The following is a 54,034-nucleotide window of genomic DNA, read 5'->3' on the forward strand; positions in this document are numbered from 1 at the left end:
GATCTGAACTGAGGGCTTCTCCGGCCTTTGCGCTCAATTCGCTTTATTTTGACGCGAGCCCTTAAGTCGGACTTAAGGCGGGTCAGACATTTTCTGGCGCATGAGACGCAGGTGCCCGAAACGTTTTGCCTTCCCCGTCACGGCGGCGGCCCTTTGAATGGTTGGCACTGCGGCACCACCGGCAAAGCGGGTCGTGATTGTAGACGATTCACAAACCATGCGCCTGTGGCTGGCGCATGTTCTCAATCAGGATCCACGGCTTGAGGTTGTCGGGCAGGCCGCCAACGCGGCAGAGGCCAGACGGACCATCAGGGACCTTAGGCCGGACGTGATCACACTTGATATCGAAATGCCGGGCATGGATGGTCTGACCTTTCTGGAGCGGCTCATGGTGCGCGATCCTTTGCCGGTGGTCATGGTCGCGGGGCAGACCCGCCAAGGGTCGGCGACGGCCATTCGCGCGCTTTCACTCGGCGCGGTCGATTGCGTGATGAAGCCGGGCAATGCGCTTGATCTCAAGGCGCAACGCAGTTTGGTACGACAGGTCTATGCTGCTGCTTGCAGCCAGGTGCGCCCCCTGCAAGGAACCCATCAGACCGTTACTGCGCAATTCCCGGCGGCGCAGGTTGGCCCGCAACCGCTCGTGCTGATCGGGGCGTCGACAGGCGGCGTGACGGCGCTTGAGCGTATTCTGCGTGATCTCCATCCTGCCGGGCCACCCGTCGCAATTGTGCAGCACATGCCGGGCCCGTTTCTGAGCAGTTTTGCACACATGCTCAATCGCAATCTGCCGCAGATGGTCGGCCTGATGCGCGATGACGCGCCGATGGAGGCGGGGCAGATCTTGCTCGCACCCGAGCTGGGTCGTGATGCGACGGTTTCACGCCTGTCCGGACGGTGGGTGGGGCATTTGACGACATCCGCGCAGACGGCGGCCCATTGCCCGTCGATTGACGCCTTGTTCACATCCGCTATGCCGTATGCCGCAGATGTGATCGGGGTGATCCTGACGGGGCTTGGTCGGGACGGGGCGCGGGCCTTGCAACATTTGCGGGCGGGTGGGGCGCATACGATTGGACAGGATGCGGGAACCTCGGTGGTCTACGGCATGCCACGCGCGGCCTTTGAACTGGATGCGGTCACCGAACAACTTCCGCTGGACCGGATCGGACCAGCGATCAACGCGGCCGTGGCTGATTATCTGGGCGGTCGCGGGAAGATGAGGGGGTGAACACGGAGCGTGCGGCGCGATGAACGGTTGATTTAGGAGGTTTCTATTCTGCGAAAAAAACGACAATAGCATTAGTATCAATGGAGTATGCCGTTAACCTAATGTCGATCAAGCCTGTGAGAGGTCAGCTTGGATCTGCGCTTGTGGTATCGAAAAGATACGCGATGCCGGTTTGTGCCGGTAGATGCGGGGCTGGGGTGTCTGAACTCAGCAACAATCTGCGGGTCGATTCTAACTTGAGCTCTGCACTCCAAGCCTTTGACAGGTCAGTGGGAATTGGATCGGTGTTCGACAGGGCGCCGATCTGTCGCGAAAGCCGGGCGAGGTCTTGCAGTGACTGGTGAAGGTGATCCAATGCCTGCAATTCCGCGACCAAATCAGAGTGCAGGTGGCTCATTTCGGTCAATCGTCTTCCCGCGACCAGGTCCAGGCGACGCACATCAGCACCCATCGCATCAAGTCGTGCCGCGAGGTCAGTCATCAAACCGGGAACCGTTTGTGCGGGTTGTCCCGGGTCGGTCACAGCCGACCCACGACCGCTTCAATGCAAATCTTGAGTTGTGTGACCTCAAAGGGTTTCTTGATGAAGTTGTTCATCCCCAGTTTCTTGCCATGATCGATGATTTTCTGCTCGGCTTGGCTTGTGATCAGGATAAAACCAACGCCCTTTGTTTTTTCGCCAGAGCGCAGGTGCTGCAACAGGTGCAATCCGTCCATCTCCGGCATGTTGTAATCCGAGATCACCAGATGCACCGGCTTTTTTGCCAGTAGCGCCAGCGCGGCCTTTCCGTTTTCGGCGCTTGAGACATTCCGGATACCAAAACTGTCCAGCGCCTGCGTCAGCAGGCCCCGGCTGGTGGACATATCATCGACCACCATGATCTGAAGTTGGTCACGCAGGGACAAGGGTTGGTCTCCTTATTGTTGATGTCGCATAGAAATCACGACATGAGGGGCCGATACGCCGTTGCCCCGGCGATATCAAAGCCAACGCGGGCAGGGTCGGTGATCCGCTCCGAATGGCCAAGAAACAACAACCCACCGGGACGCAATGCATCGCGAAATCGCGGCCAAAGCCGGGCTTGGGTCATCAGATCGAAATAGATCACAACATTTCGACAGAATATGATGTCGAACGCGTTGCGCATGGGCCAATCGCCTAGAATATTAAGTTCATTGTAGCGGATCAGTCGCATGACATCGGGGCGGGCCTGAAACGCGAGGTCGCCTTTGGCCGACCTGCGCGGGGTAAAATGCCGCTGCCTCACATCCTGGGGCAGCCCTTCGATCATTTTTTCGCTGTAGGTTCCCGCCCGGGCAAAGCGGATCACCTGGCGGTCGATATCTGTGCCAAGTATCCGCAGATCGAATTCACCGATGCACGGAAAACGCTCCAGCAGAAAGAGGGCTGCGGACAGGCTTTCCTGTCCATTTGAGCAACCGGCTGACCAGATCCGCACCCGATCGCCTGCCTGCAGCGCAGAAAGGCGTGATTGCACTACCTCGCACATCATCTCGAAGTGGTGCTTTTCACGGTAAAAATGGGACACGTTCGTTGTGAGGGCACAGATCAATTCGCGCCGCTCTGGCTGGCCCTCCTCAGAGGTTAAGAATGCGGTGTACTGCGCGAAATCACCGATCCCAAGCGCGCGCAGGCGATGCCGCAACCGCGACTGGATCATGATCGCCTTTTCCTCAACCAGTGTCAGACCGCTTTCGCGATAGGCAAGTGCCGCAATGGTCCGGAAACTTTCGCCGTCGAGCGTTTGGGTCGGATCAGTCTGGCGCATCATGCGGCGGGTCTTTCCATATCGTCGAGCGTCGCCGTCAGATCCAGAACGCGGACCATCTTGTCCTCGATGACCGCCAACGCGGTCACCATTGATTTGCTGCTTTTTGACATTGTGGGCGGGGGGCGCAGATCGTCCGTTGCAAGTGTCACGATGTCAGAGACGGCATCGACAAGAAGGCCTGTAAGGCGATCTTCAAGCGCGACCACAATAATCACGCTGCGGTCATTGTGCGCACTTGGGGGCAGGCCAAGTCTTTCACCCAAATCAATCACCGGCAGCACGGTGCCGCGCAGGTTGATCACACCTTTCATGCAGGCCGGTGATTGCGGCAATGGCGTTGCGTGGGTTGATCCGCGTATTTCGCGGACCGATGTGATTTCGAGGGCGTATTTCTGGTCTGCGAGCTTGAACGTGAGCAGTTCAATTGGTTCGGCTTCGGTGTCACGGGTCATGCGGGCTCTCCTTGTGGGGCAGGGGCCGTGTGCGGCACCCGTGGCGTGTCAAATGCCCCGCTGACAAAATCGGACGGATCGAGGATAAGGGCGATGTGGCCATCCCCAAGGATGGTTGCCGCAGCGATCCCCGGCGCGCGGAAAAAACGGTCGTCGAGGCCCTTGATGACCACCTGACGCTGATCAACGATGTCGTCTATGAGCAGCGCCGCGCTGGTGCCGTCCGCAAGGGCAACAAGCAGCACGATGCCACCCTCGAAGGTTTCGATCAGAGGGCGATAACCAAGGTGATGGCCCAGATCAATAAGTGGGAAAAACCCATCCCGTGCACGAACGACATGACACCCCGGGCGCAACAATGACACGTCTGGCGCGGTCAGTGTCAGGGTTTCAATCACCAGACTGATCGGTAAGACCAGGGTTTCATCGGCGACACTAATGACCATTCCGTCCAGCACGGCGAGGGTGAGAGGGAGCGAGATCGAGAACGTTGTGCCGCGCCCAGGTGCCGATTGGATTGAGACGCGCCCGCCGAGGGCCTGAATTTCCGTGCGCACCACATCCATCCCGACCCCCCGACCCGACAGGTCGGAGACGGCGGGCGCGGTGGAGAAGCCCGGCAAGAACAACAGAGCGTCGATGTCGCTGTCTGACAGGACCGCATCGGCAGCGATCACTTGTTTTTCGATGGCTCTTTGCCTGACGCGGGGGCGATCGATGCCCGCGCCGTCGTCGCCGACCTCAATATGCACCCGCCCGGACCGATGTGCCGCACTGAGCGTGATTGTGCCCTGCGCCGGCTTTCCGGCCGCGCACCGTGTCGCCGGGTCTTCCAGACCATGATCGATGGCATTACGAATTAGATGGGTCAGGGGGTCGGCAAGCCGTTCAATGACGGTCTTGTCCACCTCGCAGCACTCGCCCAACATGCGCAAGCGCACGTCCTTGCCGAGCGCGCCCGAGGCCTCTCGGACGATGCGGGACATGCGTTGGAACAAGGCCTTAACCGGTTGAGCACGGATCATCATGACACTGTCCTGAATGTCGCGGGTCAGCCTTTGAAACTCCTCAACTCCGTGCATTGCGTCGGAATGTGGTGACAATCCGGACTGATCCAGACTTTGGCTGAGCATGGCCTGATTGATCACCAGTTCACCGACCAGATTGACCAAACGTTCCACTCGGTCCAGCTCGACACGCACAACGGGTTTTTGGACGGGTGGAGTGGGCCTGCCCGGTTTGACCTGACGGCCGGTTGTCGGCCGCGATGGGGCCGCGGTGTCATTTCGGTATTGCGGCGGCTCTGATTGATGGGCTGGGGTGGGATCGGCACTGGAGACGCTCTCCAGCTCGATGTTCAGGTGGCACAACCCTTCGACGAATTCGAAAACTGATTGCACTTCTGCCAGATCGGCCTGGGTCTCAAGTGTGATGTCCCAGCGCAGATGGGGTATGTCAGGCACCAGTTTCTCGAAGGGCGGGAGGTCGGATAAATCGCATGAGGTCGAAGCATGGCCCAATGCGTGCAAATGGCGCAACAGCACGGCAGGTTCGTTGCCGGTCTCGAACAGCTCTGCGAAGGGTTGGAAGGTTATTCGGAAATGTCGGATTTTGGATGTGGTGTCCGGCACATGTGCCTGGTCTTTCGGCGGGTCAGAAGGATCAAGGTTTAGCGTGATCTTTTCGGGCTCAAAGTCGATGTCACTTTGGTGGGTTGTCTTGGGGGCGGGATCGCCGATCAGCTGATCGATTGCGTCACAGATGGCCAGGGTATCGGTTTCGGGCAATGGTGCGTCATCGCGTGAAAGTTCCACGATATCAGCCAGATGGTCTGTGGCGCTGAGCAATGTTCTGAGCACATCTGCGCTTGGGGCAAGGGTACCTGCGCGCAGTGCGTCCAGTACTGTTTCAAACCGATGGGAGAACCGTACCAAACCGTCAAGGCCAAACGCACCCGCGCCGCCCTTGATGGAATGGACCGCACGGAAGATCACATTGATCGTCTCAGAATCTTCCTCACCGTTTTGCATCGCCATCAGACCGTCCTGCAGAACATCCAAAAGCTCCTCGCACTCATGGAAAAAGGAGGCTTTGATCTCTGCCATGGGGTCGTGGGGCGCGGGCATGGAAGGGACCTATCCCGCGACCATGTGGAGTGCTTTGACCAGTTTCGCAGGGTCGAAGGGTTTGACGATCCATCCGGTTGCGCCTGCCATGCGGGCGCGCTCTTTCAACTGTGGGGCGGCCTCGGTGGTCAGCACGAGGATCGGCGTGGTGCGGTGCTGGTCGGTTCCGCGCACGGCGTCGATGAACCCAAAACCATCCAACCGTGGCATGTTGATATCGGTGATGATCGCATCGGGTTGCAGCCCTTCGAGCACTTCGATCCCATGCACGCCGTCCTCTGCGGTGTGGACATCGAATCCTTCGGGAAGCAAGGCCAGGCGGATGACATCGCGCATTGTTGGGCTGTCATCTACGGCGAGTATTTCAAGTGTCATTGCACCCCTCCGTGATCCGTTCCGGGGTCAGGCCCATCACGCTGAATTGCCTGAGCAGAGTGTCGCTGACGTTGCTGAGCGACAGGCGCCGGTTGGTCGCGCGCAAGTGAACACCGGCGGCAATCAAGACCTGTGCGCACAGGGCACCAACCTGCGATACGTGCGTCAGGTCCACCTCAACGTCGACATCATTTGCCGCCGATATCTGCGCGTAAAGTGCGGGAACGGCTGTGAGGTCCAGCTTTCCCTGAGGGGCGATGACGCTATGCATCTGATAGACAAGGGGCGGTCAGCGGGTTGATGGACACAGGCAGCACTCCGATTGTGGGGTTCTGCCTGTCTAGGCCGGGGGATGTTAAGACCGGGTTACCTGCCTTGCATTTCATCCCGTGCGGCTGGCCTTGGACAAAACAAAAAAGGCCGCTCAATCGAGAGCGGCCCTTGTCTGTTCTGTCTGTCGTGGCGCGCTTTAACCGCGGCGACGACGTCCGCCAGTGCGGCCCGCACGACCGCGGCCCTCGTGACCTGCTTTGGGCGCGACCTTGTTGAATTCGATCCATGCCGATCCGTGTGGATCGCGGTCAAAGAGGAAGTTGGCGGCGCGGATGGCTTCCATTTCCTTGCCCGCACGCGCCTTGGTGGAACCCATGCCGAACATCTGCACAAAGGTCTCGTCGTCCATACCGTCGGGGATCATGATACCGGCTGCAATCACTTCGGCCTTCTTTTCCTCGATCCGCTTGGCGTTCACAGGCAGGGCAACCGGATTCATGATCGCAGATGTCATCCCGGCGCCCATCGCCATAGGCAAAAAGGCGTTATTGATGCCGTGGCGGTTGGGCAAGCCGAAAGAGATGTTCGATGCGCCACAGGTCGTGTTCACGCCCAGTTCCTCGCGCAGGCGGCGTACGAGGGTAAAGACCTGATGACCGGCGGTCGCCATGGCACCGATGGGCATGACCAGCGGGTCCACGACGATGTCATGGGCCGGAATACCGAAATCAGCGGCGCGTTCCACAATCTTTTTGGCGACAGCAAAGCGCACGTCGGGGTCTTCGGAAATACCGGTGTCATCATTGGAGATGGCCACCACCGGCACATTGTATTTTTTGACCAGCGGCAGCACCATTTCCAGCCGTTCTTCTTCGCCGGTAACAGAGTTCAGCAGGGGGCGCCCTTCGGCGGCGGCCAGACCGTTTTCCAGTGCGCCGGGAACAGAGCTGTCGATGCATAGGGGCACATCGGTTATTGCCTGTACCTTTTCAACCAGTTCCCGCATCAGGGGCGGTTCAACAAAGTTGTTGTCGGCATAACGCGGGTCTTCGGCCATCTTGTTGGAAAAGACCGCACCTGAGTTGATGTCAAGGATGTTCGCCCCGGCAGCGACCTGCGCAAGCGCATCCGCCTCAACACGGCTGAAATCGCCGCGCTCAAGCTCTTCTGACAGGATCTTGCGGCCTGTGGGGTTGATCCGTTCGCCGATGACACAGAAAGGCTGGTCAAAGCCGATGATCGCGGTCTTGGTTTTGGATTCGACAACAGTTCTGGTCATGATGGGTCCTAAAGGCTTGCGTTTGCAGGGACGGTAGAGGCGCCGCCGTTTTCGATTGCCCAATTGGCATTGGTTTTGATGCCGCCCAGCGGGAAGAAGTGAACGTGGCTGATATTGAAATCGGGGTTTGCGGCCTTGTGGGCGGCTAGTTCTGCGACAACCTCGGTCGGCTCGTATGGCAAGAGCAGCTTGGTCACATCCATCGCGCGCTTTTGCAGAACTTTCAACGACGGGCCAACACCGCAGGCGATGGCGAATTTGATCAGGGTCTGCAGCTTGGCCGGGCCTGCAATCCCGATGTGTACGGGCAGAGTGATACCTGCATCCCTCAGGCCATCAGCCCAGGCGATGATCGGCTTGGCCTCAAAGGCGAACTGCGTGGCGATGGCCATTTCTGCGTCTGTCCGGGTCTGGAAATCGTTCTTCCATTTCAGCGCTGCATCCACGTTGGCAGTCCCTGTGGCGTCGATGTCGCGGTTGCCTTCGGGGTGACCTGCAACGTGCAGACGCTTGAAGCCCGCGTCGTCAAAGAGACCCGTTTCCATCAACTGCATGGAGTCGCTGAATTCGCCGTGCGGTTCAGCCACGCCACCGGCGAGCAGCAATGCCTGGTTTACGTCCGCTTCGCCTTGGTACATGGCGATCCAATTGGCGAGCGTCGCGCGGTCCTTGATAATACGCGCGGGAAAGTGCGGCATGACCTTGTAGCCATCTGTATTGAGGCGCTTTGCCGTTGCGACCATGTCTTCGATGGGCGTGCCTTCGATGTGGGCGATATAGACGCGGGTGGCCTCGGGCAGCAGATCGCGAAAGTTCTCCACCTTTTCGGCGGTCCGGGGCATCACTTCGATCGAGTAATCCTTGAGGAATGCTTCGACCTGGGGGCTGTTTGCCGGCGCGGCGGGCGCGTCTTTGCGGCGGAAATTCAGCAGGGACATGATGTTATCCTTGAGAGAGGGCACGGGCGTTTACGCCCAGCCGTCGTTGTCGATAAGGGTCTTGATCCGGGTCTTGTCGTATTCTGCGTCCAGGCGGGCGGCTTCGGCGTCAGCGACGGCATCTGCGTCACCCTCGACCACGTAAGGGTCTGCTTTGCGAAAACCCGACATATAGGCATCGCTGTCGGCGGCACCCACCTTCATGGCGGCGCGGTCAATGGCCTGTTCGAACCGTTCGGGCAAGGGGCGTTTGGAGCCGCGACGGCCCTTGCCCACGATCACCTGCGCGGGGATATCGCGCCAGTATACGATTGTAACGTCCACCATGATCTGATTCCTCCCTCAGCCTTGCCGCTGTCTACGCGGTGCGCTCCTGAAAACACTGCCGGTTTTCGACACCATGCGCCCTGTGAGCGACCTTGGTGTTTCTTAACGCGCATGCCGGGGTCGGGCGAGGGGCGCTGGCCCCCATAATTTTCACGATGATTGTGAGTGCGACCCTGATCCTGTGCATCGGCAGGGTCTGCCGCGATGCAAGCCCTCCGGGTCGTTCCGATCACAGTGCCGCGGGAATATACGCGCGCAATCAAGGCGCGTTGACTTTGCACCGCCAAATTGGGCACGCTTGATTCAGCTCTGACGAAGACCAAGGTTGATCGTTGTTGTTTGATGGTTGTTGAGTTGAACTGCCCGCTTATCGTCTGGCCTATGTGCCCCTGCCCAAGGCCGCTTGCACAACGATCAAACACGTCTTCTCCCAGATTGACCCCCATTTTGACACCAAGGCGGCCGCACTTGCATTCGAGGGAACAGAGCTGTTGCACCATGTTTACCGGACAAAGCGGTTCAACGCGAATGACTGGCAACGCTATGCCACCGGATGGCATCGGTTCTGCATAATCCGTGACCCGCTGGCGCGCGTCCTGTCATGCTATACCAATCGGGTTGTTGCCCACCGCGACCTGCACAAAAGCCCACGGTTGCGTACGCAAAAGCCGGATTTGCCAATGGATCCGGACCCCGATTTCTTTTTCGCACATATCGGCGACTATGCATCGAACGCGTCAGTCATCCGCCACCATGTATTGCCCGTGGATCGGTTTTTGGGCATTCGACATGCGCAATACGATCAGGTGTACCGCATCGAAGAACTGGATGCGTGCATCACTTTTCTAGAAGCGCGGGCCTACCGGAAGGTGACGCGCGAGGTGCGCAATTCGAGCACCACGAAGCTGTCGATTGATGATCTGTCAGGCGCTACCAAAAAGCATCTCTCGGCGTTCCTGGCGCAGGAATACCGCGATCTGGCGCCGTGGTACGACAATCCGTTTTTATGACGATCGTGCTTGCGCGAACGCGCGCGGCGCAATAGCTTGATCTCAACTCGATATGAAAGGCGCGAAAGATGGCGCCAAAGCGTCCCCAAGGTGCGGGCGCGCTCGATAAGGACAAAAAGCCGGCTCTGAGCCCCGCGCCAGTTCCGTCCAGATCGTCCGAGCTGTATGCGGCCCTCGATCTGGGCACAAATAGCTGCCGTATGTTGATCGCCCAGCCCAAGGGCAGTGGTTTTCATGTGGTCGACAGTTTTTCCAAGTCCGTCCAGCTGGGCGCGGGGCTGGAAAAGACCGGGCGATTGTCGCGCGGATCGATGACGCGCACCATTCAGGCCCTTCGGATTTGTCAGCAGAAACTCAGACGCAACAAGGTGCGCCAGATGCGACTTGTGGCGACCGAGGCATGTCGGCGGGCGCTGAACGGGGATGAGTTTATGAAGCGCGTGACCCGGGAGACCGGGCTGCGGCTGGACATCATCACGCCCGAGGAAGAGGCGCAACTGGCGGTGATTTCATGCGCGCCGCTGGTCAGCGAGAAGACCGAGAACTTGCTGGTGGTCGACATTGGCGGAGGATCGACAGAACTGGTCTGGATCGATGTCTCAAAGGTACCACGCAAAGACCGCACACAGGCGATCATGCGTCTGCACACAGGGTTCAAGCAGGCCAAGACTGACCTGCCTGCGGCAAAGGTCGTCGATTGGATCAGTGTGCCACTGGGGGTCGCGACCCTGCGCGATCAGTTCAATGATGTGGAGGACGATGCGGCGCGCTTTGCCCTGATGAGCTGGTTTTTTGAGGAAAACCTTACCGACTTCACCCCTTACCAATCCGCCCAACCGCAGGAACGGTTTCAGATCGTCGGGACTTCGGGCACCGTCACCACGGTAGCTGCCAGCCATCTGGGGCTGCGGCGTTATGACCGGACAAAGGTCGACGGGTTGCGCATGACATCAGACCAGATCGACAAGGTCATTCATTCCTATTTGGCGATGGGCCCCGGCGGCCGGCGTGTCGATCCGCGCATCGGTCAGGATCGGTCCGCGCTGATCATGTCGGGGGCAGCCATCCTTCAGGCGTTGATGCGATGCTGGCCCACGGACCGGCTGAGCGTCGCAGATCGCGGTCTGCGCGAGGGGCTGCTCTATGCGCAGATGACCGAAGACGGCGTGTTGGAGCAGGGGCCCTATTGAGGCGAGTTTTCCGTGACCACGCAGGTGCCGCCCGACGACTAGCAGGTCGCCTGTCGTAACGATCAGGCGCAGCAGGACGTGCCTTGCTGGATCGGCGGGCAGGGCACGGTGGCGTAAGAGCAATAAACGCAGCAGTCACCCTTTTGCGGTTTGAGGACGGTGTGGCAGGCGTTGCACTCGTAAAACCACTGGCATGCATCCGTCGGCATCACTTCCGTCTCTGCATGGCCGCAGCATGGACATGTGAGGGTAGAGTGTAGGATTACCGGTGTTTCTTCTGTCGCCATGGCCCATATCCTGTCAGCAATAGAACGCCCGTCAACGCGGGTCGCAGAACCGCACAGCTATAAAGTACCGTCAATGTCCGGGTAAGGCCAACGTCGATCCGCGCAATGGGCAAAAGCGGTGTGAAAGACCCTGGGGCAGAAGTGACACCACCATCGACGCCGAGGGCAAGAAATTTGGCATCTACGCCCACAGGGTACACGAGATGACAAAAATTGCGGCGCGATAAAGCGCGTCGTACGCAGGGCTGATCCGTCAGTGTGACGGTGGGACAGTCACATCCCGACGCCAATTCGGGGCAGCCGGAGCCCGGCCTCTGGCGAAATGCGCTGCATCTGCTTATGTCTGCCCCAACCAATGCAAGGCAATACCATGGCCAAGACACCCACCGGCAAAAATACTTCGGGGCGCGGACAGCGCGATCTGAAGGTCAAAGTGAAATCCGCCCGCGGGCGCAAGCTAAGCTCGACCCGTTGGTTGCAGCGGCAGCTAAACGATCCATACGTCAAACGCGCGCAGGCCGAAGGTTATCGCGGTCGCGCGGCCTACAAGATCATGGAACTGGATGACAAATACCGCTTTCTGGTGCCGGGCGCGCGCGTCGTGGATCTGGGATGTGCGCCGGGGGGCTGGTGTCAGGTGGCAGTCAAGCGCTGCAATGTGCTGGGCGACAAGGGCGGCAAGGCGCAGGGCACCATTCTGGGGATTGACCTGCAAGAAATGGAGCCGATTGCGGGCTGCGACCTCTATCAGCTGGATTTCATGGAGGATGACGCCGACCTCAAGGTCAAGGAGTGGCTAGGTGGTAAGGCCGATGTGGTGATGTCGGACATGGCTGCGTCGTCCTCCGGGCACAAGCAGACCGACCACCTGCGCATCATCGCGCTGTGCGAGGCCGCAGCCTATTTCGCCTTCGATGTGCTGGAGGAGGGCGGCACCTTCGTTGCGAAGGTGCTTGCGGGCGGCGCAGAGGGAGATCTTCAGAAGATCCTCAAGCAGCGCTTTGAAAAAGTGGGGAACATAAAACCCCCCGCAAGCCGCGCCGACAGTTCCGAGAAGTTCGTCGTGGCGACGGGGTTTCGCGGCTGACAACCCCTTGCTATTTCAGGGCATTGTGAGACAATGGCGGTGTCTCGGGGGGGATTTGAATGACGGAACAGACCACGTCGCCGCGCTTGCGCGGCACGGTTGCCGATATCCTTGCTGCTGAAACGGTCCAGGCCGCATGGAACAGCTGTGCCGACGGGCTGGAGAGGCTGGGGTTCATCAACCTGCTCTATGGCGCGACCCGGGTTCCCACTTGGGGCATCATCGGAGATGGACAGGATGCGCTGATCCTGTATCGGGGGCCACAGGCCTATGCTGATGTCTACCTGGGCGAGGAGCTGTACCTCAATTCACCCACCTACCAATGGGCAGAGCATCACGAGGGGTTTGTCAGTTGGGCAGACGCTGTGACGCAAAATGGCGCGATCCCCACGCCAGAGCAGCTGAAGATCGTGCAGCTCAATATCGAACATGATTGTCTTGCCGGTTTTGTCGGCAGTCTCAACCATATCGTCCCGGGCATGCGCGGTGTGATCGGGTTAAGCCCCGGTCGCAAGATGATGCAACCTCAGGCAGACGCGCTTTGGGCCGAGGTTGGCAAGGATGTGGAAGTGCTGTGCCAGCTTCTGCACCTGCGGGTCGCGTCGCTGCCGCAGACCCCGCAGCGCCGCCCGCTCACCAGCCGCCAGCGCGAGGCGCTGTCATGGTGCGCGCAGGGAAAGACCATGCAGGATGTGGCCACGATCATGAATCTCAGCATTGCAACAGTTGAAAAGCACCTGCGGTTGGCCCGCGAAGCACTGGATGCGCAGACCACTGCCCATGCTGTTCAAAAGGCCACGTCGCTTAACTTGTTGGTCGGCGCGATCTGAGTCGAAACGTCGATGCGATGGCCGAATGCGGCCGGGGCACACGCAAAGAGGCAATGGCGTCGCGCTTCAGGGCCTGCACAAGATCGTGCGAATTCGGCTCACTCAGGCGCGGCTGCGCCAAACGGGTCGACGTGATCTCGGCCTGATGGGATTGTCTGAGCAATTCGAACATCCGCGCATGACGGGCATCCAATGATATGATGTCGTGTTTCATGATCCCAAGTTGCCCTTTCAATAGGGCGTGGCTGAGGCATCAGAGCGGCAATTGAACGACAGATGACAATTGGACGCCGCTGTCTGGAAAAGACCGCGCTGGCGTTTCAATGTTCCAAAAATATGCATCTAAACAGTGCATTATGAGAGCCACACTTGCGTTCAACACTATGGTTGTCAGACCAGGCCACAGACCACGCAGAAGGCGTCTAATACAGCGACACCACAGGCGCGCTGGCGGAGAGACAGGGATTCGAACCCTGGGTAGGCTTGCACCCACAACGGTTTTCGAGACCGCCCCGTTCGACCACTCCGGCACCTCTCCGCGGGGGTCTGAGGCGCTCGTTTAGGGTCATTTAGGATGCGGGGCAAGAGGACAATCGCGCAATGGCAGGCTCACACGGGAAATTTGATTGCCCCTGCGCCGGGATGACCTAAGCTTGCAAGCAACCCCATTCATCAAGGAGAAATCATGCCTCAACTGTTCCGGACCCCGCTTGTCGGTTTGTGCCTGTCATTGGCCTTCGTTGTGCTCAGTGCCATGCAACCGGCACATGCGGCGGCAGATCGTACCAAGGTTGAGGCTTTTCTGGAGGTCACCGGCTTTGATGTCGCACTTGAAAGCATCCGGCTTTCAGCCGATTCAGCCCCAGCCATGCTGGGCATTCAGGCGGATGCCTTCGGGTCGGAATGGTCCCGCCTCGTGGGTGAGGTTTTTGCCACCGAAACCATGCATGAGATGGCAATTGATATTCTCAGCCAAACGCTGACCGAAGAGCTGTTGAGCCATGCGGCCGATTTTTACGCGAGTGATCTGGGCGTGCGGCTGGTCGCCGTCGAGAACAAGTCACATATGGAAGAAGACGACGCGAATAAGACCGAAACAGGCGAGGCGATCATCGCCGGGTTGGTGCGTATCGGCAGCCCGCGAGTGGAGATCCTCAATCGGCTGAATAGCGCCTCAAGCACCGAAGACAACGCCGTACGCGCCATTCAGGAGGTGCAGGTGCGGTTCCTGATGACGGCGGCGGCAGCAGGGGTGATAGAATTGCAGATGGACGAGGCCGACCTGCGCGCGTCGATGCGCAGTCAGGAGGGCGAAATGCGGCGGGCGATCCAGGCAAATGCGCTGGCCGGATCTGCCTATACCTATCAGGCCTTTTCCGATGACGAGGTCGCGGCCTATGCCGAGGCGCTTGAGCATCCCAAGATGCGCCGCGTCTATGAATTGATGAACGCGGTGCAATACGAGATCATGGCCAATCGGTTCGAGGCAGTCGCGCGCCGCCTTGCGGGCATGCAGCCAAGTCAGGACCTCTAGTGCGCGCGCGTGTCCTCTGGCCGCTTATCGCGGTTCTGACTTTGGCGCAGCCCGTGTGGGCGGATGCGCGGATGACCATCCTCATCGATTTTCTCAGGCTGGAAGAAGCCGCACAGATTCTGGCGGATGAGGGCAAGCTGCAGGCAGAGGAGTTGCAGCAGGAAATGCTGGATGGCCACGGCGGCCCGTTCTGGACCCTGCAGGTGAATTCCATTTATCGCAGTACGCTGATGGTTGAAGCCGTGCGCGCGTCCTTGGAGCAGTCCCTGAATGCGCCCGACCTGGAAGAAGCGATTGCCTTTTATGGCTCTGAGCTGGGACAAAGAATTGTTACTTTGGAAAACGCAGCGCGTGCCGCGATTATTGATAAGGCCGTCGAAGCCGCTGCGCGCGCGCGCTACACCGCCCTGACCGGTGAGGATGATCCGCGTCTCGCGCTGATCATCGCCTTTGCCGAAACCGGGGACATGATTAACCGTAATGTCACCTCATCCATGAATTCCAGCTACCAGTTCATGCGGGGCATGGCCGAAGGCGGCGCGCTTGAGATGTCGGAGGATGAAATACTGTCGGATGTTGCCGCCGATCTGGACGACATTCGCACCGATACCGAAGAATGGCTTTATGGCTATTTCCTGATGGCCTACAACCCGCTGAGCGATGAGGATTTGCGCCGTTACATTGCCTTTAGTGAAGGCCGGGCAGGGCAGGCGTTGAACCGTGGCCTTTTCGATGGTTTTGGTCAGGCATACGAGACGATATCCTACGTTTTGGGCCAGTCCGTGGCACGCGCCATGCTGGCCGAAGAATTGTAGCCAAATGCGCTTGACATAAAGGGCGCAACCCCCGATAAGCCCGCATCCCGGCGGGTATCCGCATTCGGGATAGATATGTAATGACGCCCCAACGGGCGCGCTGTTCGAGGTGGCCCAGTGGCCAAAACGCCCCATCAGGGGGACCACAGGACGCGGTAAAATAAAGGAAGACGCAATGTTTGCGGTCATCAAGACTGGCGGTAAGCAATATAAAGTAGCCTCCGGCGATATGCTGCGGGTGGAACGTATTGCGGCAGATGCCGGTGAAACTGTTCTTTTTAACGAAGTTCTGATGCTTGGCGGTGACAGCCCCAAGGTCGGTGCGCCGCTGGTGGACGATGCCGGTGTCGAGGCCGAAGTGGTCGACCAGATCAAAGGTGAAAAGGTCATCAACTTCGTCAAGCGCCGCCGCAAGCACAGCTCGAAGCGCACCAAGGGCCACCGTCAGAAGCTGACATTGGTCAAGATCGGCGATATCCTCGCCTCCGGCGCTGGCAAGTCCAAGGCCAAAGCCGCAATGGGCACAGGGTCCGTTTCCGCCTCTATCGTGGCGGCCATGGAAGAGCGCTATACCATGAACCGTGGTGATCAGGCGGAGATGAAAAAGCGCGTGGCCACTGGTGAGGCACCTGAAAAGTCAGCCAAGCCCGTAAAAGCCAAGAAGGCAGAGGCCCCTGCAAAGGCTGAAAAGCCTGCTGAGGAAAAGAAAGCTGCACCCAAAGCCAAGAAGGCAGATGCGGGCGCGGACGATCTGAAAGAACTCAGCGGTGTAGGCCCGGCACTTGAGAAAAAGCTGCATGCAGCGGGTGTCACAACCTTTGCGCAGATCGCGGCGTGGACTGAGGCCGATGTGGCCGACATGGACGAGAAACTGTCTTTCAAAGGCCGGATCGAGCGTGAAGGCTGGGTCGCACAGGCTCAAGAAAAGACAAAAGGCTAAGGAGAGACCAAATGGCACATAAAAAAGCAGGCGGCTCATCCCGTAACGGGCGCGACTCAGCTGGTCGTCGTCTTGGCGTGAAAAAGTATGGCGGCGAAGCTGTCATCCCCGGCAACATCATCGTGCGCCAGCGCGGCACCAAGTTTTGGCCCGCCAACGGCGTCGGCATGGGCAAGGATCACACGATCTTTGCCACGGTTGAGGGTTCCGTTACCTTTCACAAGGGCCTGAAAAACCGCACCTTTATCTCGGTTCTGCCACAGGCGGAGGCCGCTGAATAAGCCCTTCCCCGATAGGTTTGAGAAAATTCAGGGATCGGCGGAAACGCCGGTCCTTTTTCATTTTTGAAAGACGGTCCCATGACTGAGACCATCCATACCAGGCGGCTTACCCTCAGGCCGATCGCCCCCGACGATGCGCCGCAGATCACGGCGCTGATCGGGGATTATGATGTTGCGCGGTGGCTGACGCTGGTGCCGCATCCCTATGCGCTGTCGGACGCACAAACGTTCATTTCAAACATCCGCAACCTTGGACAGCATTGGGCCATTGTTGCGGATGCGTCGTTGATAGGTGTCGTCTCTATCAGGTCCGAACTGGGGTATTGGCTTGGCAAGCCATATTGGGGCCGGGGCTACATGACCGAAGCCGCGAGCGCGGTGGTGTCGGACCACTTTGACGAGACAAGCGCGCCGTTGAATTCGGGGTTCCATCTTGGCAACGCGGCTTCGGCGCAGGTGTTGCGCAAGCTTGGCTTTGTGGCGGGCGGAACGCGGACGGCTTTCTCAAGCGCATCGAAAGAAGAGGTCACCATTCAGGAAATGACGCTGACCCGTGCCGATTGGCAGGCACGGCCATGAGCATCGCCCTTGCCCCCCTCATCGTCTTTGCGGCCTCCCAGATTGGCACGCCCGGTCCGGCCAACATGGCGCTGCTGGCTACCGGCGCGCGCTTTGGCTTTCGCGCGGCACTGCCCTTTGTCGCGGGCGTGGCACTGGGCAAGCAGCTGATCATCTGGCCTATCGGCTTTGGCCTGATGGAACTGGCTGACCGGGTGCCGATGCTGTTCGAGGTGCTGAAATACGTCGCGGCTGCCTATATCTGCTGGCTTGCCTGGAAGGTCGCCAATCTGCGGCTGAGACCCGGGCAGGGCGCGGCCAAGGCGCCAGGGTTCGCTGCCGGGTTGATCGTGCATCCGCTCAATCCCAAGGCCTGGGCCATGATCGTGGGCAGTTTCACGGCGTTTGTCGCCCCACAAACGCCAGCTTTGCTTGCTACGGCCACAATTGCGGCCGTGTTGCTGAGCTGCCAGATCATCATGCATCCCATCTGGACACTTGCGGGTGATCGAATTGCCAAAACCGTGGCGGGAACGGCCGCGGAACCTTATCTGATGTGGACATTGGCGGCGCTGACCGTGGCCTCTGTGCTCTTTGTTTTGTTCGGAGGAGGAACATGACGATGCAAATGCAACAAATCGTAAACCAGCCGGTGATCGAGACCGAACGCTTTGATCTGCGCCCCTTGCGGCGCTCTGATCAGGGGCTGATCGAGATGTATGCCGGGGACGCGCGGGTTGCCAAAAACACCACCACAATTCCGCATCCTTTGCCGCCCGGTGTGGTCGAGGCCCTTATTTTGCGGGCGGTTGCCGAAGCGCGCGACGAAGATGTCTGGGCCATGGACGGCACCAAATCAGACGGCGGGGAAGTCATGGGGCTGATTTCGCTTACGCGGCTGGACCGCAATCAGTGTGAAGTGGGCTATTGGGTCGCTCCGGCGTTCTGGAACACGCATCTGGCGAGTGATGCCGTGGCAGCACTGGTTCAGGCCAATCCGCTGGGCAATGACGCGATGTTTGGCACGGTCTTTCAGGACAACCCGGCCTCAGCGCGGGTGCTGACCAATGCGGGCTTTGTCTATCTGGGGGACGCGGAAAGCTATTGTGTGGCGCGCGATGCCGCCGTACCTACCTGGACGTACAGCTGCAAACTTGTCGCGTGATCAGAAAGCGGACCGATGAAATTTCTTGATCTGTGCAAAGTCTATATCCGCTCCGGCGCAGGCGGGGGCGGCTGCGTGTCGTTCCGGCGCGAAAAGTACATCGAATACGGTGGGCCTGATGGCGGCGACGGCGGCACAGGCGGGACGGTCTGGGCTGAGGCGGTCGACGGGCTGAATACGCTGATCGATTTTCGCTATCAGCAGCATTTCTTTGCCAAGAACGGTCAGCCTGGCATGGGCAAACAGCGCACCGGTAAGGATGGCGACGATATCGTGCTAAAGGTACCTGTGGGCACAGAAATTCTGGACGAAGATCAGGAAACGGTGATTGCTGATTTGACCGAAGTCGGCCAGCGCGTGAAGCTTGCACGCGGGGGCAACGGCGGATTTGGCAACCTGCATTTCAAGTCGGCGACCAATCAGGCGCCGCGTCGTTCTAATCCCGGGCAGGATGGGGTGGAACGCACGCTGTGGCTGCGTTTGAAGCTGATTGCGGATGTGGGTCTGCTTGGGCTGCCCAATGCGGGCAAGTCGACGTTTCTCGCAGCCACGTCCAACGCGCGTCCAAAAATTGCGGATTATCCCTTTACCACGCTGCATCCCAATCTGGGCGTTGTCGGCGTGGACAACGTCGAATTTGTGGTCGCTGACATTCCGGGCCTGATCGAGGGTGCCTCAGAAGGGCGCGGTTTGGGTGATCTGTTTCTGGGACATGTGGAGCGGTGTGCCGTGCTGTTACATCTGGTCGATGGCACGTCCCAGACGATTGCCGAGGATTACCAAACCATCATTACGGAACTTGAGGCCTATGGCGGGGATCTGGCCGAAAAGCCGCGTGTGACCGTCTTGAACAAAGTTGATGCGCTGGATGAAGAAGAACGCATAACCGCCTCCGCTGAATTGGAAAAGGCGAGCGGTAGATCGGTAATGTTGATGTCGGGTGTGGCGCGTGAAGGGGTGACCGAAGTGCTGCGTGCCCTGCGCGCGCAGATTGACGAAGACCGTGTGCGTCACCGCCCGCAAGAAGACGTGGCACCATGGCAACCCTGAGCACAGCCAGACGGTTGGTGATCAAGATCGGGTCCGCCCTGTTGGTGGACCGCAAGACGGGCGCGCTGCGCTCTGACTGGCTTCAGGGCTTGGCGGCGGATGTGGCAGAACTCAAGGGGCAGGGGACAGACGTTGTGCTGGTGTCCTCGGGTTCGATCGCGCTGGGGCGCGGCGTGCTGGGCCTGCCTGCGGAAACCTTGGCGCTGGAGCAGTCGCAAGCGGCAGCAGCCGTCGGGCAGATCCGCCTTGCGCGCGCGTATGAAGAGGCGCTCGCCCCGCATGACATCACAACAGCGCAAGTGCTTGTCACGCTTGAAGATTCAGCAAACCGTCGGCGGTATCTCAACAGCCGCGCCACGCTTGAGCAGCTGCTGGGCTTTGGGGCGGTGCCCATCGTCAATGAGAACGATACCGTGGCCACAGACGAGATCCGGTTTGGTGACAATGATCGGCTGGCCGCACAGATTGCTGTCACGGTGGGGGCAGACATGCTGGTGCTGTTGTCTGATGTGGATGGATTTTATTCCGCCAATCCCGCTGATGACGCTGCTGCACGGCGGTTCGACACAATCGATGAAATCACGCCCGAGATCGAGGCGATGGCCGGAGATGCCGGATCGGGTCTGTCAAAGGGCGGCATGAAAACCAAGCTGATGGCGGCCAAGACGGCCACCGCAGCAGGCTGCGCCATGGTGATTACGGAAGGCACGGCCACACGGCCTTTGAAAGCGTTGGAAGACGGGGCAAACGCCACCTGGTTTACCGCGCAGAGCGACCCGCAAGCCGCCCGCAAACGCTGGATTGCGGCGATCAAACCGCGCGGTAGCGTGACGCTTGATGATGGGGCTGTGGCCGCCCTGAAACGCGGAAAGTCGCTGTTGCCTGCGGGCGTGAGCGCCGTCGCGGGGCCATTTGGTCGCGGTGACAGCATTGCCTTGCATGACGCGCAGGGCCGCGCCATCGGCTATGGTCTGACGCGGTACTCTTCAGCGGAAGCGGAACTGATCGCAGGCCACCAATCGGCGGAGATTGAAGCATTGCTGGGATATCCCGGCCGGGCCGCTTTGATCCACCGCGATGATATGGCACTTTAGGCGTCACCAAAAGGACCACGGACCATGAAAGATCTTGAAAACATTCCTGCGCTGATGTCCGACATCGGTTCCCGCGCCAAAGCCGCTGCCGCCACCCTCGCAACCGCCCCGTCAACGCGCAAGAAAGCTGCGTTGGTCGGTGCGGCTGAGGCCGTCTGGTCAAGGCGTGCCGAAATTCTGGAGGCCAATGAAAAGGACCTTGCGTACGGGCGGGACAAGGGGCTGAGCGACGCGATGATGGACCGCCTGATGCTGGACGAGGGGCGCATACAGGGCATGGTCGACGGATTGCGATCTGTGGCAGAACAGGACGATCCGGTGGGCGAGGTTCTTGCCGAATGGGACCAGCCATCGGGTTTGCATATCAAACGCGTGCGGACGCCGCTTGGCGTGATTGGCGTGATATACGAATCGCGCCCCAATGTTACGGCAGATGCCGGCGCGCTATGTCTGAAAGCGGGGAATGCGGTGATCCTGCGCGGCGGATCAGAAAGTTTTCATTCGTCGCAGGCGATCCACGCCTGTCTGCAACAGGGTCTGCACGATGCTGACCTGCCCGAAGATGCGGTGCAGCTTGTCCCGACGCGCGACCGCGCTGCGGTGAGCGAGATGCTTACGATGACGGAAACCATTGATGTCATCGTGCCGCGCGGCGGGAAAGGATTGGTGGGGCTGGTGCAGCGCGAGGCCCGTGTGCCGGTCTTTGCCCACCTGGACGGCATCGTGCATATCTACATTGATGCCGAGGCCGACCCCGAGAAGGTTTTGAAGGTCGTTCTCAACGCCAAAACGCGGCGCACAGGCATTTGCGGCGCTGCGGAGTGCCTGTTGATCCACGAGAAAGTTGCCGCAACCATCGGACAGGGTGTCATTCGGGCGTTGCTCAATGCCGGTGTTGAAGTTCGGGCCGACGATACGCTTGCCAGAATAGAGGGCACAAAGCACGCCGCTGATGACGATTGGGGTCGTGAATATCTGGACATGATCATCGCTGCGCGCACTGTTCCTGACATGGATGCGGCGATGGCACATATCCGAACGCACGGGTCCAACCACACCGATTGCATCATTACCGAAGACCCGCAGGCGGCGGCGCGGTTTATGACCACGCTTGATAGCGCCATTATCCTGCACAATGCCTCGACCCAGTTTGCGGATGGCGGAGAATTCGGGATGGGCGCCGAGATCGGGATCGCGACCGGCAAAATGCATGCGCGGGGCCCGGTGGGTGCAGCACAGCTGACCAGCTTCAAATATCTGGTAACAGGCGATGGCACGGTGCGGAGCTGACACTAGAACCGCAAGGTAAGTTTACGGTCGTCAGACATTACCTTAACCCGACGGCCATCCGCCCTTGCGAGAAGGGGCAGCAGGCCAAATTGAACCTGTGATGGTTGCAACAAATGCGGATCCGGTTCGCCTGTCAGGTGTTTCCATAAATCCGCGTGCTTGCTGATTTTGTCTGCTGAACCTTCAAGCGTCCATTCCATATCCTGTGCGGAAATCTGCGCGCGCCCGCCGTAGGGCATCGCCGTTTCCAGGCACAAGAGTCCCAGAAATGCCAGCCGCACTGCTGCGCGTGGCTGGGGCTCCGTCGGAGCCCATGTGATATCCAGCCTGCTTTTGTCATAGAGATCGCGCAGAATCGAAGAGACCTCGGCGGCACCTACCAGTTGATCACCGGCCGCGCCGAAAGCGATGCGGAAGAACCGGATGCGGGCACTGGCGTTGCCGACGCTTTCCCCGATCAGGGTCATCTCCGGCCCATCCAGATCGCCCGACATGCCCAACAGCTCCAACCCGTTGTTGATTGCGCCAATCGGCGATATCAGGTCATGACAGATACGACTGCCAACCAATGCGGAAAAGGCTGCGCTGCTGGCCGTCACAGGATGTACCGCACGCCGGAGGGGTTCCAATGGATGATCTCAATGCGCTTTTGACCCCCGGTATGCTGGTTCGCCACCCGGGCCGGCCCGAATGGGGTGTGGGCCAGGTTCAAAGCAACATTGACGGCAAGCTTACCGTAAACTTTCGCGACGAAGGCAAGATGGTGATTGACAGTTATCGCGTCGGGTTGGACCCCGTCTTTGGCAGGGATGTTGGGCGGCATTAGCATTACGTGTGTTTTTCCATTTAGATCAACCTAAGCGACTATAACCGATCACGCGGCTCAAGCAAGGATTGCGCTGGCAGGGCCAATTGCATATGAGGCTGCAAACCTACAGTTCTGATCCAAAGTTGAAGAGGCCAGAACCGTCCATGGCCCAGGGCACCACCATCGGTTTTGAGACACGTCTGGCGCGCACTCAGGAAGAGATGCGGGCAGCGCAGTGCCTGCGGTATGAGGTGTTTGTTGAGGAGTTGGGCGGCAGTGGGCCGCTGGTGGATCATGCCAATCGGCTTGAGCGTGATCAATTCGACCCCCACTGCGACCACCTGATGCTGATCGATACGCAAACAGATGCCGTTGTGGGGGTTTACCGTCTGATGCGGCGCGAGATGGCACAGCGGGCAGGGGGCTTTTACTCTGCGGCTGAGTATGACCTTGGGCCCCTGCTGACTTCGGGTCGCAGATTGCTTGAGCTGGGCCGATCCTGCGTGCATCCCGATTATCGTGGTGGTGTGGCGATGCATCATCTGTGGACGGCGCTGGGCCGCTATGTGACGGATCACAAGATCGACATTCTGTTCGGAGTGGCCAGTTTCCACGGCACTGATTTCGCGGCCCTCGCGCAGCCCTTGTCACTGCTGCATCATCGCCATCTGGCACCCCCAGAGCTTCGTGTGCGTGCGTTGGAAAAATCATTTCAGGCCATGGGGTTGGTGGCACCAGATGATCTGGATCGCAAGGCCGCGATGGTGCAGATGCCCAGTCTGATCAAGGCCTATTTGAGGCTTGGGGGATGTGTGGGCGAGGGGGCCTTTGTCGATCATGCGTTCAATACAGTCGACGTGTGCCTGATCATGGATACCGCACTGCTGAGTGCGCGGCAAAGGCGGATCTATACGGTACAAGGTTCATGAGCCCGACATGGGACAATGGCGAAGTGCCGGCCTATCCGCCGATCACCGGTTTGGGGGGGGTCAGGGTTTTGGTGCGCGGGCTGGCACTGGTCGGGGTGATTTTCGGTGGCCTCATCGTCCTGCTGCTCGTGCGGTTGATTGAACGACCGCTCAATGGCCTGCACAGGCCAGTTACCCCCTACATCACCCAAGGGGTTTGCCGGGCCAGTCTGTTTATCCTCGGGCTGAGGCACCACATCCGCGGCACACCGATGACGGGTAGGGGGGCGATCGTTGCCAATCACAGTTCCTGGTTGGATATTCTGAGCCTCAATGCGGCCAAGAGGATCTATTTCGTGTCCAAATCCGAGGTCGCTCAATGGCCCGGGATCGGATGGCTGGCGCGGGCAACGGGCACGGTATTTATCGAACGCAACCGTAGTCACGCACGGTCGCAGACGGCATTGTTTCAACAGCGTCTGCTGGCCGGTCACAAGCTTTTGTTCTTTCCGGAAGGGACAAGCACCGATGGCCAGCGGGTGCTCGGGTTCAAATCCACGTTGTTTGAGGCATTTGTCACACCGGATCTGCGCGACAAGATCTGTGTGCAGCCGGTCAGCGTAATCTATGCCAACCCCGCCGGAACAGATGCCCGGTTCTATGGATGGTGGGGGGACATGGATCTGGGGCCGCATCTGTTGCAGATGCTGGCGCGCAGGCAGCATGGCAGTGTCACGGTGCAGTACCATGCGCCGCTGAAAGTGTCGGATTTTGACAATCGGAAGGCACTGGCGCTGGCCTGCGAACAAGCGGTGCGCGCAGGCCATCAGGCGGTATCAGGGCAGGGGTAGTGGATCAGCCTGCCGAATGGGCGAAGACCCCGTCCGGAACCGGCTCCATCTCGCCGTCAACGCTCCAGTCCATCATAAGGCAGGCCGACCCCTTGCGCTGGAAATACGTGGCTTCGAATTCGTACCAACCCGCCTGAGGCACCTCAACGGTGACGGACCCGGCTGGCTCACAGCCATGGACACCGTCAAAAAGCGCAACCTGTTTGCCGCCGATCTTAGCCTTCAGCCCGTCGTTGCTGAAAAAGTCGACCTCAAAGGTACCGGCCTTGTCAAAGCGGATGTAGCCATCAATGGCGGCGGCAACCTTGTGCGCCTGTGTAGACGTCAGTGTCTTGTCCCCATCGTTGCCATCAAGATACGACAGACCTTGCAGCGGCGTGCCTGGCTCGGCTTTTTTCAATCGATCCTCGGCTTCCTTGAGCGTTCTGCCACCGCCGCCATAGGCGTAGGACACCGCAAGGCCCGGTAAAAGTTGGCCGGTTGTGGGTTGCGGGTTGGCTGGCGTCAGCGATAGCGTCTCTGCCCAGGCGGCGCCGGACAGGGTCAAGGCCACAGCGGCACTCAGTACAAACTTCATCTTGGCATTCTCCCAAAAATAGATTTCCCGGCAGTTTGCGATATGACCGCGCCCGGTGTCCAATGAATAAAATGTAAGTGTTTTGTGACCATCTCTGTCGGGTTGTGAAATCTGCTTGCACATGGCGCGCGCGGGGCCTATACGCGCGGCACTTAAACCCGCAGTCGGGGTTGGGCCTTTGGGGGAGAAATCCCTGAACGTCCGCCGGTTGGCACGCAGATGCGCGTCATACCCCCGATGAGGCTAAACCGGAAAGGTAATAACGACATGGCTCTTCCTGAGTTCTCCATGCGCCAACTGCTTGAAGCAGGCGTACACTTTGGCCACCAGACGCAGCGTTGGAACCCCCGTATGGGTCCGTTCATCTATGGCGCGCGCAACGGCATTCACATCATGGACCTGACGCAGACTGTTCCTATGCTGGATCAGGCGCTGAACGCGATCCGTGACACCGTCGCCAAGGGCGGCAGCATTCTTTTTGTCGGCACCAAGCGTCAGGCGTCTCAGCCCATCGCCGAAGCCGCAGAGAAATGCGCGCAATACTACATGAACCACCGCTGGCTTGGCGGTACGCTGACCAACTGGCAGACCGTGTCCAAGTCGATCAACCGTCTCAAGCACATCGACGAGCAGTCCGAGATGGGCTTTGAAGGTCTGACGAAGAAAGAGCGTCTGGGCATGGAGCGTGACCAGGGCAAACTGCAGGCATCCTTGGGCGGTATCCGCGAAATGGGCGGCCGTCCTGACCTGATCTTTGTGATTGACGTCAAGAAGGAAGCACTGGCCGTGGCCGAAGCCAACAAACTGGGTATCCCGGTTGTGGCTGTGGTTGACACCAACTGCTCGCCCGATGGCATCGACTATATCATCCCCGGCAACGATGACGCGGCACGCGCGATTGCGCTGTATTGCGATCTGGCATCGCGCGCGGCCCTTGATGGCATGTCGGCCCAACTGGGTGCGGCAGGCGTTGATCTGGGTGCCATGGAAGAGGCCCCTGTCGAGGAAGCGCTCACCGAAGAGGCACCGGCGGAATCGACCGGTATCGAGGTTGGCAACGCCTCATCCGAGACCGTCAGCGATGACGTGATGTCCAAGGATGCGCCGCTGGATCTGGAATCCAAGAAAGAGACCGAAGCCAAGGCTGAAGAAAAAGCCGAAGGCTGATCGTCACATTTGGCTGAGATACGGGGGCAGGGACACACCTGCCCCTGACAGGCATTTCATAAAGGAGAACCGAAGATGGCTATCACGGCATCAATGGTGAAAGAACTGCGCGACAGCACGGGCGCGGGCATGATGGACGCCAAGAAGGCGTTGACAGAAAATGACGGCGACATGGAAGCAGCGGTCGATTGGCTGCGCACCAAGGGCCTGGCGAAAGCGGCCAAGAAATCTGGCCGGACGGCTGCCGAAGGTCTGGTTGCGGTCAAGGTTGACGGCGGCAAGGGCGTTGCGGTCGAAGTGAACTCCGAGACCGATTTTGTCGGCAAGAACGCGGATTTCCAGAAGATGGTTGCCGGTATTGCAGATGTGGCCATTGGTCAGTCTGATGTGGACGCGCTGAAAGCTGCGGACATGGGCGGCAAAACCGTCGAGCAGACGGTGACAGACGCGGTCGCGGTCATCGGCGAGAACATGTCCGTGCGGCGTATGTCCGTGCTTGAGGGCGAAACGGTTGTTTCCTACGTGCACAACGCAGCCGCGCCCGGCATGGGCAAGATCGGCGTTCTGGTCGCGATGACCGGCGGCGACGAGGGCTTTGGCAAGCAGGTTGCAATGCATATTGCGGCTGTGAACCCGGCGTCCTTGTCAGAGGACGATCTGGATCCGGCGGTTGTCGAGAAGGAAAAGCAGGTCCAGATGGATATCGCACGCGAATCCGGTAAGCCCGAGCAGGTCATCGAAAAGATGATCATCGGCCGGATGAAAAAGTACATGTCCGAAGTGACCCTGCTGAACCAGCAGTTCGTCGTGAACCCCGACCACACCGTGGGCGAGGCGGCCAAGGAAGCTGGTGCAACGATCTCTGGCTTTGTGCGTCTGGAAGTGGGCGAAGGCATCGAAGTGATTAAGGAAGACTTTGCTGCTGAGGTTGCAAAGGCCGCCAAAGGCTGAAGACTACAAAACATGACGACAAACGGGGCGGTGCAGGGATGCGCCGCCCCGTTTCGCTTGGGTGAAGAAAACAGGCAGGCTTGGTTGAACCAAGGCCTGCCCATTGCGCCCAATGACGGATGCTCGGGGAGGAGCAGGGCGTAATTCACCCCGGCCAGCCGGATCGAGCAATAGATCCAGCTGAACCCGGAACCCTTACAGAGCCTTGCAATCACAAGGGTTTAAGAGCTGTCGTCCCCTTGGTTTAACCAATCTTGGGGAACAGGTTAACCTTGCGGCATGCCGGGCCCGTGCGCCAGTCAGGGATTCCTTACCTTACCTTCAACCATGACGGGAGCCTAAGATAAGACACGTCTGATGCTTTGAGAGGGTCAGCGATCGTGTGCCAGATTTCGTCACACGTCAGACCCCCGAATTGGGTATCCGGCGCATTTTTGAAACCAAATTTGAGGACATACCGATGAAGAAATTCAACGATAAGAACGCCGTCATTCCACTCGAAATTGTCACCCTCTTTGGCACCGTCGCGGTAAGCCGCATTGCTGCGATGAAGACAAAAGCGGTGCTGGATCAGATGCCGGATGTGCGAAAGGCACTTGATCAACTGCCAAAGGAGCGGGGGCAAACTAAATCTCTTGGACGGTTTGACGTGGAAAACGGCGGGATGGAAGATGAATTTGAGGAATTCATGACCCACGGGTTCGAGACTCTGATCCCAGATTTTCGCAATCCGCCAACCAAGTTTCCTGTGCCGGAAATCCCAGAAAACGTGCTTTTGTGCGCTCGTGTTCTACGCGCGCTGCGCGACGCGGTCGAAGAGCAGCGGATCCAGAGGGAAGCTGTCGAAGATCTGCAAAGTCTCGTTGATGGTCTGGGCAGCAGTGCGCATCCACTGATTCAGATTTTTGTGGCCCTGTTCAAAGCCGGGCTGTCGGAGGCGCAGGCGCGGCTGGATGAGTTGAACGATCTGATTGCCGGCCTGATCCGCACGGCAAACAACAACGATTGTGAAATTCCGGCAACATTTTAAAGCGTAGGGGGGCAGCGCGGTTGCCGCGTTGCCCCTCAGGTATCCAGCACAAACATCTGATTCGCGAAAGCGGCCTTCATCACGGCCTGTGCCGTGGTTTCGACCGCCAGCGCCTCACGCGCAAGGCGCAGGTGTTTTTCCACAGTCGCAGATGTCAGCCCCATCAGGATGGCGATATCCTGCATTGTCTTGCCGTCGCCAACCCATTCCAACGCCTCGCGCTGGCGCGGCGTGAGCGCGCGGTTGGGGGTATTATAGGGCAGGGTGAGGATCTTGAGGTGCACGATCTCATTCATAAGTTGGATGTCATTGCCATGCTCAGCCCAGACCGCATCGACCTCTTCCTGGCTCATGCCGTCACGCGCTGTCAGGGCAATCGCCCCCTTTGAACGGGCCGAGATGGATTTGAAGCTGATGCTATAGCCTGCCACCACACCCATGCGCCGGTTGAAATCCACCACCCGTTGTTCTGACGGGCTCATCGCGCGTTCTGCCGCCATTTGGTGCATGACCGTCCAGCTGCAGGCACCGTCATGGGTCAGGGCCCAACGAACCATCGGCGCATGCTGATAAAGGCCACCGCCCAGAAACTCATCGGTGTAGGCGCGGCTGTGGTTGGTCAGAATGATGAAATCTTCCGGATCGCCAAGCGACGTCGTCGTGCGATAGCGTGTGAAGCCGTAGATAATCCGATCAAAGCCATATTCCGCCATCTTTTCGCAATGGGGTTCCCACAGGTCCTCCATCGTGGGGCGGTGCGCGATTGATCGGAGATATTTACGCAAACTCATAGGCTTGCGAGCCGTTCTGAAAGTGCATCAAGCGCCATGGTATAGCCTTTGGCCCCAAAACCACAGATCATCCCGACCGCAACGCCAGAGATATAGGACGTATGGCGGAAGGTTTCGCGCGCGTGAATGTTGCTCAGGTGAACTTCGACGGTTGGCAACTCAACAGCGGCAATCGCATCCCTGATCGCAACGGAGGTGTGCGTATAGGCACCAGCATTGATGAGGATCGCGTCGTAAGTCCCTTTGGCAGCGTGAATTTGTTCGATCATCGCGCCTTCGTGATTGCTTTGCTCAAACGCGATACTCAGGCCAAGTTTGCGCGCCGTTTCCTGGCACATCGTCTCGATATCCGCGAGCGTGGTCGTACCGTAGACGTCAGGCTGGCGCGTGCCGAGCAAGTTCAGGTTGGGGCCGTTCAGGATCAATACAGATGGCATTTTGCACGTCTCGCACGAAAAAGGGTTGGTTCAATTAACGATCTGTGCGCTGCGGTGTCCAGCATTGCGCCGGGAAGGGCGTGCTATTCTGGCGTTTTTTTCCGTATCCATTAGTCCTATAATCAGTATTATGTAATTAATGAATCTGTGGAAAGCCCGTAAAACATGGGAATACTTACGCAGATCAACCCAACGCGTAGCCAACCCCCCGCACGGTCCGGATCGGATCGTCGTGGCCATATTGCATCAACGCCTTGCGCAACCGTGCGACGTGGACGTCGACCGTACGCGCGTCGACATAGACGTCGCGACCCCAAACCTGATCCAATAGCTGATCACGGCTGAAAACCTGCCCAGACCGTTCCATCAGTTTGACAAGCAAACGATATTCCGTCGGCCCCAGCTTGAGTGAGACACCCGCGCGATTGACACGGTGCTTGATGGTATCGACCTCAATGTCCTCGTGGCGCAGGACCTGCCCCGTCGCGGCAGGTGTACTGCGTTTGAGTTGCGTGCGGACACGCGCCATCAGCTCCCGCATCGAATACGGCTTGACCACGTAGTCGTCCGCACCGGTCTCAAGGCCGCGCACCGTATCGACGTCTTCGGACCGCGCCGAGAGCATGATGATCGGAATGCCGCGTGTCTCATCACGCACCTTGAGCTGTCGGCACACCTCGATGCCGCTCATCAACGGCATCATCCAGTCCAGAATGACGAGATCGGGTGCCGCCTCTGACACCAGCAACAAGGCCTCTTCGCCATTCTCGGCACGGTGCACATCGTAGCCTTCGGATTCGAGGTTATAGGCCAGCACCTCGCGTTGGGCAGGCTCGTCCTCGACCAATAGAATCTGAGGTGTTTGTCCGGTCATCGCGTTCAGCCTTTGGCGACATTTGATGTCTTGTCTGCTTTTGGGCGGTCTTCTTCGGGGTGCTCTCCGGTCACGAGATAGACGGTCTGTTCTGCAATCGATGTCACGTGATCACCCATACGCTCTGTGTTCTTGGCGATAAAATGCAGGTGCATGCAGGCGGTGATATTGCCCTGATCCTCCATCATATAGGTCAGGAACTGCCGGAAGAGCGCATTGTACATCTGATCCACATCTTCGTCTCGCGCAATAACGTCCATGGCGAGGTCGGCGTCGCGTTGGATATAGGCGTCCAGCGCGTCCTTGAGCATTGCCTCGACAGACCGGGCCATGCGCCGGATCGCGCCGGCACTGTCGTTGACCGGCGGGATCTGGGACAGAACGTGGGTGCGTTTGGCCATGTTTTTGGCATAGTCACCGATCCGTTCAAGGTTTGCGCTTATCTTGATGACACTCAGGACCAGCCGCAGATCAATCGCCGTCGGCGCGCGCAGTGCGATCACACGGGCCGCCTGTTCGTTGATCAGCTGTTCCAGCGCATCGATGCTCTTGTCGGCGGTCCGCACCTTTTCGGCCAGATCGGCATCGCGCGTCTCAAGGCTTTGGGCGCTCAGGCGAATGGCGTCTTCGACCAGCCCGCCCATCTTCATGATCTGCGCCTGTACCCCTTCGAGATCGCGGTCAAAGGCGGATGCAATATGTTGATCTGACATGATATTATCCAATGCGTCCGGTGATGTAGCTTTCGGTGCGGGGGTCTTCTGGCGACGTGAAAATCTTGTCTGTGTCGCCGAATTCAACAAGGTTCCCGAGGTGGAAGAACGCGGTTTTCTGGCTGACACGCGCGGCTTGCTGCATGGAGTGCGTGACGATCACCACCGAATAGTTGCGGCGCAGTTCATCGATCAACTCTTCGACCTGCGCTGTGGCGATGGGATCGAGGGCGGAACAGGGTTCGTCCATCAGCAACACTTCGGGTTCGGTGGCAATGGCGCGGGCGATGCACAGGCGTTGTTGCTGCCCCCCGGACAGGCCAGTGCCAGGAGCCGCGAGCCTGTCTTTGACCTCGTCCCAGATCGCGCCGCGGCGCAGGGCCTGTTCTACGATATCATCCAGTTCGGCCTTGGTGCTGGCAAGACCGTGGATCCGCGGGCCATAGGCGACATTGTCGTAAATGGATTTGGGAAAGGGGTTGGGCTTTTGAAAGACCATGCCCACCTTGGCGCGCAACTGCACCGGATCAACCTTTCGATCATAGATGTCTTCGCCGTCGATCCGGATATCGCCCTGGACACGGCACACATCAATTGTATCGTTCATCCTGTTGATACAGCGCAAGAAAGTGGACTTTCCACAGCCGGAAGGACCGATGAAGGCGGTCACGGTCTTGTCCTCGATATCAACATCCACATCCTTGATCGCGTGGTTGTCGCCATAGAAGACCTGCACATTGCGGGCCGATATTTTTGCGTCCGTCACAGCGCCGTCCTTTGCTGAACTGAAGTTGTCTTTCATGGTCTGTTTACCTTTGTTACCAGCGACGCTCAAACCGGCGGCGCAAGAGGATGGCGATCAGGTTCATGGTTAACAGGAAAACCAACAGGATGATGATCCCGCCCCAAGCCCGTTCGTAATAGGCCGGGTCAGCCCGCTTGGCCCACTCGAAGATCTGCGCGGGCATGGCAGAGTTCGGATCAAGAAATCCCGACGCCACGCCTTCGGGATAGTTCGTCGCGATGTAGCCGACCATGCCGATCAGCAGAAGCGGTGCGGTTTCGCCCAAAGCCTGCGCAAGACCGATGATGGTGCCTGTAAGGATACCGGGCATTGCAAGTGGCAGGACATGATGGAACACCGACTGCATCTTGGAGGCCCCTACCCCCAATGCAGCATCGCGGATCGACGGCGGCACCGATTTGAGCGAGGCGCGCGTGGAGATCACGATTGTGGGCAGTGTCATCAACGTGAGGGTCAGCCCGCCAACAATCGGCGCTGATTGGGGCAGATGCGCGAATTGGATGAAAACCGCGAGGCCCAATATCCCAAAGACGATCGATGGGACGGCTGCGAGGTTTGATATGTTGACTTCGATAAAGTCGGTAAAGGCGTTTTGCGGTGCGAATTCCTCAAGATAGATAGAGGCGGCCACGCCGATGGGCAGCGACAGAACCAGCACCACAAGCATCATGAAGAATGATCCCAAGATCGCGACGCCCATTCCGGCCTGCTCTGGTCGGCTTTCCGAGGCATCAGCGCCCGTTATGAAGGCAAGATTAAACACGCGGTCAATCGCGCCATTGGCCACCAGCCCGTCCACGATATCGAGATGCGCCGGGCTCAGATTTGGGTCGCGTGCCAGGCTTTCGCGATCAACCCGGCCTTTCATGTAGCCATCGACACGCGACGAGGTCAGCACCGTAAAATCCTGCACCGATCCGATCAGCTCCGGGTTTGCGATGACCACGTCGCGGATCTGGGCCGCTGCACCGCTGGACAACATATCGCGCAGATCTTTGCCCCGGGTGATCTCTGTCTCGATGCCCGCCTGCGCGACCGCCTTTTCCAGGGCCGTGTCGATCAGGGGGTTATAGCCAAAGGTCGATACCTTTTTGATATCGTCGATGTCGCGATTACCATTTTTGTCGAGCTTTTCAGCCAGCAGTTCGACCTGCACCGTCATATAGGTTTGGGTGAAAGCAGGGATGCCATTGCGCACGATGGCAAACAGCAAGGCTGCGAGAAAAATCAGCCCCACGCCCACCGCGCACATTCCATAGATGCGGAACCGCTTTTCAGCGGCGTTGCGGCGTTTGGTGCGCGGCGATTCCTCAAGCAGGGAGCCAAATCGCCGAGGCGCGGCACCGGTCGGTGCATTGGTAAGGTCGGTCATTCGTATTGCTCCCGATACCGCCGGACAATCCAAAGGGCGATCACATTCAGGCCCAGCGTGATGACAAACAGCGTTATCCCAAGCGCAAAGGCCACCAATGTCTCAGGGCTGTTGAATTCGCCATCGCCGGTCAATTGGCTTACGATCTTGGCGGTAACGGTGGTCATGGCCTCAAAGGGGTTCATTGAAAGGGCTGCAGCGGCCCCTGCGCCCATCACCACGATCATGGTTTCGCCAATGGCCCGCGACGCGGCCAGCAATATCGCGCCAACAATGCCCGGCAGTGCTGCGGGCAGCACCACCTGTCGCAGGGTTTCAGATTTCGTGGCCCCAAGCCCGAAAGAGCCATCGCGCAGCGCCTGTGGCACCGCATTGATGATGTCATCCGACAGCGAGGACACGAAAGGGATCAGCATGATCCCCATCACCAGCCCTGCGGTAATGGCCGCCGTGCCCCCCGACATCCACGTCACACCCAGCACACCGTCGCGGCCGAAAACGTCCATCAGTAGCGGACCCACGGTCAAAAGCGCAAAGAGGCCATAGACGATTGTGGGGATGCCTGCCAGGACCTCCAGCAAAGGTTTGGCGATCGATCGAACGGGGTTGGAGGCGTATTCGGACAGGTAGATCGCCGAGAACAGGCCCAGCGGTACCGCCACGATCAGGGCAATGCAGGAAATAAAAAGTGTGCCCCAAATGAGCGGCAGAAACCCCAATTGCGAATCCCCGCCGCGACCGGAAAAGCTTGGCTCCCAGGTGGTGCTGAAGAAGAAATCAGCCGCGTGGTAGCGCGAGAAGAAATCCACCGTATTGAAGATCAGGGAGAACACGATGCCGATGGTCGTCAGGATCGCAACAGAGGCCGCTGCAATCAACAACAGCAGAATGGCGCGTTCCACGAAAGGCCGCGCGCGAAAGTCCTTGTTGGTCATCCGGTAGGCAACAGCAAAGCTCAGGAAGGCGACCAGCAAGATCACGACCGCACGCCACATGTTGCCGGTATCGGTGGCAGCCCGATAAGTTTGCGCCAGCGCGAGAGTTGCTGCGTCCACCTCTGATCCGAGGGCGACACCGACCGTCCCCAAAAGCGCACGGACGTCGGTTTCAGTGCTCTCGATTATCCGGCTTTGATCCATGGTTAAGGCGCCCTGGCTGACGGCTGCATCAAGGCCATCGGCGATCCGGCGCACATCCGCCATCGCCAAGGAGCGTTCCCCCGGAACGGCCCGGATCTCTGCCGGCAGATTACTTGAGACAAAGGTATCAATTGCGATGGGTTGAAGGATCATCCATCCCATCAGAATAAAGAGCGCAGGTGCGGCCGCAGCCATGGCGGCGTTGCCGCCGTAATAGCTGGGCAAGGAGTGCAAGGCACGGCGGTTGCCACCTGCCGATTGCAATGCCTTGTTGCGGGCCATGACATATCCGACCGCAGAAAGCGCCAGAACGATCAGAAGGATCCAAGTTGCGGGCATCCAAAGCAGGCCTTTGCGGTTCGGGGTGGTGCGCCGCCCCTGCTGTATGTGCGGCAGGGGCGGCTGGCAGTTTTGGTGGTGCCGGGAGGAAAGCCCGGCGTGGGGCTTGCTTTAGGGCAGCGTGGTTTCGTTGCTGACCGCATCCTGTGTCATCACCAGTTCCGGATCGGCAACAAGACCATAGTCAGAGAGCGGACCATCCGGGCCTGCGATGTCATCCAGCACGAAGAATTCGGCATATTCCTTGAGACCCGGGATCACACCGATATGTGCCTTCTTGATGTAGAAGAACAGCGGACGGGATACCGGGTATTCGCCGGTCGCGATGGTCTCGGTCTTGGGTTCGACACCACCAACCGTTGCCACCTTCAGCTTGTCGGTGTTGTTTTCGTAAAACGCGAGGCCGAAGACGCCGATGCCGTTGGGGTTGCTGTCAACACGGGCCAAGGTTTCGGTATAATCACCATCGATATCCACCGTCACGCCGCCACCACGGACGGAGATGCAGGCATCTTCTGCCGCGTCTTCATCCATGCCGCCATCCATCATGGCCTGCATCGCGCCGGTGTCTTCGCAGCCCTGCAGCAGAACCTTGTCTTCAAAAACCTCGCGGGTGCCATGCTTGGTCCCCGGAATGAAGGCGAGGATGTCGGCAGCAGGCAGGTCGGCGTTGAAATCCGCCCATTGGGTGTGCGGGTTCTCGACGATGGCACCGTCGACCAGAACGTTCTCAGCCAGCGCGTTGAAGATGTCGGCGGGTTCAAATGCGGTGAACGCCGGGCCGTCAAGCTGGCTTGCAAAGACGATCCCGTCATAGCCAAAGCGCACCTCGATGATGTCTGTTACTCCGTTGGCGGTGCACACCTCGATATCGCTCTCGCGGATCGGGCGGGAGGAATTCGCAATGTCGATCGTGTTCTCGCCGACGCCCTCGCAGAACCGTTTGAGACCCGCCGATGACCCACCGGATTCCACCACCGGCGTCGGGAAATCAAAGTTTTCGCCAAAAGCTTCAGCGACGATGGCGGCATAGGGCAGCACGGTAGAAGAACCGGCAACCTGGACCTGATCTCGTGCGGCAGCTGTGGTGGCAGAAAGCGCGGCGATGGCCAGCGCGGATGTGGTCAGTTTTGTGAAAGACATGACGTCTCCTGTCAGAAGTGAAGCTGATTCATCTCGAATCTGATGCCCGTGATAAGCAGCCTGCACGGCGCTTTTGTTACGGTTCCGTTACAGTTTTATGACAGTGCTCTTAGTGGGCCCGCAGTGCAGCACTGCCGGTTATCCTTCCGGCGGTTTTGCATCAATTGGCAACACCACCGCGAACTGCGCGCCCTCGCCATAGGTCGATGTAATGCGCAACCGGCCCCGGTGCCGGTTGAGGATGTGCTTCACGATCGCGAGCCCCAGACCTGTGCCGCCCAACTTACGGCTGCGGTGGCTGTCGGCCCGGTAGAACCGTTCCGTCAGGCGCGGCAGGTGCTGTTCTTCAATACCCTGACCGTGATCGGCCACCATAATCCGTACACCGGGGCCGCGCAGTTCGGGGGCCGGGTCTTCGAATTTGGCGGTAATGTCCACCTTGCCGCCTTGCCCGCCGTATTTGATGGCATTTTCAATAAGGTTGGTGAAAACCTGCTGCAACTGGTCGCTGTCGCCACGGACATAGATTGGCGTATCGCCAAGATCGATCTGCAAAACCACATCCGCTTCAACGGCGAGAGGATTGATATTGCGCGATGTTCTGATCAGCACGTCAATCAGGTTAATCCGTTCAGTTGGGCGGACGCGCTCTTGGGCTTCTAATCGACTGAGCGACAAAAGATCGCCGATCAGACGGTTCATCCGATCGGCTTCGGCCCCCATGGTTTCGAGGAAGCGGGCCTGTACCGTAGGATCGTCGCGCGCCGGACCACGCAACGTTTCGATGAATCCGATGAGAGAGGTCAGCGGCGTGCGCAATTCGTGGCTGACGTTGGCCACGAAAACTTTGCGCATCTGGTCCGCTTGGGTCACTGCCGTGACGTCCTCGAAACTCAGAACCACGGCGCCGTGGCCGGCCATGCGTTGCAGATGTACGTCGTAGGTCAGATCGCTTGAGGCGTCGCCCGCCAGGTACGTCGCGGTTCGCGGGATATCATCCTGCAGGCAATGCTCGACCGCTTCTGCCAAGGCGGGTTGGCGCAAGACGGTGATAAAAGGGCGCGCCTTTGCGCCCTGCCCCAAAAGGCGCACGGCCCGTTCATTGATCGCGGCCACCTTTTCGTCGGCGTCCACGATCAACGCCGGAAAGGGCAGCGCTGCGATCACCGCGTCAAAGAGCGTTTCTGGCATGCGATTAACGGGTTTTCAGCTCTCTGCGGAATCGGGCGGCGTTTTCGGTATAGTGCAGGGCGGATGCCGTCAGCATTTGTATGGCCGCGGGATCAAGGCTGCGCACAACCTTGCCCGGCGCGCCCATGACCAGACTGCCGTCTGGAATTTCCTTGTTCTCAGTGATCAGCGCGCCTGCCCCGATAAGGCAGTTCTTGCCGATCCTGGCCCCGTTTAGGATCGTTGCCCCCATGCCGACAAGAGAATTATCACCGATGGTGCACCCATGCAGCATTACCTTGTGGCCGATCGTGCAGTTTTCGCCAATGGTGAGGGGAAAGCCCAGGTCTGTGTGGAAAACACAGTTTTCCTGAACGTTCGATCCGCGACCTACCTCGATCACTTCATTGTCGCCCCGCAACGTGCTGCAAAACCAGACAGAGCTGCCTGCCTGCAATACAACGTTGCCGATCACATTGGCGTCCGGTGCTACCCAGGCACCAGGATCTATCTGTGGATTCAAATCTCCTAGAGCGTAGATTGTCATGACATTCCTTCGAATTCGGATTGCAGATTGCGGACATGTTCGTTGAGCCAGGGTTGCTGCAGCCGTCTAAGCCGTGTCGCCTGAACGATCGTTTTCAACTGCGCTTCGGTCTTGTCCAGATCATCGTTGACCAGGACATAATCATAACCACCCCAATGGCTTATTTCGTCCCAGCTTTTCTCCATGCGTCGGCTGATCACTTCCGGGCTGTCCTGATTGCGCTTTTCCAGCCGCGTGCGCAGCTCAGCGATTGATGGCGGCAGCAGAAAGATAGACAGCGTGTGGGCCCCCAGCGCGGAGTTCGTGATCTGCTGGGCACCTTGCCAGTCGATGTCAAAAAGCACGTCACGGCCCGCGTTGATGGCCCCTTCGACCGGGGCGCGAGGCGAGCCGTAGAAATTTCCGAACACGTGAGCGTGCTCAAGCATGTCGCCCGATGTGACGTGATCCTTGAACGTTTTTTCCGACATGAAGTGATAGTGCTGGCCGTCGATTTCGCCAGCCCGCATCGAGCGCGTGGTGGCTGAGACTGAGAATTCCAGCCCGTCATCCCAAGCCCGCAACCGCCCCGCCAGCGTTGATTTGCCGGCCCCCGACGGCGAGGAAAGAATGATCAGCAATCCACGGCGGTCAGTCATCGGTTACTCCACATTCTGCACTTGCTCGCGCATCTGGTCGATCACGGCCTTGAGCGCCAGACCAACTGCGGTCAACCCGGCATGCTGGGCTTTTGAGCACAGCGTGTTGGCCTCGCGATTGAATTCCTGCATCAGGAAATCCATCTTGCGGCCCACCGGACCGCCCTGCCCCAACAGATTACGGGCTGCGGCCACGTGGGTGGTCAGGCGATCAATTTCTTCGGTCACGTCTGCCTTTACGGCGATCAGTGCAAGTTCTTGCGCGATCCGTGTCTCATCAGCGCCATCTGCGTTTTCCAGGATGCGCCCCAGGTTGCGTTTCAACGTAGCGGCGATATCACCCTTGCGCGTTTCGGCGATCCCGGCTGCCTCGGCGGTCAGCCGGGACACTTCAGCAAGCTGACTGTCGAGCACGTCTGCCAGTGCCTGTCCTTCGCTGGCGCGCATCGCGTCGAAATCGGCAAGGACAGTCTCAAAGTCGGCCAGGAGCGTGTCACGCAGGGCATCGGTGTCGTCTTCCTGCGTTGACTGTTCCAGCACGCCGCGCATGGTCACGATGTCGCTGGCTTTGGAGGGGGCAAGCGAGACCCCGGCATCCATCGCTTGTGCCTCAATCTGATGCAAAGCCTCGAGGATGACGGACAGCTGCGCTTTATTCACTTCAAGCGTGCTGCCGCCCTCTTCCCGATTGAGGCGCAGATTGCAGGTGACATTGCCGCGCGCGGCGGCCGCGCCAAGGCGCTTGCGCAATGCCGCTTCCAGCCCGTCGATCCAATCGGGCACCCGCAAGCGCAGATCCAGGCCCTTGCCGTTGACGCTGCGCAGCTCCCAGCCCCAGCTGAAGGGGGCATCGGCACCGCTGGCAGAGGCAAAGCCTGTCATGGACTTGATCATAGATGCTGTGCCTCTCGCGCCAGTGGTTGGGGCAGACTTAGGGGTAAAACCCACTGGGGGGCAAGCCCCGGCATGGCCTGAGAGGCGGATCCGGGGACAGATTTCGGAGGGGATCAGGAGATGTGAGTGATTAACCAAATTGCCGGATAATGGAAGAATTTGGGGAAAATTCTGGCTATTCAGATCTTGCTAACGTTGCCGCCTGTGGGGGGTGGATCGTGAGGTATTTCAGGCTGGCTTAACCGCCTTGCCGGGCAGATTGGTTCAACCAGAGGTGGTCTTACATGGACAAGTCATCGCAGAAGGCGCAGAATATCATTTCAATGACAGATTTTAGGCCAGACCCCGGCTTTGCCGCAGTTTCTCAGGTTGAAGCGTACTGGGAGGCATTACGCGCGGGTCGGTTATTGCCCAAGCGATCCGACATAAACCCGCGTGGCATTGAGAAGGCGTTGGAAAATGCCTTTATTCTGGAGCGTGTCGCGGCGGGGGTTGCGCGGTTGCGTGTGGCAGGGAGCCATCTGAACGATTTGATGGGGATGGAAGTGCGGGGCATGCCGCTGACGACATTTTTTGCACCTGACCAGCGCCGCCGTGTTGCAGATGCGCTGGAAGAGATGTTTCAGACCCCGGCCACCTGCGCGCTGAGCCTGCATGCGCCTGCTGCCTCCGGACGGCCGGAGATCACGGGCAAGCTGATCCTGCTGCCGCTCAAAAGTGATCTCGGCGATGTAAGCCGCGCTTTGGGGTGCCTGGTGACACAGGGTGATATCGGCAGAACACCGCGTCGTTTCGAGATTGAAACGCAACACTTCAACCCTCTGGTACCTGGCCATGCGCCCGTCACCTTGCCACCGCAATTGCCCCCATCACGGGTGAGCGACCCTGCCGCCCCGGATAGGAACCCTGGATTTGCGGATGCAGCGCACAGGTTCGACGGGTCCGGCGCAAAAAAGCGCCCGCCCTATCTGCGTTTGATAAAATCGGACGACTAAGCGGGCCCCAAATCAAAAGGGCACCGCACGACGCTGCGTGCGATGCCCTGTAGTGTATCGGGACTGATTGTTATCCCGCTGCCTTGGCCGCTTCTTGCCCCCGACGCGACGACAATTCTTCAGCGACGAGAAATGCCAGTTCAAGTGACTGGCTGGCATTGAGACGCGGATCACAGGCAGTATGATAACGATCTGACAGGTCTTCATCAGATACGGCGCGCACGCCGCCAGTGCATTCGGTTACATCCTGCCCTGTCATTTCAAAGTGGACGCCCCCCGGTACCGTACCTTCGGCCGCGTGAACGCCAAAGAATTCGCGCACTTCACGCAGGACCGCGTCAAACGGGCGGGTCTTGTAGCCCGAGGACGACTTGATTGTGTTGCCGTGCATCGCATCGCAGGTCCAGACCACGTTCGCGCCCTCTTGCTTGACCGCCTTGATCAGACGCGGCAGGTGGTCGCCAACCGATCCAGCGCCAAAGCGCGCGATCAGGGTCAGGCGGCCCGCCTCGTTTTCCGGGTTCAGGGTCGCCATCAGTTTCTTGAGGTCATCCACTTCCATCGTCGGGCCGCACTTGAGGCCGATGGGGTTCTGAACGCCCCGGGCGAATTCCACATGCGCCCCGTCTGGCTGGCGCGTGCGATCGCCGATCCAGATCATGTGACCGGAGCCCGCCAGCCATTTGCCGGAGGTGGAATCAAGGCGTGTGAGTGCCTCTTCATATTCCAGCAGAAGGGATTCGTGGCTGGTGTAGAATTCCACGGACGAAAACTCGTGCGTGGTGTCACCGGTAATGCCAGCGGCCGCCATGAAGTCGATCGTGTCCTGAATGCGGGTCGCAATCTGGCTGTATTTTTCGACCTCATTACTGTCGGTAAAGCCCAAGGTCCATGAATGCACGTGGCTCATGTCGGCAAAACCACCTGTGGAAAAAGCGCGCAACAAGTTCAGCGTGGCGGCGGCCTGTGTATAGGCCTGCAACATGTTGGCGGGCGCAGGAATGCGCGCCTCGGGCGTGAAATCGAGCTTGTTGATGATATCGCCCCGGTAGCTTGGCAATTCCACACCATCAACGGTCTCTGTTGGGGCGCTGCGGGGCTTGGCGAACTGGCCTGCCATGCGGCCCACTTTGATCACCGGAACCTTGGCACCATAGGTCAGCACCATCGCCATCTGCAGCATCACCTTAAACGTGTCGCGGATACCGTCCGAGCTGAACTGTTCAAAACTTTCGGCGCAATCGCCTCCCTGCAGCAGGAAGGCATCGCCACGGCTGGCTTCGGCGAGATGAGCCTTGAGGCGGCGCGCTTCGCCCGCGAATACCAGCACCGGATACCGCGAAAGCTGTGCCTCGACCGCGTTCAGGGCGTCCTGATCGGGGTAGTCGGGCATCTGGATGCGCGGTTTGTCACGCCAGCTTGATTTGCTCCATTGAGTCATTTGCCATCTCCGCGTCGACGTGGCGCATCACGTTAGCGCCACCAAGAGCAATCCCTATACGAAAACTATGCGTACATGGCCAGAACCCAATTTCGACCTCTTGACGCGGGCGTAGGCGCGTGAGCAAGGTTTACGCCAAGTCGCGTCGCTATTGGTGCATCGCGGCCCTGAATCACTGCTCAGGAAAGACGGTTTATGTCTGACGTTCGCGCCGCCACACGGATCCATCAGGACAAAGACAAACCCAAGCGGTTTGTCTTTGTCCTGCAGGCCAACTTTACCTTGCTCAGCTTTGCGTCAGCGGTGGAGTGTTTGCGCATCACCAATAGGATGGCCGGGCGCGATGTATTCAGCTGGCGGATCATCGGTGAGGGCGGAGACGTGATGCGCAGCTCTGCCGGCGCGGTCTTTGCGCTTGATGGCGACCTTGATGAATTGTCGCGGGACGACACGATCATGGTGTGTGGCGGTATCGACGTGCAGGCTGCCACGACCAAAAAACTGCTCGGGTGGTTGCGCCGCGAGGCCCGCAAGGGCGTGATGGTCGGCGGGCTGTGTACGGCGGCCTATACACTGGCCAAAGCCGGTCTGCTGGAAGGCAAGCGGGCCACCATACACTGGGAAAATCAGGATAGTTTTTCCGAGGAGTTTCAGGACGTTGAATTGACCAAATCGGTCTTTGTTGTCGATGGCAACCGGCTGACCACAGCGGGCGGCACATCGTCGATCGATCTGATGCTCAAGTTGATCGCTGACGAACAAGGTGAAGAACTGGCCAATTCGGTGGCAGATCAGCTGATCTATTCGTCAATCCGAACCGATCAGGATACCCAGAGGCTCAGCGTGCCGACGCGCATCGGCGTGCGACATCCAAAGCTGAGCCAGGTCATCCAGATGATGGAAAGCAATATCGAAGAGCCAATCAGCCCCTCTGTGCTGGCAAAGGACGTGGGCATGTCCACCCGACAGCTCGAGCGGTTGTTCCGACGCTATCTGAACCGCAGTCCCAAGCGATACTACATGGAACTGCGGCTGCAAAAGGCGCGCAACCTGCTGATGCAAACGGATATGTCGGTGATCAACGTGGCACTTGCCTGCGGCTTTGCCTCGCCCTCGCATTTCTCGAAGTGTTACCGGGCGCATTACGAAACAACGCCTTACCGCGAACGCGGCAGCCACGCAGCGCGCCTTTCAATCTAGGGTGCTTTCGGGCTGACGGGCCTCAGAACCGTTCCATCACCGGTTTGCTGTTGGTGTTGACGTGAAAGTTCAGCACCACCAGTGCATCTTCGCGCTGGTGCAAAAGCGCATAGTAAAAGAGATAACCGGCATCCCCCCAGAACAGCCGCCCCTCTTGTCTGACGCCGCCCCCCAGATCGACCTCGCGAAAGACGGTGACCCGTTTGAAATCCACCGGCCAGATCTGGCGCATCTGGGCCTGATTTTCCTCAATCTCTTCGTCCGTATATTCATTGCGCCCACCAAGACGCAGAAGAAGCGGGACAAACTCGCGCGCCATGATCCGTTCGTTCACGAAAGCGTCGTAGGCGTCGTAGTCCGCAAAAATCGACTCGTCTTGTGCCAGCGCGGGCGTGCTGAACATGCACAGCATCGCAATAAGGGGGCCAAGCAACCGCATCTGAAATCTCCTATCGGGCAATAATGCGGTAGACCGTACCGTTGCCTACGGAAATAAACCAGATGGCGCCGTCCGGCCCTTCAACAATGTCGCGCACACGTGCAGTCTGCGGCCCCTTGATCTGATCCACTTCTTTAAGGGGCAATCCCGCCAGCCGGGCGATGTAATCGAACTTGAGCGCGCCCACAAAGATGTGACCGCGCCAGTCCGGGAACATCTTTCCCGAATAAACCAACAGGCCCGATGGCGCGATTGAGGGGTCCCAGTAATGCATGGGCTGCTGCATCCCCTCTTTGGCTGTCCCCTCACCGATCTTGCCGCCAGAATAATGACGACCGTAGGAGATGACCGGCCAACCATAGTTGGCCCCCTTGATGATCTTGTTGACCTCATCCCCACCGCGCGCGCCGTGCTCGGATGTCCAAAGCGTGCCGTCAAGGTCGAGCCCTGCGCCCTGCGGGTTACGGTGCCCGTATGACCAGATCTCGGGAAGGATGTCTGATTGCCCCACAAATGGATTGTCCCGCGGCACCGTGCCGTCGCGGTTGATGCGCACAATGGAGCCGTTGTGCACACTGCGGTCCTGAGCCGACGGGCGATCACCCCGATCCCCGATGGTGACAAACAGCGTGCCATCGGGTGCCTCGACCACGCGAGATCCGAAGTGACGCCCCCCCGATGACCCGGGTTTCATCGCAAAGAGTTCCTGCAAGTCTTCCAGCCGTGTGCCGTCATCCGACAGTCGCGCCCGGGCCATGGCCGTACCGGCGCCGCGGGGCTGTTTCTTGGCGTAGGTCAGAAAGAGCGTGCGGGTGCGATCAAAATCACGCGCCAGAGTAATGTCGAGCAGACCGCCCTGCCCGTTCAGATCACTGTTCGGCGTGCCGGCCACCTCGCGCAGGTTCTGGCCGTCGGCCAGCAACAACCTGCCGTCCTTTTCGGTGATAAGAACACCGCCCCGTGGCAGCGGCGCGATGGCCCAGGGCGTGTCCAATCCTTGCACAACACCTTCAATTTGAGCCGATTGCTGGGCTGCGGCACCTGAAAAAGACGATACCGACAGCAAGGTTACCGCGATGACGATGGAGAAATTTTTCATTAACAACATGGATTATCCCCTGAAATGAAAAGCACTTTCACAAAAGGTAGGCACTTGCGGAGAATTTTCCAACTAACGTGTCCGACAGGTCTTGGACGCAAGGTCAGCCGGGGAAAAAGTGGCTTTTCTTTTGGCAACGGCCCCTCTACCTTTCCGCCAGAACATTACGTTCCAACAAGGGAGAAACACATGAAAAAGATGCTTTTGGCCACGACGGCTGCCGCACTTGTGGCATCATCCGCGATGGCGGATGGCCACGCGAAAGAAATCAAACTGGGCGTTCTTTATGGCTTTACCGGGCCAATTGAATCGCTGACCGGCCCGATGGCAGCTGGTGCTGAACTGGCGATGAAGGAAGTCTCTGACAGCGGTATGCTGCTGGATGGCGCGACCGTCACCAGCTCGCGCGGCGATTCAGGCTGCATCGACAACGGCATGGCCGTGGCATCGGCCGAACGTCTGATCGCCGAGGGCGTCAAAGGCATCGTTGGTGCGGATTGCTCCGGTGTGACCGGCGCTGTTCTGCAGAATGTCGCGATCCCCAACGGCATGGTGATGATCTCGCCGTCGGCGACCTCGCCCGGCCTGACGACCATGGAAGACAACGGCCTGTTTTTCCGCACATCCCCGTCCGATGCGCGCGAAGGTGAAGTGATGGCCGAAGTGCTGCAGGAACGCGGCATTGAATCCATCGCGCTGACATATACCAACAACGACTACGGCAAGGGTCTCGCGGATGCGATCCAGTCTTCGTTTGAGGCTGTCGGCGGCGAAGTAACCATCGTTGCAGCGCACGAAGACGGCAAAGCCGACTATTCGGCTGAAATGGGCGCACTGGCCTCTGCCGGCGGTGACCTGCTGGTTGTTGCGGGCTACCTTGATCAGGGGGGTGCAGGCATCATCAAGGCTGCGCTCGATTCAGGCGCGTGGGATACATTCGGTCTGCCCGGTGGCATGATCGGAGACAACCTGCCCAAGACCATTGGTCCCGACCTGAACGGGTCTTATGGCCAGATCGCAGGCTCCGAAGGCAAAGGCATCGAGACATTGATCGAGATGGCAGGCGACGACTTTGACGCCTCTTCGCCTTACACGCCTGAAGCCTATGATGCCGCAGCGCTGATCATGATGGCGATGCAGAAGGCTGGCTCCATGGAACCGGGTGACTACAAAGATCACATCCTTGATGTGGCCAACGCGCCAGGCACCGAAATCTACCCCGGTGAATTGGGCAAGGCGCTTGAGCTGATCAAGAACGGTGAAGACGTCGACTATGTGGGTGCATCTGCGGTTGAATTGATCGGACCCGGCGAAGCGGCAGGCACCTATCGTCTGATCGAAGTCAAGGACGGCGAGAACGCCACGATCGGCTTCAAGTAAGATTTGACCATCAAGTCATTGTACAGCCCGCATTCATGTGCGGGCTGTACGTTTAGAAAAGACCAAGAACGATAACCGCAAAAGCGGGACAGCAGGGGGTGTGGCATGGGCCACAATGACGAACACATGATCGTCGTGGAGGATCTCCACAAACATTTTGGCGGCTTTCACGCGGTGGATGGGTCATCGCTAACCATTGACCGCGGCTCCATCACCGGGTTGATCGGGCCAAATGGAGCCGGAAAAACCACTCTTTTCAACGTGATCGCAGGCGTTCTTCCACCAACCTCCGGCAAGGTCTTCATGGACGGTGAAGATATCACCGGCCTGCCGCCGCATACGCTGTTTCACAAGGGTTTGCTGCGGACCTTCCAGATCGCGCATGAATTCTCGTCGATGACCTGCCGCGAGAACCTGATGATGGTGCCCGGTGGCCAGTCTGGTGAAACACTTTGGAACACCTGGTTTGGACGCAAGCGCATTGCCGACGAAGAACGAGCGCTGCAGGCAAAGGCAGATGAGGTTCTAGAATTCCTGACAATCGAACATCTGGCAGAACAGAAAGCCGGACAGGTCTCGGGCGGGCAGAAAAAACTGCTGGAGCTGGGGCGAACAATGATGGTGGATGCCAAGATCGTGTTTCTGGACGAGGTTGGCGCAGGCGTGAACCGTACCCTGCTCAATACCATCGGTGATGCGATCATCCGCCTGAATCAAGAGCGTGCGTATACGTTCGTCGTGATCGAACACGACATGGATTTCATCGGACGGCTATGTGACCCGGTCATCTGTATGGCCGAGGGGCGCGTGCTGGCCGAAGGGACGCTGGACGAGATCAAGGCCAACGAACAGGTGATCGAGGCATATCTGGGTACTGGCTTGAAAAACAAAGAAAAGGTCGGCGCATGAAGCGGGCGCTGGTTGCCGCCGCGTACCTCTGGGCCCTGCCCTGCTTGGCGCTGGCCTGCCAGCCCCTTTCGACACATGTGTGGATGTGCAGTGCTGCCAGCGAATGGGCGGACGCCGAATGGGACCCCGAGGGGGAAGGTACGGCCATGTTCCTGGGTGATGTGATCTTTAACTTCACCGAAGAATTCCCCGGACATGACATTGGCGACCACCTGACCACGTTGGAAGAGCAATACGACACCTACCAGCAATGGGTGACGGAAGAGGGCAACGGCCCCATTGAAATTTATCGCCGCGACCTGATTGAGACGAACAACACCAGCGCTCTGCGTCAACTGCAGCGCGATATCATCGAGGGCGAACAGACAATGAGCGCCGTCATTCTGGCCCAGGTCAGGGCGCATCGGATCATGCTGTATGTGGACGGCCCCGTGGAGATGGAGATTGAGCGCATGCAGGTTCTGTCGCGCACTTTGATCGAGATACTTGATGATCACTGTTCTGACCCCGATGCCTGCGACGGAGTTCTAGATAACATGGACAGAAGCTGACATGAGCAACCCTTATCAGGACGACCGCGGCAACAAGGATGCCTCGATTACCAACCCCAAGGGGCAAGGCACGCTGACCCCGTCACCGGGCACACGGCAGGCGATGGATACCGCCAAGGCGTTTCTGGTCGGTGACAGCATGACGGCAGGGTATGGCAATGGGCCCGATATTCTGCACGATTGCACCATTGCGGTGGACGAGGGCGAAATTGCTGTAATTGTCGGCCCGAACGGCGCGGGCAAGTCGACCGGGATGAAGGCAATCTTCGGGATGCTGGACATGCGGCAGGGCTCCGTCCGGCTGGATGGTGATGATATCACCGGTCTCTCCCCACAAGACCGAGTGGCCAAGGGCATGGGGTTCGTTCCGCAGACGTCAAACATCTTTACCTCCATGACGGTCGAGGAAAACCTGGAGATGGGAGCGTTCATTCGCACCGATGATTTTTCAGACACGATGGCCCAGGTCTACGACCTGTTTCCGATCCTGAAAGAAAAGCGCTTGCAGGCAGCGGGCGAGTTATCAGGCGGGCAGCGACAACAGGTCGCCGTGGGGCGCGCTTTGATGACACAGCCCAAGGTGCTGATGCTGGATGAGCCGACGGCCGGGGTGAGCCCGATCGTGATGGATGAGCTTTTTGACCGTATTATTGAGGTCGCCCGGACAGGGATACCGATCCTGATGGTGGAGCAAAACGCCCGGCAAGCTCTTGAAATAGCGGACAAAGGCTATGTCTTGGTTCAAGGGCGGAATGCGTATTCCGGGACGGGTAAGGAACTCTTGGCGGATGAAGAAGTGCGCAAGAGCTTTTTGGGGGGCTGAGGCATGGATTTTCTCAACGCAATCGTGGCCTTTGCCAACTTCGTCTTCATCCCCGGGGTGGCCTATGGCAGCCAGCTTGCCCTTGGCGCGCTTGGGGTGACACTGGTTTATGGCATCCTGCGGTTCTCGAACTTTGCCCATGGCGACACCATGGCAATGGGGGCGATGTCTGCGGTGTTGCTGACGTGGCTCTTCCAGAGCTGGGGGATCAGTTTCGGCCCTCTGCCGACGGCGCTGCTGACCCTGCCCTTCGCCATTGGGTTTACCATTTTGCTGCTCTTGGGCACGGACCGCGCAGTCTACAAGTTCTATCGCACCAAAAAGGCGAAACCTGTGATCCTCGTGATTGTGAGCCTTGGAATCACGTTTATTTACAACGGCCTGACCAGGTTTATCATCGGTGCGGATGATCAGAACTTTCTTGATGGTGAACGCTTTATCATCCGGGCCCGCGACTTTAAGGAGATGACGGGACTGCGCGAGGGACTGGCCTTCAAAACCACGCAGGGGATCACCATTGTCACGGCTGTAATCGTCGTCATCCTGCTCTTTTGGTTCCTCAACAAGACGCGGTCCGGCAAATCGATGCGCGCCTATTCAGATAACGAGGATCTGGCGCTGCTCAGCGGCATCAATCCAGAACGTGTGGTGATGATCACCTGGATGATCGTGGCGGGGCTCGCCACCATTGCAGGGGTACTCTACGGGCTCGACAAGAGTTTCAAGCCTTTTACCTATTTCCAGCTATTGTTGCCGATCTTTGCCAGCGCCATTGTCGGTGGCCTGGGCAATCCAATCGGGGCGATCGCTGGTGGATTTGTGATCGCCTTTTCCGAAGTGACGATCACCTATGCCTGGAAAAAGGTTCTTGTCTATCTGATGCCTGACAATCTGGAACCTTCAGGCCTCGTCCAGCTGCTGAGTACCGATTACAAGTTCGCCGTCAGCTTTGTCATTCTGCTGATTGTGCTGCTGGTCAAACCCACGGGACTGTTCAAGGGGCAAGCGGTATGAACGATACGATGCGCACAACGATGCTCTTTGCCGGGGTCGCCCTGCTGATCGCCTATGTGGGATTTGCCCAAAGCTGGAACTCGGCCTTGTTGATCATTGCGATGGGACTGATCTCTTCGGTCATGGCCTTGGGCGTGAACCTGCAATGGGGCTTTGCGGGGCTCTTCAACGTCGGGATCATGGGGTTTGTTGCCCTGGGCGGTCTGGCGGCCGTGCTGATCGGGATGCCGCCAACCGAAGGCGCCTTTTCTGCGGGTGGCTGGGGTGTGCTTTCGGCCCTCATTCTGGGCGCTGGAACAATCTTTGCGGCCATTTTTGCGGTCAAGAAGATGACCAGCGGGTGGCTGCGGACGATGACAGTGATCGCCATTTTGGTGGCCGGCTTCTTTATCTTTCGCGCGATACTGGACCCGGCGGTTGAGCGGATCGAGGTTATTAATCCGGCTCAGACCGGGTATCTGGGTGGATTGGGGTGGCCTGTGCTGCTGGCGTGGCCTGTCGGTGGGCTGTTTGCCGCCGGTGCGGCGTGGATCATTGGGAAGACGGCGCTTGGTCTGCGATCGGATTACCTAGCCATCGCCACGCTGGGCATCGCCGAAATCATCATTGCCGTCCTTAAGAACGAAGACTGGCTGACGCGTGGCGTCAAGAACGTGATCGGCGTCCCGCGCCCTGTCCCCTATGAGATCGATCTGCAGAACGACCCCGCCTTTGTTGAACGCGCAGCAAACCTTGGGTTTACGCCCGTTGAAGCGTCTACCCTGTGGGTCAAGGTTCTGTACATTCTGCTTTTCGGTGCCGTGTTGTTGATCCTGCTGTGGATGGCACAACGGGCCCTGCATTCGCCTTGGGGGCGGATGCTGCGGGCGATCCGCGACAATGAGGTCGCGGCAGAGGCGATGGGCAAAGACGTCACCGCACGGCACCTACAGGTCTTCGTGCTGGGGTCTGCCATTTGCGGCATCGCCGGCGCCATGATGACAACCATGGACAGCCAGCTGACACCGGGGACCTATCAACCGCTGCGCTTTACCTTCCTGGTCTGGGTCATGGTGATCGTCGGCGGCTCTGGCAACAACCTTGGCTCAGTTCTGGGCGGGTTCCTGATCTGGTTCCTGTGGGTTCAGGTGGAGCCGATGGGCCTGTGGCTGATGAACCTGATCACGTCCGGCATGGCCGAGGGATCGGCGCTAAAGGATCACCTAATCGATTCAGCGGCGCACATGCGGCTGCTGACGATGGGGCTGGTACTGCTGCTGGTGCTACGGTTCAGCCCGCGTGGATTAATACCTGAAAAGTGATGAGTGCAACGATGCGCTGCGGGTAGCAAGACGCGCTGTCTGCGCGCGTTGCGAGCGAGCGCAACCGGACCTTATGAGCCGCCGCACGATCGGTACAAATCTGTGGGTATAGACAAAAAAATGCCTGCGAGACTGTTAACCCCCATATTATTGGAGCAGGCTCGCAGGCTTGGCAATTTTTGGGTACTAACACTTAGAAACTGATAACGTCGTTTGCCAATTGCCACTAAAGAACCTTTCATACGCCTTGTTTTCAAGACCGTTTTCGTGAAAATACAATTTACCTGCGTCAAAGTTCGGAGTTCTAATTTTCGCGATGCGCCAATTTTTCGACATGAACCCATGGCACAGGAAGACTTTCTGCTTCCTGGTGGCCTTGGCGATTCTAACGATTCTCGGACCGTTCGGCACTTACGACAACCAGACGTTGTTTGCGCGTCTGGTGTTCTGGACAGCAACCCTGATCGGCGTCGGGTTCATGGTGCATTTCTCGGTTCAGATGATTCTGAACCTTTCCTTTCTGGATCATGTGACGCGGGCGACGCGTATTGCCCTCGGAGCGTGTATTGGCGCGATCCCGGGGTTGGGGATGATGGCCTTTGTCGAACGGATCATGAATCCGCCCGGTATGGTCCTGGATAATCTCAAGTTCATTGAGCTGTGGCTGCAAGTGGCATTCATCAGTGTTCTGATGGCGCTGGTGGAGTATTGGCGGCCGAGGGACGACCCTGAGGCTGATCAGACGACCGACCCGGCCACACCGGTTGAGACACCTTTTCACAAAAGGCTCCCGCGGTCTGAAGACGGCCCCGAAGACATCGTATCGCTTAGCATGCAGGACCATTACGTCGAGGTGGTCACCACACAAGGCGAGCATCTGATCCTGATCCGCATGCGTGATGCCATCCAGGAACTGGCCGATCTGGAAGGTCTTCAGATCCATCGATCACATTGGGTCGCACGCGCCCATCTCCAGGAGCTCCGCTCCAAAGGTCACCGAACCTGGGTCCGTCTATCGGACGGCAGGGAACTGAGCGTCAGCAAGACCTACCTGCCGGACGTGGAGAAGGCGCTTGGCGGGGCACCTGTGGCCGTCAGCGCCCCTTGAAAAGCCCGCCAAGGATTCCACGCACGATGCGACGCCCGGTGGTGCCTTTGAGTTCCTTGATGACCACCGAGGCAACCGCGCCCCCAAAGGTTTCCGTGGCCTTGCGGGTCGACTTGCGTGGTGTTGTCCCACCACGGGTCCCTTTTCCGGCATAGCGTCGGGCGTTGTTGAACTCGCGCAAGGTGGGCGTTTCGGCTTGTTCGGCCTTTGCTTCGGCCTCTGCCGCTTCTTTGGCTGCCTTGTCGGCGCGCGCGCGCAGCATTTCAAAGGCGCTTTCACGGTCCAGGCGGGTGTCGTATTTGCCGGACATTGCAGATGTCGCCATTAATGCCTGACGCTCTGTGTCGTTGATTGGCCCCAGCTGCGATGAGGGAGGCCGGACCAGCGTACGCTCTACAATACCGGGCACCCCTTTCTTTTGCAGGAATGATGTTACCGCCTCACCGACGCCAACCTCGCGAATTGCCTCTTCGGTATCGAATGCGGGGTTTTCACGATAGGTCTGCGCGGCCATGCGCAGTTCCTTGCGATCTTTGGCCGTAAACGCCCGCAGGGCGTGTTGCACGCGGTTACCCAACTGGCCGAGGATATCCTCTGGAACGTCTGCCGGGTTTTGCGTGATGAAATAGACGCCCACCCCCTTGGAGCGGATCAGCCGTGCGACCTGTTCCACCTTGTCGACAAGAGCCTTAGGCGCATCGTCGAAAAGCAGATGTGCCTCATCGAAGAAGAAAACCAGCTTGGGTTTGTCGGGGTCGCCCACCTCGGGCAATTCCTCAAAGAGTTCAGACAGTAGCCACAGCAGGAATGTGGCATAAAGCTTGGGTGCAGCCATGAGTTTATCAGAGGCAAGAATGTTGATTATGCCCCGTCCGCCCGTGTCGGTGCGCATCAGATCGTCCAGCGCCAGTGCCGGTTCACCGAAAAGATCCGCAGCCCCCTGATTTTCCAGCACCAGCAGACGGCGCTGGATCGCCCCGACAGACGCTGAGGACACGTTGCCGTACCGCAAAGCGATCTCCTTGGAATGTTCGCCGATCCAGACAAGAAGGGATTGCAGATCTTTCAGGTCCAGCAGCGGCAGACCATCTTCGTCCGCAATACGAAAGGCTATGTTAAGAATGCCTTCCTGCGCCTCTGTTAATCCCAGAAGCTGCGAGAGCAGCAACGGTCCCATTTCCGACACGGTGGTGCGGACCGGATGGCCCTGCTCGCCGTAAAGGTCCCAGAACGTCACCGGGAACGCGGCATAGGAATAGTCGTCAAATCCAATTTTGCCTGCACGTTCCATGAATGGCGCGTGCAGTTTGTGATCTGGCGACCCGGCCTTTGCCAGACCGGACAAGTCGCCTTTTACATCTGACAAGAACACGGGCACCCCCTGAGACGCGAACCCTTCGGCGAGGATCTGCAGTGTTACGGTCTTGCCGGTCCCTGTGGCCCCTGCGACCAGACCGTGCCGGTTGGCGTAGCCAATATTGAGATATTGTTTGGTGCTATAGTCCGGCCCACCGCCGCCGATGAAAATATCCTGGGTCACGCGCACATCCTTTGATCAGGTCAATCAACACTTCGGGTGAGCATACAAAGTTAACTTTTCGGTGCCATAGTCTTATTGACCCGCGCGGAATGTCCGTTCCGGTGGGTGACTTCCTCCCTGTCAGACTGGCCGCGCCCTTGTGCGCGGCCCTTTTTCTCGCTCTCTTTAAGTCAATGTTTGCGCTAACAATTTTTGTCGAAAAACGACGCTTTTTCGGTTGACCGACGCGGTGTGCTTTCGTAACGTCGCGTCAATAAGTCGGCCCAGTCCGACGGGGAGAATACCATGCGAAAGAGGACGCCCTGCGTCCTCTTTTTCTGTTCTGAAGGCCTTTCAGCCGATCAGCAGAAATTCGCCCCTGATGCGATCAATTTACTGGCAATCCGCACTGACATCCGGTGCGGTTCATGTTAAACGACAGCAAAGCAACAAACGTGGAATTGACATGAGCAAGTTTATTACCGCCCTGCCCCTGGCTGCCGTCCTCGCCCTTTCGGCCCCTGCAGCGGTGTTTGCACAAAGCAGCACAACAACAGAAGAGACCGCTGACGCAGACCAGTCGGACACAGCGTCGCAAATCGAGAGCCAGCTGAGCCTGGGGGAAGATGCCGAACAAGATCCAGAATTGGGCAAACCCTACACCAGAGAGGTCGTGGGTTCCTGGGAGATGCGCTGCCTGAAAACAGCGGAGGGGGACGAGCCCTGCCAGATGTATCAGTTGCTGGATGACGGACAGGGCAACCCGGTCGCCGAAGTGTCGCTTTTCCGGCTTCCCGGCGGAGGCAAGGCTGTCGCAGGTGCGACGATCGTGGTTCCGCTTGAAACTTCCCTGCCCGCGCAGATGAATATCGCGGTCGACGGTGGCAAGGCACAGCGCTATCCATTCGCGTTTTGCAACCCGGTTGGCTGTTATGTCCGCCTTGGTCTCACCGAACGGGATGTCGCCACCTTCAAGCGAGGCAAGCAGGCGGTCGTCACGATTGTGCCTGCCCTTGCACCTGATCAGAAGGTTGAACTGACGCTTTCGCTTGATGGGTTCACGCGCGGGTTCAATCAGGTTTCGGTGATCGATCAGTAATTCGCTGAGAGCTGTAGCATTCGAAAGGCCGCTCTGACCGGGCGGCCTTTTTCGTTTGATATGCCGCTTGACGTCCT

The 54,034-nt window shown here is 58.6% G+C and carries 62 protein-coding genes and 1 tRNA gene (1 of these 63 running past the window's edge); 32 read left to right on the plus strand and 31 right to left on the minus strand.

The window, feature by feature from the left end:
- Together nagA and cheB are read left to right on the plus strand one after the other, a co-directional pair.
- Positions 1–12, plus strand: partial view of an N-acetylglucosamine-6-phosphate deacetylase gene (gene nagA / locus H9Q16_RS04700; RefSeq protein ID WP_191074189.1) — the final stretch only. It extends 1,125 nt beyond the left edge of the window; only the last 12 of its 1,137 coding nucleotides appear in the window; its start codon lies off the left edge, out of view; the stop codon is at positions 10–12.
- A gap of 145 nt (positions 13–157) precedes the next feature.
- The gene (cheB, locus tag H9Q16_RS04705) at positions 158–1,231 is read left to right on the plus strand and encodes a chemotaxis-specific protein-glutamate methyltransferase CheB (protein ID WP_191074190.1); all 1,074 of its coding nucleotides are present in this window, start codon (positions 158–160) and stop codon (positions 1,229–1,231) included.
- 124 nt (positions 1,232–1,355) lie between these two features.
- On the opposite strand, the gene H9Q16_RS04710 is transcribed toward cheB, so the two are convergent.
- The 10 genes from H9Q16_RS04710 to H9Q16_RS04755 form a co-directional block, all read right to left on the minus strand.
- Positions 1,356–1,712, minus strand: a complete 357-nt coding sequence (locus H9Q16_RS04710; protein ID WP_191074191.1) for a hypothetical protein — start codon at positions 1,710–1,712, stop codon at positions 1,356–1,358.
- Between the two features lie 38 nt (positions 1,713–1,750).
- Positions 1,751–2,137, minus strand: coding sequence for a response regulator (locus H9Q16_RS04715; RefSeq protein WP_191074192.1), 387 nt, complete (start codon positions 2,135–2,137; stop codon positions 1,751–1,753).
- A 35-nt stretch (positions 2,138–2,172) separates the two neighbouring features.
- Positions 2,173–3,024: a CheR family methyltransferase gene (locus H9Q16_RS04720; protein ID WP_191074193.1), complete on the minus strand. Its 852-nt coding sequence runs from the start codon at positions 3,022–3,024 to the stop codon at positions 2,173–2,175.
- Positions 3,021–3,476 carry a chemotaxis protein CheW gene (locus H9Q16_RS04725; protein WP_191074194.1) on the minus strand — a complete coding sequence of 152 codons (456 nt, stop codon included), beginning with the start codon at positions 3,474–3,476 and terminating at the stop codon, positions 3,021–3,023. The genes H9Q16_RS04720 and H9Q16_RS04725 overlap by 4 nt, the downstream gene beginning before the upstream one ends.
- On the minus strand, positions 3,473–5,602 hold the full coding sequence (locus tag H9Q16_RS04730; RefSeq protein WP_191074195.1) for a chemotaxis protein CheA: 2,130 nt from the start codon (positions 5,600–5,602) through the stop codon (positions 3,473–3,475). Before H9Q16_RS04730 ends, H9Q16_RS04725 begins: the two co-directional genes overlap by 4 nt.
- A 9-nt stretch (positions 5,603–5,611) precedes the next feature.
- Positions 5,612–5,977, minus strand: coding sequence for a response regulator (locus H9Q16_RS04735; RefSeq protein WP_191074196.1), 366 nt, complete (start codon positions 5,975–5,977; stop codon positions 5,612–5,614).
- Positions 5,967–6,248: an STAS domain-containing protein gene (locus H9Q16_RS04740; protein WP_191074197.1), complete on the minus strand. Its 282-nt coding sequence runs from the start codon at positions 6,246–6,248 to the stop codon at positions 5,967–5,969. Before H9Q16_RS04740 ends, H9Q16_RS04735 begins: the two co-directional genes overlap by 11 nt.
- Before the next feature lie 198 nt (positions 6,249–6,446).
- Positions 6,447–7,529, minus strand: a complete 1,083-nt coding sequence (locus tag H9Q16_RS04745; RefSeq protein WP_191074198.1) for a methyltetrahydrofolate cobalamin methyltransferase — start codon at positions 7,527–7,529, stop codon at positions 6,447–6,449.
- Positions 7,530–7,537: 8 nt separating this feature from the next.
- On the minus strand, positions 7,538–8,467 hold the full coding sequence (locus tag H9Q16_RS04750; RefSeq protein ID WP_191074199.1) for a methylenetetrahydrofolate reductase: 930 nt from the start codon (positions 8,465–8,467) through the stop codon (positions 7,538–7,540).
- 30 nt (positions 8,468–8,497) lie between these two features.
- A complete protein-coding gene (locus H9Q16_RS04755; RefSeq protein ID WP_191074200.1) occupies positions 8,498–8,794 on the minus strand; it encodes a virulence factor in 297 nt (98 codons plus the stop codon).
- A gap of 374 nt (positions 8,795–9,168) precedes the next feature.
- On the opposite strand from H9Q16_RS04755, the gene H9Q16_RS04760 reads away from it, so the two are divergent.
- Together H9Q16_RS04760 and H9Q16_RS04765 are read left to right on the plus strand one after the other, a co-directional pair.
- Entirely contained in the window at positions 9,169–9,804 is a 636-nt protein-coding gene (locus tag H9Q16_RS04760; RefSeq protein WP_281403115.1) for a sulfotransferase family 2 domain-containing protein, read from the plus strand.
- Between the two features lie 68 nt (positions 9,805–9,872).
- Positions 9,873–10,994 (plus strand): Ppx/GppA phosphatase family protein, encoded by a 1,122-nt coding sequence (locus H9Q16_RS04765; protein ID WP_191074202.1) that lies wholly within the window; start codon positions 9,873–9,875, stop codon positions 10,992–10,994.
- Positions 10,995–11,056: 62 nt separating this feature from the next.
- On the opposite strand, the gene H9Q16_RS20580 is transcribed toward H9Q16_RS04765, so the two are convergent.
- Positions 11,057–11,281, minus strand: coding sequence for a GDCCVxC domain-containing (seleno)protein (locus H9Q16_RS20580; protein ID WP_246455466.1), 225 nt, complete (start codon positions 11,279–11,281; stop codon positions 11,057–11,059).
- Positions 11,282–11,651: 370 nt separating this feature from the next.
- Here H9Q16_RS20580 and H9Q16_RS04770 point away from each other — a divergent pair, with 370 nt between their 5' ends.
- Positions 11,652–12,368 carry an RlmE family RNA methyltransferase gene (locus H9Q16_RS04770; protein WP_191074203.1) on the plus strand — a complete coding sequence of 239 codons (717 nt, stop codon included), beginning with the start codon at positions 11,652–11,654 and terminating at the stop codon, positions 12,366–12,368.
- Between the two features lie 59 nt (positions 12,369–12,427).
- Positions 12,428–13,198, plus strand: coding sequence for a helix-turn-helix transcriptional regulator (locus H9Q16_RS04775; protein WP_191074204.1), 771 nt, complete (start codon positions 12,428–12,430; stop codon positions 13,196–13,198).
- Here H9Q16_RS04775 and H9Q16_RS04780 read toward each other — a convergent pair.
- Both H9Q16_RS04780 and H9Q16_RS04785 read right to left on the minus strand, forming a co-directional pair.
- Positions 13,173–13,412, minus strand: coding sequence for a hypothetical protein (locus tag H9Q16_RS04780; RefSeq protein ID WP_191074205.1), 240 nt, complete (start codon positions 13,410–13,412; stop codon positions 13,173–13,175). The genes H9Q16_RS04775 and H9Q16_RS04780 overlap by 26 nt on opposite strands.
- A 234-nt stretch (positions 13,413–13,646) precedes the next feature.
- A tRNA-Ser gene (locus H9Q16_RS04785) sits at positions 13,647–13,736 on the minus strand.
- Between the two features lie 147 nt (positions 13,737–13,883).
- On the opposite strand from H9Q16_RS04785, the gene H9Q16_RS04790 reads away from it, so the two are divergent.
- The 10 genes from H9Q16_RS04790 to H9Q16_RS04835 all read left to right on the plus strand — a co-directional run bounded on the left by H9Q16_RS04790 (position 13,884) and on the right by H9Q16_RS04835 (position 21,925).
- Positions 13,884–14,732, plus strand: coding sequence for a DUF2059 domain-containing protein (locus H9Q16_RS04790; RefSeq protein ID WP_191074206.1), 849 nt, complete (start codon positions 13,884–13,886; stop codon positions 14,730–14,732).
- Positions 14,732–15,547: a DUF2059 domain-containing protein gene (locus H9Q16_RS04795; RefSeq protein WP_343067791.1), complete on the plus strand. Its 816-nt coding sequence runs from the start codon at positions 14,732–14,734 to the stop codon at positions 15,545–15,547. Before H9Q16_RS04790 ends, H9Q16_RS04795 begins: the two co-directional genes overlap by 1 nt.
- A gap of 175 nt (positions 15,548–15,722) precedes the next feature.
- Entirely contained in the window at positions 15,723–16,487 is a 765-nt protein-coding gene (locus H9Q16_RS04800) for a 50S ribosomal protein L21 (protein WP_191074207.1), read from the plus strand.
- Positions 16,488–16,498: 11 nt separating this feature from the next.
- Positions 16,499–16,768: a 50S ribosomal protein L27 gene (gene rpmA / locus H9Q16_RS04805; RefSeq protein WP_191074208.1), complete on the plus strand. Its 270-nt coding sequence runs from the start codon at positions 16,499–16,501 to the stop codon at positions 16,766–16,768.
- A gap of 78 nt (positions 16,769–16,846) precedes the next feature.
- Positions 16,847–17,347: a GNAT family N-acetyltransferase gene (locus H9Q16_RS04810; RefSeq protein ID WP_191074209.1), complete on the plus strand. Its 501-nt coding sequence runs from the start codon at positions 16,847–16,849 to the stop codon at positions 17,345–17,347.
- Positions 17,344–17,946 (plus strand): LysE family translocator, encoded by a 603-nt coding sequence (locus H9Q16_RS04815; protein WP_191074210.1) that lies wholly within the window; start codon positions 17,344–17,346, stop codon positions 17,944–17,946. The genes H9Q16_RS04810 and H9Q16_RS04815 overlap by 4 nt, the downstream gene beginning before the upstream one ends.
- A gap of 2 nt (positions 17,947–17,948) precedes the next feature.
- Positions 17,949–18,491, plus strand: coding sequence for a GNAT family N-acetyltransferase (locus tag H9Q16_RS04820; RefSeq protein WP_191074211.1), 543 nt, complete (start codon positions 17,949–17,951; stop codon positions 18,489–18,491).
- Positions 18,492–18,506: 15 nt separating this feature from the next.
- Positions 18,507–19,541, plus strand: a complete 1,035-nt coding sequence (gene obgE, locus H9Q16_RS04825) for a GTPase ObgE (protein ID WP_191074212.1) — start codon at positions 18,507–18,509, stop codon at positions 19,539–19,541.
- The gene (proB, locus tag H9Q16_RS04830; protein ID WP_191074213.1) at positions 19,529–20,635 is read left to right on the plus strand and encodes a glutamate 5-kinase; all 1,107 of its coding nucleotides are present in this window, start codon (positions 19,529–19,531) and stop codon (positions 20,633–20,635) included. Before obgE ends, proB begins: the two co-directional genes overlap by 13 nt.
- 24 nt (positions 20,636–20,659) lie before the next feature.
- Positions 20,660–21,925, plus strand: a complete 1,266-nt coding sequence (locus H9Q16_RS04835) for a glutamate-5-semialdehyde dehydrogenase (RefSeq protein ID WP_191074214.1) — start codon at positions 20,660–20,662, stop codon at positions 21,923–21,925.
- Between the two features lie 2 nt (positions 21,926–21,927).
- On the opposite strand, the gene H9Q16_RS04840 is transcribed toward H9Q16_RS04835, so the two are convergent.
- On the minus strand, positions 21,928–22,524 hold the full coding sequence (locus H9Q16_RS04840; RefSeq protein ID WP_386260117.1) for a histidine phosphotransferase family protein: 597 nt from the start codon (positions 22,522–22,524) through the stop codon (positions 21,928–21,930).
- Positions 22,525–22,553: 29 nt separating this feature from the next.
- Between H9Q16_RS04840 and H9Q16_RS04845 the strand changes: the two genes are divergently transcribed.
- The 3 genes from H9Q16_RS04845 to olsA all read left to right on the plus strand — a co-directional run bounded on the left by H9Q16_RS04845 (position 22,554) and on the right by olsA (position 24,492).
- Positions 22,554–22,751, plus strand: a complete 198-nt coding sequence (locus H9Q16_RS04845; RefSeq protein ID WP_191074215.1) for a DUF3553 domain-containing protein — start codon at positions 22,554–22,556, stop codon at positions 22,749–22,751.
- Positions 22,752–22,897: 146 nt separating this feature from the next.
- On the plus strand, positions 22,898–23,662 hold the full coding sequence (gene olsB / locus H9Q16_RS04850; protein ID WP_191074216.1) for an L-ornithine N(alpha)-acyltransferase: 765 nt from the start codon (positions 22,898–22,900) through the stop codon (positions 23,660–23,662).
- Entirely contained in the window at positions 23,659–24,492 is an 834-nt protein-coding gene (olsA, locus tag H9Q16_RS04855; protein ID WP_191074217.1) for a lyso-ornithine lipid O-acyltransferase, read from the plus strand. The genes olsB and olsA overlap by 4 nt, the downstream gene beginning before the upstream one ends.
- Positions 24,493–24,496: 4 nt before the next feature.
- Here olsA and H9Q16_RS04860 read toward each other — a convergent pair whose 3' ends face one another.
- Positions 24,497–25,069 (minus strand): PA14 domain-containing protein, encoded by a 573-nt coding sequence (locus H9Q16_RS04860; RefSeq protein ID WP_191074218.1) that lies wholly within the window; start codon positions 25,067–25,069, stop codon positions 24,497–24,499.
- 267 nt (positions 25,070–25,336) lie between these two features.
- Here H9Q16_RS04860 and rpsB point away from each other — a divergent pair, with 267 nt between their 5' ends.
- From rpsB to H9Q16_RS04875, 3 genes are all read left to right on the plus strand, one after another.
- Positions 25,337–26,236 carry a 30S ribosomal protein S2 gene (gene rpsB / locus H9Q16_RS04865; RefSeq protein WP_191074219.1) on the plus strand — a complete coding sequence of 300 codons (900 nt, stop codon included), beginning with the start codon at positions 25,337–25,339 and terminating at the stop codon, positions 26,234–26,236.
- Positions 26,237–26,311: 75 nt separating this feature from the next.
- Positions 26,312–27,187 carry a translation elongation factor Ts gene (gene tsf, locus H9Q16_RS04870; protein WP_191074220.1) on the plus strand — a complete coding sequence of 292 codons (876 nt, stop codon included), beginning with the start codon at positions 26,312–26,314 and terminating at the stop codon, positions 27,185–27,187.
- Positions 27,188–27,647: 460 nt separating this feature from the next.
- Positions 27,648–28,217, plus strand: coding sequence for a hypothetical protein (locus H9Q16_RS04875; protein WP_191074221.1), 570 nt, complete (start codon positions 27,648–27,650; stop codon positions 28,215–28,217).
- A 35-nt stretch (positions 28,218–28,252) separates the two neighbouring features.
- On the opposite strand, the gene H9Q16_RS04880 is transcribed toward H9Q16_RS04875, so the two are convergent.
- The 12 genes from H9Q16_RS04880 to H9Q16_RS04935 all read right to left on the minus strand — a co-directional run bounded on the left by H9Q16_RS04880 (position 28,253) and on the right by H9Q16_RS04935 (position 39,079).
- A complete protein-coding gene (locus H9Q16_RS04880) occupies positions 28,253–29,008 on the minus strand; it encodes a helix-turn-helix transcriptional regulator (protein WP_191074222.1) in 756 nt (251 codons plus the stop codon).
- Positions 29,005–29,445 carry a type II 3-dehydroquinate dehydratase gene (gene aroQ / locus H9Q16_RS04885; RefSeq protein ID WP_191074223.1) on the minus strand — a complete coding sequence of 147 codons (441 nt, stop codon included), beginning with the start codon at positions 29,443–29,445 and terminating at the stop codon, positions 29,005–29,007. Before aroQ ends, H9Q16_RS04880 begins: the two co-directional genes overlap by 4 nt.
- 184 nt (positions 29,446–29,629) lie before the next feature.
- Positions 29,630–30,319 carry a phosphate regulon transcriptional regulator PhoB gene (gene phoB / locus H9Q16_RS04890; RefSeq protein ID WP_191074224.1) on the minus strand — a complete coding sequence of 230 codons (690 nt, stop codon included), beginning with the start codon at positions 30,317–30,319 and terminating at the stop codon, positions 29,630–29,632.
- 5 nt (positions 30,320–30,324) lie between these two features.
- Entirely contained in the window at positions 30,325–31,032 is a 708-nt protein-coding gene (gene phoU, locus H9Q16_RS04895) for a phosphate signaling complex protein PhoU (RefSeq protein ID WP_191074225.1), read from the minus strand.
- Between the two features lie 4 nt (positions 31,033–31,036).
- The gene (pstB, locus tag H9Q16_RS04900) at positions 31,037–31,834 is read right to left on the minus strand and encodes a phosphate ABC transporter ATP-binding protein PstB (RefSeq protein ID WP_191074226.1); all 798 of its coding nucleotides are present in this window, start codon (positions 31,832–31,834) and stop codon (positions 31,037–31,039) included.
- Positions 31,835–31,850: 16 nt separating this feature from the next.
- Complete coding sequence (pstA, locus tag H9Q16_RS04905) at positions 31,851–33,209, minus strand: phosphate ABC transporter permease PstA (protein WP_191074227.1); 1,359 nt, start codon at positions 33,207–33,209, stop codon at positions 31,851–31,853.
- Positions 33,206–34,687, minus strand: a complete 1,482-nt coding sequence (gene pstC, locus H9Q16_RS04910) for a phosphate ABC transporter permease subunit PstC (RefSeq protein ID WP_191074228.1) — start codon at positions 34,685–34,687, stop codon at positions 33,206–33,208. Before pstC ends, pstA begins: the two co-directional genes overlap by 4 nt.
- Before the next feature lie 111 nt (positions 34,688–34,798).
- A complete protein-coding gene (locus tag H9Q16_RS04915) occupies positions 34,799–35,830 on the minus strand; it encodes a substrate-binding domain-containing protein (RefSeq protein WP_191074229.1) in 1,032 nt (343 codons plus the stop codon).
- A 138-nt stretch (positions 35,831–35,968) separates the two neighbouring features.
- Entirely contained in the window at positions 35,969–37,021 is a 1,053-nt protein-coding gene (locus tag H9Q16_RS04920; protein ID WP_191074230.1) for a sensor histidine kinase, read from the minus strand.
- 4 nt (positions 37,022–37,025) lie between these two features.
- Positions 37,026–37,547, minus strand: coding sequence for a gamma carbonic anhydrase family protein (locus tag H9Q16_RS04925; RefSeq protein ID WP_191074231.1), 522 nt, complete (start codon positions 37,545–37,547; stop codon positions 37,026–37,028).
- The gene (gene gmk, locus H9Q16_RS04930; RefSeq protein ID WP_191074232.1) at positions 37,544–38,185 is read right to left on the minus strand and encodes a guanylate kinase; all 642 of its coding nucleotides are present in this window, start codon (positions 38,183–38,185) and stop codon (positions 37,544–37,546) included. Before gmk ends, H9Q16_RS04925 begins: the two co-directional genes overlap by 4 nt.
- Positions 38,186–38,188: 3 nt before the next feature.
- On the minus strand, positions 38,189–39,079 hold the full coding sequence (locus H9Q16_RS04935) for a YicC/YloC family endoribonuclease (protein ID WP_191074233.1): 891 nt from the start codon (positions 39,077–39,079) through the stop codon (positions 38,189–38,191).
- A 284-nt stretch (positions 39,080–39,363) separates the two neighbouring features.
- Here H9Q16_RS04935 and H9Q16_RS04940 point away from each other — a divergent pair, with 284 nt between their 5' ends.
- Positions 39,364–40,074: a PAS domain-containing protein gene (locus H9Q16_RS04940; RefSeq protein ID WP_191074234.1), complete on the plus strand. Its 711-nt coding sequence runs from the start codon at positions 39,364–39,366 to the stop codon at positions 40,072–40,074.
- A gap of 70 nt (positions 40,075–40,144) precedes the next feature.
- Here the strand turns inward: H9Q16_RS04940 and H9Q16_RS04945 are convergent, their stop codons facing one another.
- Positions 40,145–41,515 carry a class II 3-deoxy-7-phosphoheptulonate synthase gene (locus H9Q16_RS04945; protein WP_191074235.1) on the minus strand — a complete coding sequence of 457 codons (1,371 nt, stop codon included), beginning with the start codon at positions 41,513–41,515 and terminating at the stop codon, positions 40,145–40,147.
- Between the two features lie 195 nt (positions 41,516–41,710).
- On the opposite strand from H9Q16_RS04945, the gene H9Q16_RS04950 reads away from it, so the two are divergent.
- On the plus strand, positions 41,711–42,715 hold the full coding sequence (locus H9Q16_RS04950) for a GlxA family transcriptional regulator (protein WP_191074236.1): 1,005 nt from the start codon (positions 41,711–41,713) through the stop codon (positions 42,713–42,715).
- Positions 42,716–42,737: 22 nt separating this feature from the next.
- Here the strand turns inward: H9Q16_RS04950 and H9Q16_RS04955 are convergent, their stop codons facing one another.
- On the minus strand, positions 42,738–43,154 hold the full coding sequence (locus H9Q16_RS04955; protein WP_191074237.1) for a hypothetical protein: 417 nt from the start codon (positions 43,152–43,154) through the stop codon (positions 42,738–42,740).
- Positions 43,155–43,164: 10 nt separating this feature from the next.
- On the minus strand, positions 43,165–44,262 hold the full coding sequence (locus H9Q16_RS04960) for a PQQ-dependent sugar dehydrogenase (RefSeq protein ID WP_425507683.1): 1,098 nt from the start codon (positions 44,260–44,262) through the stop codon (positions 43,165–43,167).
- Between the two features lie 180 nt (positions 44,263–44,442).
- On the opposite strand from H9Q16_RS04960, the gene H9Q16_RS04965 reads away from it, so the two are divergent.
- From H9Q16_RS04965 to H9Q16_RS04995, 7 genes are all read left to right on the plus strand, one after another.
- Positions 44,443–45,633 carry an ABC transporter substrate-binding protein gene (locus tag H9Q16_RS04965; RefSeq protein ID WP_191074238.1) on the plus strand — a complete coding sequence of 397 codons (1,191 nt, stop codon included), beginning with the start codon at positions 44,443–44,445 and terminating at the stop codon, positions 45,631–45,633.
- Between the two features lie 126 nt (positions 45,634–45,759).
- Positions 45,760–46,542: an ABC transporter ATP-binding protein gene (locus H9Q16_RS04970; RefSeq protein WP_191075162.1), complete on the plus strand. Its 783-nt coding sequence runs from the start codon at positions 45,760–45,762 to the stop codon at positions 46,540–46,542.
- Positions 46,539–47,093 carry a hypothetical protein gene (locus H9Q16_RS04975; RefSeq protein ID WP_191074239.1) on the plus strand — a complete coding sequence of 185 codons (555 nt, stop codon included), beginning with the start codon at positions 46,539–46,541 and terminating at the stop codon, positions 47,091–47,093. Before H9Q16_RS04970 ends, H9Q16_RS04975 begins: the two co-directional genes overlap by 4 nt.
- A gap of 1 nt (position 47,094) precedes the next feature.
- Positions 47,095–47,916 (plus strand): ABC transporter ATP-binding protein, encoded by an 822-nt coding sequence (locus H9Q16_RS04980; protein WP_191074240.1) that lies wholly within the window; start codon positions 47,095–47,097, stop codon positions 47,914–47,916.
- Positions 47,917–47,919: 3 nt separating this feature from the next.
- Positions 47,920–48,930, plus strand: a complete 1,011-nt coding sequence (locus H9Q16_RS04985) for a branched-chain amino acid ABC transporter permease (protein ID WP_191074241.1) — start codon at positions 47,920–47,922, stop codon at positions 48,928–48,930.
- Complete coding sequence (locus tag H9Q16_RS04990) at positions 48,927–50,231, plus strand: branched-chain amino acid ABC transporter permease (RefSeq protein ID WP_191074242.1); 1,305 nt, start codon at positions 48,927–48,929, stop codon at positions 50,229–50,231. Before H9Q16_RS04985 ends, H9Q16_RS04990 begins: the two co-directional genes overlap by 4 nt.
- A 370-nt stretch (positions 50,232–50,601) precedes the next feature.
- Entirely contained in the window at positions 50,602–51,339 is a 738-nt protein-coding gene (locus tag H9Q16_RS04995) for a LytTR family transcriptional regulator DNA-binding domain-containing protein (RefSeq protein WP_191074243.1), read from the plus strand.
- Here the strand turns inward: H9Q16_RS04995 and H9Q16_RS05000 are convergent.
- Complete coding sequence (locus tag H9Q16_RS05000; protein WP_191074244.1) at positions 51,326–52,879, minus strand: helicase HerA-like domain-containing protein; 1,554 nt, start codon at positions 52,877–52,879, stop codon at positions 51,326–51,328. The genes H9Q16_RS04995 and H9Q16_RS05000 overlap by 14 nt on opposite strands.
- Positions 52,880–53,324: 445 nt before the next feature.
- Here H9Q16_RS05000 and H9Q16_RS05005 point away from each other — a divergent pair, with 445 nt between their 5' ends.
- Complete coding sequence (locus H9Q16_RS05005) at positions 53,325–53,957, plus strand: invasion associated locus B family protein (RefSeq protein WP_191074245.1); 633 nt, start codon at positions 53,325–53,327, stop codon at positions 53,955–53,957.
- Positions 53,958–54,034: the final 77 nt, after the last annotated feature.

Origin of the sequence: Sulfitobacter aestuariivivens, from assembly GCF_014763045.1 — a bacterium.
Taxonomy (GTDB): Bacteria; Pseudomonadota; Alphaproteobacteria; order Rhodobacterales; family Rhodobacteraceae; genus Sulfitobacter; species Sulfitobacter aestuariivivens.

What these genes read in the sequence shown, in the direction of transcription:
- cheB (WP_191074190.1), top strand. Translation starts at nt 158, where the DNA reads ATGGTTGGCACTGCGGCACCACCGGCAAAGCGGGTCGTGATTGTAGAC.
- H9Q16_RS04710 (WP_191074191.1), bottom strand. Translation starts at nt 1,712, where the DNA reads ATGACTGACCTCGCGGCACGACTTGATGCGATGGGTGCTGATGTGCGT.
- H9Q16_RS04720 (WP_191074193.1), bottom strand. Translation starts at nt 3,024, where the DNA reads ATGATGCGCCAGACTGATCCGACCCAAACGCTCGACGGCGAAAGTTTC.
- H9Q16_RS04725 (WP_191074194.1), bottom strand. Translation starts at nt 3,476, where the DNA reads ATGACCCGTGACACCGAAGCCGAACCAATTGAACTGCTCACGTTCAAG.
- H9Q16_RS04730 (WP_191074195.1), bottom strand. Translation starts at nt 5,602, where the DNA reads ATGCCCGCGCCCCACGACCCCATGGCAGAGATCAAAGCCTCCTTTTTC.
- H9Q16_RS04735 (WP_191074196.1), bottom strand. Translation starts at nt 5,977, where the DNA reads ATGACACTTGAAATACTCGCCGTAGATGACAGCCCAACAATGCGCGAT.
- H9Q16_RS04740 (WP_191074197.1), bottom strand. Translation starts at nt 6,248, where the DNA reads ATGCATAGCGTCATCGCCCCTCAGGGAAAGCTGGACCTCACAGCCGTT.
- H9Q16_RS04745 (WP_191074198.1), bottom strand. Translation starts at nt 7,529, where the DNA reads ATGACCAGAACTGTTGTCGAATCCAAAACCAAGACCGCGATCATCGGC.
- H9Q16_RS04750 (WP_191074199.1), bottom strand. Translation starts at nt 8,467, where the DNA reads ATGTCCCTGCTGAATTTCCGCCGCAAAGACGCGCCCGCCGCGCCGGCA.
- H9Q16_RS04755 (WP_191074200.1), bottom strand. Translation starts at nt 8,794, where the DNA reads ATGGTGGACGTTACAATCGTATACTGGCGCGATATCCCCGCGCAGGTG.
- H9Q16_RS04765 (WP_191074202.1), top strand. Translation starts at nt 9,873, where the DNA reads ATGGCGCCAAAGCGTCCCCAAGGTGCGGGCGCGCTCGATAAGGACAAA.
- H9Q16_RS20580 (WP_246455466.1), bottom strand. Translation starts at nt 11,281, where the DNA reads ATGGCGACAGAAGAAACACCGGTAATCCTACACTCTACCCTCACATGT.
- H9Q16_RS04770 (WP_191074203.1), top strand. Translation starts at nt 11,652, where the DNA reads ATGGCCAAGACACCCACCGGCAAAAATACTTCGGGGCGCGGACAGCGC.
- H9Q16_RS04775 (WP_191074204.1), top strand. Translation starts at nt 12,428, where the DNA reads ATGACGGAACAGACCACGTCGCCGCGCTTGCGCGGCACGGTTGCCGAT.
- H9Q16_RS04780 (WP_191074205.1), bottom strand. Translation starts at nt 13,412, where the DNA reads ATGAAACACGACATCATATCATTGGATGCCCGTCATGCGCGGATGTTC.
- H9Q16_RS04790 (WP_191074206.1), top strand. Translation starts at nt 13,884, where the DNA reads ATGCCTCAACTGTTCCGGACCCCGCTTGTCGGTTTGTGCCTGTCATTG.
- H9Q16_RS04800 (WP_191074207.1), top strand. Translation starts at nt 15,723, where the DNA reads ATGTTTGCGGTCATCAAGACTGGCGGTAAGCAATATAAAGTAGCCTCC.
- rpmA (WP_191074208.1), top strand. Translation starts at nt 16,499, where the DNA reads ATGGCACATAAAAAAGCAGGCGGCTCATCCCGTAACGGGCGCGACTCA.
- H9Q16_RS04810 (WP_191074209.1), top strand. Translation starts at nt 16,847, where the DNA reads ATGACTGAGACCATCCATACCAGGCGGCTTACCCTCAGGCCGATCGCC.
- H9Q16_RS04815 (WP_191074210.1), top strand. Translation starts at nt 17,344, where the DNA reads ATGAGCATCGCCCTTGCCCCCCTCATCGTCTTTGCGGCCTCCCAGATT.
- H9Q16_RS04820 (WP_191074211.1), top strand. Translation starts at nt 17,949, where the DNA reads ATGCAAATGCAACAAATCGTAAACCAGCCGGTGATCGAGACCGAACGC.
- obgE (WP_191074212.1), top strand. Translation starts at nt 18,507, where the DNA reads ATGAAATTTCTTGATCTGTGCAAAGTCTATATCCGCTCCGGCGCAGGC.
- proB (WP_191074213.1), top strand. Translation starts at nt 19,529, where the DNA reads ATGGCAACCCTGAGCACAGCCAGACGGTTGGTGATCAAGATCGGGTCC.
- H9Q16_RS04835 (WP_191074214.1), top strand. Translation starts at nt 20,660, where the DNA reads ATGAAAGATCTTGAAAACATTCCTGCGCTGATGTCCGACATCGGTTCC.
- H9Q16_RS04845 (WP_191074215.1), top strand. Translation starts at nt 22,554, where the DNA reads ATGGATGATCTCAATGCGCTTTTGACCCCCGGTATGCTGGTTCGCCAC.
- olsB (WP_191074216.1), top strand. Translation starts at nt 22,898, where the DNA reads ATGGCCCAGGGCACCACCATCGGTTTTGAGACACGTCTGGCGCGCACT.
- olsA (WP_191074217.1), top strand. Translation starts at nt 23,659, where the DNA reads ATGAGCCCGACATGGGACAATGGCGAAGTGCCGGCCTATCCGCCGATC.
- H9Q16_RS04860 (WP_191074218.1), bottom strand. Translation starts at nt 25,069, where the DNA reads ATGAAGTTTGTACTGAGTGCCGCTGTGGCCTTGACCCTGTCCGGCGCC.
- rpsB (WP_191074219.1), top strand. Translation starts at nt 25,337, where the DNA reads ATGGCTCTTCCTGAGTTCTCCATGCGCCAACTGCTTGAAGCAGGCGTA.
- tsf (WP_191074220.1), top strand. Translation starts at nt 26,312, where the DNA reads ATGGCTATCACGGCATCAATGGTGAAAGAACTGCGCGACAGCACGGGC.
- H9Q16_RS04875 (WP_191074221.1), top strand. Translation starts at nt 27,648, where the DNA reads ATGAAGAAATTCAACGATAAGAACGCCGTCATTCCACTCGAAATTGTC.
- H9Q16_RS04880 (WP_191074222.1), bottom strand. Translation starts at nt 29,008, where the DNA reads ATGAGTTTGCGTAAATATCTCCGATCAATCGCGCACCGCCCCACGATG.
- aroQ (WP_191074223.1), bottom strand. Translation starts at nt 29,445, where the DNA reads ATGCCATCTGTATTGATCCTGAACGGCCCCAACCTGAACTTGCTCGGC.
- phoB (WP_191074224.1), bottom strand. Translation starts at nt 30,319, where the DNA reads ATGACCGGACAAACACCTCAGATTCTATTGGTCGAGGACGAGCCTGCC.
- phoU (WP_191074225.1), bottom strand. Translation starts at nt 31,032, where the DNA reads ATGTCAGATCAACATATTGCATCCGCCTTTGACCGCGATCTCGAAGGG.
- pstB (WP_191074226.1), bottom strand. Translation starts at nt 31,834, where the DNA reads ATGAAAGACAACTTCAGTTCAGCAAAGGACGGCGCTGTGACGGACGCA.
- pstA (WP_191074227.1), bottom strand. Translation starts at nt 33,209, where the DNA reads ATGACCGACCTTACCAATGCACCGACCGGTGCCGCGCCTCGGCGATTT.
- pstC (WP_191074228.1), bottom strand. Translation starts at nt 34,687, where the DNA reads ATGCCCGCAACTTGGATCCTTCTGATCGTTCTGGCGCTTTCTGCGGTC.
- H9Q16_RS04915 (WP_191074229.1), bottom strand. Translation starts at nt 35,830, where the DNA reads ATGTCTTTCACAAAACTGACCACATCCGCGCTGGCCATCGCCGCGCTT.
- H9Q16_RS04920 (WP_191074230.1), bottom strand. Translation starts at nt 37,021, where the DNA reads ATGCCAGAAACGCTCTTTGACGCGGTGATCGCAGCGCTGCCCTTTCCG.
- H9Q16_RS04925 (WP_191074231.1), bottom strand. Translation starts at nt 37,547, where the DNA reads ATGACAATCTACGCTCTAGGAGATTTGAATCCACAGATAGATCCTGGT.
- gmk (WP_191074232.1), bottom strand. Translation starts at nt 38,185, where the DNA reads ATGACTGACCGCCGTGGATTGCTGATCATTCTTTCCTCGCCGTCGGGG.
- H9Q16_RS04935 (WP_191074233.1), bottom strand. Translation starts at nt 39,079, where the DNA reads ATGATCAAGTCCATGACAGGCTTTGCCTCTGCCAGCGGTGCCGATGCC.
- H9Q16_RS04940 (WP_191074234.1), top strand. Translation starts at nt 39,364, where the DNA reads ATGGACAAGTCATCGCAGAAGGCGCAGAATATCATTTCAATGACAGAT.
- H9Q16_RS04945 (WP_191074235.1), bottom strand. Translation starts at nt 41,515, where the DNA reads ATGACTCAATGGAGCAAATCAAGCTGGCGTGACAAACCGCGCATCCAG.
- H9Q16_RS04950 (WP_191074236.1), top strand. Translation starts at nt 41,711, where the DNA reads ATGTCTGACGTTCGCGCCGCCACACGGATCCATCAGGACAAAGACAAA.
- H9Q16_RS04955 (WP_191074237.1), bottom strand. Translation starts at nt 43,154, where the DNA reads ATGCGGTTGCTTGGCCCCCTTATTGCGATGCTGTGCATGTTCAGCACG.
- H9Q16_RS04960 (WP_425507683.1), bottom strand. Translation starts at nt 44,262, where the DNA reads ATGTTGTTAATGAAAAATTTCTCCATCGTCATCGCGGTAACCTTGCTG.
- H9Q16_RS04965 (WP_191074238.1), top strand. Translation starts at nt 44,443, where the DNA reads ATGAAAAAGATGCTTTTGGCCACGACGGCTGCCGCACTTGTGGCATCA.
- H9Q16_RS04970 (WP_191075162.1), top strand. Translation starts at nt 45,760, where the DNA reads ATGATCGTCGTGGAGGATCTCCACAAACATTTTGGCGGCTTTCACGCG.
- H9Q16_RS04975 (WP_191074239.1), top strand. Translation starts at nt 46,539, where the DNA reads ATGAAGCGGGCGCTGGTTGCCGCCGCGTACCTCTGGGCCCTGCCCTGC.
- H9Q16_RS04980 (WP_191074240.1), top strand. Translation starts at nt 47,095, where the DNA reads ATGAGCAACCCTTATCAGGACGACCGCGGCAACAAGGATGCCTCGATT.
- H9Q16_RS04985 (WP_191074241.1), top strand. Translation starts at nt 47,920, where the DNA reads ATGGATTTTCTCAACGCAATCGTGGCCTTTGCCAACTTCGTCTTCATC.
- H9Q16_RS04990 (WP_191074242.1), top strand. Translation starts at nt 48,927, where the DNA reads ATGAACGATACGATGCGCACAACGATGCTCTTTGCCGGGGTCGCCCTG.
- H9Q16_RS05005 (WP_191074245.1), top strand. Translation starts at nt 53,325, where the DNA reads ATGAGCAAGTTTATTACCGCCCTGCCCCTGGCTGCCGTCCTCGCCCTT.